At 74.5% G+C, this 55377-nt stretch carries 55 protein-coding genes (2 of these 55 only partly in view); 22 read left to right on the top strand and 33 right to left on the bottom strand.

The genetic code is table 11. The features are described 5' to 3' along the window. The 9 genes from ACFSBI_RS04550 to ACFSBI_RS04510 all read right to left on the bottom strand — a co-directional run. Window positions 1-172: the 5' end (the start) of an FtsW/RodA/SpoVE family cell cycle protein gene (locus ACFSBI_RS04550; protein ID WP_377932471.1), read on the bottom strand. It extends 1085 nt beyond the left edge of the window; the window shows 172 of its 1257 coding nt (coding positions 1-172); it begins with the start codon at window positions 170-172; its stop codon lies beyond the left edge, outside the window. Next, window positions 169-1638, bottom strand: coding sequence for a UDP-N-acetylmuramoyl-L-alanine--D-glutamate ligase (gene murD, locus ACFSBI_RS04545; RefSeq protein WP_377932469.1), 1470 nt, complete (start codon window positions 1636-1638; stop codon window positions 169-171). Before murD ends, ACFSBI_RS04550 begins: the two co-directional genes overlap by 4 nt. Before the next feature lie 22 nt (window positions 1639-1660). After that, window positions 1661-2815: a phospho-N-acetylmuramoyl-pentapeptide-transferase gene (gene mraY / locus ACFSBI_RS04540; protein WP_377932467.1), complete on the bottom strand. Its 1155-nt coding sequence runs from the start codon at window positions 2813-2815 to the stop codon at window positions 1661-1663. Further along, window positions 2815-4233 carry a UDP-N-acetylmuramoyl-tripeptide--D-alanyl-D-alanine ligase gene (locus ACFSBI_RS04535; RefSeq protein ID WP_377932465.1) on the bottom strand — a complete coding sequence of 473 codons (1419 nt, stop codon included), beginning with the start codon at window positions 4231-4233 and terminating at the stop codon, window positions 2815-2817. Before ACFSBI_RS04535 ends, mraY begins: the two co-directional genes overlap by 1 nt. A 152-nt stretch (window positions 4234-4385) precedes the next feature. Further along, window positions 4386-6131 carry a peptidoglycan D,D-transpeptidase FtsI family protein gene (locus tag ACFSBI_RS04530; RefSeq protein WP_377932463.1) on the bottom strand — a complete coding sequence of 582 codons (1746 nt, stop codon included), beginning with the start codon at window positions 6129-6131 and terminating at the stop codon, window positions 4386-4388. An 89-nt stretch (window positions 6132-6220) separates the two neighbouring features. Beyond that, window positions 6221-6700 (bottom strand): cell division protein FtsL, encoded by a 480-nt coding sequence (ftsL, locus tag ACFSBI_RS04525; RefSeq protein ID WP_377932461.1) that lies wholly within the window; start codon window positions 6698-6700, stop codon window positions 6221-6223. 31 nt (window positions 6701-6731) lie between these two features. Further along, complete coding sequence (gene rsmH, locus ACFSBI_RS04520) at window positions 6732-7673, bottom strand: 16S rRNA (cytosine(1402)-N(4))-methyltransferase RsmH (RefSeq protein ID WP_377932489.1); 942 nt, start codon at window positions 7671-7673, stop codon at window positions 6732-6734. Between the two features lie 173 nt (window positions 7674-7846). Then, window positions 7847-8278, bottom strand: a complete 432-nt coding sequence (gene mraZ, locus ACFSBI_RS04515; RefSeq protein WP_377932459.1) for a division/cell wall cluster transcriptional repressor MraZ — start codon at window positions 8276-8278, stop codon at window positions 7847-7849. Window positions 8279-8439: 161 nt separating this feature from the next. Continuing rightward, the gene (locus tag ACFSBI_RS04510) at window positions 8440-8805 is read right to left on the bottom strand and encodes a DUF3040 domain-containing protein (protein ID WP_377932457.1); all 366 of its coding nucleotides are present in this window, start codon (window positions 8803-8805) and stop codon (window positions 8440-8442) included. 91 nt (window positions 8806-8896) lie between these two features. On the opposite strand from ACFSBI_RS04510, the gene ACFSBI_RS04505 reads away from it, so the two are divergent. Then, window positions 8897-10012 (top strand): polyprenyl synthetase family protein, encoded by a 1116-nt coding sequence (locus ACFSBI_RS04505; RefSeq protein WP_377932455.1) that lies wholly within the window; start codon window positions 8897-8899, stop codon window positions 10010-10012. Window positions 10013-10035: 23 nt separating this feature from the next. On the opposite strand, the gene ACFSBI_RS04500 is transcribed toward ACFSBI_RS04505, so the two are convergent. Then, window positions 10036-10368 (bottom strand): Rv2175c family DNA-binding protein, encoded by a 333-nt coding sequence (locus ACFSBI_RS04500; RefSeq protein ID WP_377932453.1) that lies wholly within the window; start codon window positions 10366-10368, stop codon window positions 10036-10038. Window positions 10369-10513: 145 nt separating this feature from the next. On the opposite strand from ACFSBI_RS04500, the gene ACFSBI_RS04495 reads away from it, so the two are divergent. After that, the gene (locus tag ACFSBI_RS04495; RefSeq protein ID WP_377932452.1) at window positions 10514-11446 is read left to right on the top strand and encodes a LysM peptidoglycan-binding domain-containing protein; all 933 of its coding nucleotides are present in this window, start codon (window positions 10514-10516) and stop codon (window positions 11444-11446) included. A 65-nt stretch (window positions 11447-11511) separates the two neighbouring features. Beyond that, window positions 11512-13164, top strand: coding sequence for a Stk1 family PASTA domain-containing Ser/Thr kinase (gene pknB / locus ACFSBI_RS04490; protein WP_377932450.1), 1653 nt, complete (start codon window positions 11512-11514; stop codon window positions 13162-13164). Window positions 13165-13179: 15 nt separating this feature from the next. Here pknB and ACFSBI_RS04485 read toward each other — a convergent pair whose 3' ends face one another. The 3 genes from ACFSBI_RS04485 to ACFSBI_RS04475 all read right to left on the bottom strand — a co-directional run bounded on the left by ACFSBI_RS04485 (window position 13180) and on the right by ACFSBI_RS04475 (window position 16282). Next, the gene (locus ACFSBI_RS04485; RefSeq protein WP_377932487.1) at window positions 13180-14553 is read right to left on the bottom strand and encodes a class II 3-deoxy-7-phosphoheptulonate synthase; all 1374 of its coding nucleotides are present in this window, start codon (window positions 14551-14553) and stop codon (window positions 13180-13182) included. 17 nt (window positions 14554-14570) lie between these two features. Next, entirely contained in the window at window positions 14571-15251 is a 681-nt protein-coding gene (locus ACFSBI_RS04480) for a lysophospholipid acyltransferase family protein (protein WP_377932448.1), read from the bottom strand. 62 nt (window positions 15252-15313) lie between these two features. Continuing rightward, window positions 15314-16282 carry an ROK family glucokinase gene (locus ACFSBI_RS04475; RefSeq protein ID WP_377932446.1) on the bottom strand — a complete coding sequence of 323 codons (969 nt, stop codon included), beginning with the start codon at window positions 16280-16282 and terminating at the stop codon, window positions 15314-15316. Window positions 16283-16349: 67 nt separating this feature from the next. Between ACFSBI_RS04475 and ACFSBI_RS04470 the strand changes: the two genes are divergently transcribed. Next, window positions 16350-18173, top strand: a complete 1824-nt coding sequence (locus ACFSBI_RS04470) for an AMP-dependent synthetase/ligase (RefSeq protein WP_377932444.1) — start codon at window positions 16350-16352, stop codon at window positions 18171-18173. A gap of 8 nt (window positions 18174-18181) precedes the next feature. Here ACFSBI_RS04470 and ACFSBI_RS04465 read toward each other — a convergent pair whose 3' ends face one another. Both ACFSBI_RS04465 and ACFSBI_RS04460 read right to left on the bottom strand, forming a co-directional pair. Beyond that, entirely contained in the window at window positions 18182-18676 is a 495-nt protein-coding gene (locus ACFSBI_RS04465; protein WP_377932442.1) for a peptide deformylase, read from the bottom strand. A gap of 37 nt (window positions 18677-18713) precedes the next feature. Beyond that, complete coding sequence (locus ACFSBI_RS04460) at window positions 18714-20246, bottom strand: nucleotide-binding protein (protein WP_377932440.1); 1533 nt, start codon at window positions 20244-20246, stop codon at window positions 18714-18716. A 144-nt stretch (window positions 20247-20390) separates the two neighbouring features. Between ACFSBI_RS04460 and ACFSBI_RS04455 the strand changes: the two genes are divergently transcribed. Next, window positions 20391-21215 carry a ParA family protein gene (locus tag ACFSBI_RS04455; RefSeq protein WP_377932438.1) on the top strand — a complete coding sequence of 275 codons (825 nt, stop codon included), beginning with the start codon at window positions 20391-20393 and terminating at the stop codon, window positions 21213-21215. A 313-nt stretch (window positions 21216-21528) separates the two neighbouring features. On the opposite strand, the gene ACFSBI_RS04450 is transcribed toward ACFSBI_RS04455, so the two are convergent. The 3 genes from ACFSBI_RS04450 to ACFSBI_RS04440 all read right to left on the bottom strand — a co-directional run bounded on the left by ACFSBI_RS04450 (window position 21529) and on the right by ACFSBI_RS04440 (window position 23408). Continuing rightward, a complete protein-coding gene (locus ACFSBI_RS04450) occupies window positions 21529-22023 on the bottom strand; it encodes a MerR family transcriptional regulator (RefSeq protein WP_377932485.1) in 495 nt (164 codons plus the stop codon). A 207-nt stretch (window positions 22024-22230) separates the two neighbouring features. Then, window positions 22231-22929, bottom strand: a complete 699-nt coding sequence (ftsR, locus tag ACFSBI_RS04445) for a transcriptional regulator FtsR (RefSeq protein ID WP_377932437.1) — start codon at window positions 22927-22929, stop codon at window positions 22231-22233. After that, complete coding sequence (locus tag ACFSBI_RS04440; RefSeq protein WP_377932434.1) at window positions 22926-23408, bottom strand: FHA domain-containing protein; 483 nt, start codon at window positions 23406-23408, stop codon at window positions 22926-22928. Before ACFSBI_RS04440 ends, ftsR begins: the two co-directional genes overlap by 4 nt. 119 nt (window positions 23409-23527) lie before the next feature. On the opposite strand from ACFSBI_RS04440, the gene ACFSBI_RS04435 reads away from it, so the two are divergent. Then, window positions 23528-23971: a hypothetical protein gene (locus ACFSBI_RS04435; RefSeq protein WP_377932433.1), complete on the top strand. Its 444-nt coding sequence runs from the start codon at window positions 23528-23530 to the stop codon at window positions 23969-23971. Between the two features lie 80 nt (window positions 23972-24051). On the opposite strand, the gene ACFSBI_RS04430 is transcribed toward ACFSBI_RS04435, so the two are convergent. From ACFSBI_RS04430 to ACFSBI_RS04415, 4 genes are all read right to left on the bottom strand, one after another. Beyond that, window positions 24052-24963, bottom strand: a complete 912-nt coding sequence (locus ACFSBI_RS04430; protein ID WP_377932431.1) for an NUDIX domain-containing protein — start codon at window positions 24961-24963, stop codon at window positions 24052-24054. A gap of 64 nt (window positions 24964-25027) precedes the next feature. Next, complete coding sequence (locus ACFSBI_RS04425; RefSeq protein ID WP_377932429.1) at window positions 25028-27109, bottom strand: PTS fructose transporter subunit IIABC; 2082 nt, start codon at window positions 27107-27109, stop codon at window positions 25028-25030. 31 nt (window positions 27110-27140) lie between these two features. Further along, the gene (locus ACFSBI_RS04420) at window positions 27141-27917 is read right to left on the bottom strand and encodes a DeoR/GlpR family DNA-binding transcription regulator (protein WP_377932428.1); all 777 of its coding nucleotides are present in this window, start codon (window positions 27915-27917) and stop codon (window positions 27141-27143) included. A gap of 118 nt (window positions 27918-28035) precedes the next feature. Then, window positions 28036-29013 (bottom strand): NAD-dependent epimerase/dehydratase family protein, encoded by a 978-nt coding sequence (locus tag ACFSBI_RS04415; protein WP_377932426.1) that lies wholly within the window; start codon window positions 29011-29013, stop codon window positions 28036-28038. A gap of 131 nt (window positions 29014-29144) precedes the next feature. On the opposite strand from ACFSBI_RS04415, the gene ACFSBI_RS04410 reads away from it, so the two are divergent. From ACFSBI_RS04410 to ACFSBI_RS04395, 4 genes are all read left to right on the top strand, one after another. Continuing rightward, window positions 29145-29786, top strand: coding sequence for a GntR family transcriptional regulator (locus ACFSBI_RS04410; protein ID WP_377932424.1), 642 nt, complete (start codon window positions 29145-29147; stop codon window positions 29784-29786). Window positions 29787-29819: 33 nt separating this feature from the next. Next, window positions 29820-30743, top strand: coding sequence for a dihydrodipicolinate synthase family protein (locus tag ACFSBI_RS04405; RefSeq protein ID WP_377932422.1), 924 nt, complete (start codon window positions 29820-29822; stop codon window positions 30741-30743). Then, complete coding sequence (locus tag ACFSBI_RS04400) at window positions 30743-31744, top strand: proline racemase family protein (RefSeq protein WP_377932420.1); 1002 nt, start codon at window positions 30743-30745, stop codon at window positions 31742-31744. The genes ACFSBI_RS04405 and ACFSBI_RS04400 overlap by 1 nt, the downstream gene beginning before the upstream one ends. A 107-nt stretch (window positions 31745-31851) precedes the next feature. Then, the gene (locus tag ACFSBI_RS04395; protein ID WP_377932418.1) at window positions 31852-32661 is read left to right on the top strand and encodes a hypothetical protein; all 810 of its coding nucleotides are present in this window, start codon (window positions 31852-31854) and stop codon (window positions 32659-32661) included. Window positions 32662-32668: 7 nt separating this feature from the next. Here the strand turns inward: ACFSBI_RS04395 and ACFSBI_RS04390 are convergent, their stop codons facing one another. From ACFSBI_RS04390 to ACFSBI_RS04380, 3 genes are all read right to left on the bottom strand, one after another. Then, window positions 32669-33577 carry a diacylglycerol/lipid kinase family protein gene (locus ACFSBI_RS04390; protein WP_377932416.1) on the bottom strand — a complete coding sequence of 303 codons (909 nt, stop codon included), beginning with the start codon at window positions 33575-33577 and terminating at the stop codon, window positions 32669-32671. Between the two features lie 72 nt (window positions 33578-33649). Further along, window positions 33650-35113, bottom strand: coding sequence for a cryptochrome/photolyase family protein (locus ACFSBI_RS04385; protein WP_377932414.1), 1464 nt, complete (start codon window positions 35111-35113; stop codon window positions 33650-33652). A 48-nt stretch (window positions 35114-35161) separates the two neighbouring features. Then, window positions 35162-36001 (bottom strand): EamA family transporter, encoded by an 840-nt coding sequence (locus ACFSBI_RS04380; protein ID WP_377932412.1) that lies wholly within the window; start codon window positions 35999-36001, stop codon window positions 35162-35164. Window positions 36002-36073: 72 nt separating this feature from the next. Between ACFSBI_RS04380 and ACFSBI_RS04375 the strand changes: the two genes are divergently transcribed. Next, a complete protein-coding gene (locus ACFSBI_RS04375; RefSeq protein ID WP_377932410.1) occupies window positions 36074-36967 on the top strand; it encodes an SDR family oxidoreductase in 894 nt (297 codons plus the stop codon). 13 nt (window positions 36968-36980) lie between these two features. Here ACFSBI_RS04375 and ACFSBI_RS04370 read toward each other — a convergent pair whose 3' ends face one another. Both ACFSBI_RS04370 and ACFSBI_RS04365 read right to left on the bottom strand, forming a co-directional pair. Next, complete coding sequence (locus ACFSBI_RS04370; RefSeq protein WP_377932408.1) at window positions 36981-37724, bottom strand: class I SAM-dependent methyltransferase; 744 nt, start codon at window positions 37722-37724, stop codon at window positions 36981-36983. Beyond that, window positions 37721-38338, bottom strand: a complete 618-nt coding sequence (locus ACFSBI_RS04365; RefSeq protein ID WP_377932406.1) for a histidine phosphatase family protein — start codon at window positions 38336-38338, stop codon at window positions 37721-37723. Before ACFSBI_RS04365 ends, ACFSBI_RS04370 begins: the two co-directional genes overlap by 4 nt. A gap of 91 nt (window positions 38339-38429) precedes the next feature. Between ACFSBI_RS04365 and ACFSBI_RS04360 the strand changes: the two genes are divergently transcribed. Continuing rightward, window positions 38430-38996 (top strand): VIT1/CCC1 transporter family protein, encoded by a 567-nt coding sequence (locus ACFSBI_RS04360; RefSeq protein ID WP_377932404.1) that lies wholly within the window; start codon window positions 38430-38432, stop codon window positions 38994-38996. A 5-nt stretch (window positions 38997-39001) separates the two neighbouring features. Here the strand turns inward: ACFSBI_RS04360 and ACFSBI_RS04355 are convergent, their stop codons facing one another. Then, window positions 39002-39250 (bottom strand): DUF6458 family protein, encoded by a 249-nt coding sequence (locus tag ACFSBI_RS04355; RefSeq protein ID WP_377932402.1) that lies wholly within the window; start codon window positions 39248-39250, stop codon window positions 39002-39004. A 175-nt stretch (window positions 39251-39425) separates the two neighbouring features. Here ACFSBI_RS04355 and ACFSBI_RS04350 point away from each other — a divergent pair, with 175 nt between their 5' ends. Then, window positions 39426-41966: a glutamate--cysteine ligase gene (locus ACFSBI_RS04350; protein WP_377932401.1), complete on the top strand. Its 2541-nt coding sequence runs from the start codon at window positions 39426-39428 to the stop codon at window positions 41964-41966. A 36-nt stretch (window positions 41967-42002) separates the two neighbouring features. Then, window positions 42003-43850, top strand: coding sequence for a S9 family peptidase (locus tag ACFSBI_RS04345; RefSeq protein ID WP_377932399.1), 1848 nt, complete (start codon window positions 42003-42005; stop codon window positions 43848-43850). A 4-nt stretch (window positions 43851-43854) separates the two neighbouring features. Here the strand turns inward: ACFSBI_RS04345 and ACFSBI_RS04340 are convergent, their stop codons facing one another. Further along, window positions 43855-44682, bottom strand: a complete 828-nt coding sequence (locus tag ACFSBI_RS04340; protein WP_377932397.1) for a phosphotransferase family protein — start codon at window positions 44680-44682, stop codon at window positions 43855-43857. Between the two features lie 9 nt (window positions 44683-44691). Here ACFSBI_RS04340 and ACFSBI_RS04335 point away from each other — a divergent pair, with 9 nt between their 5' ends. After that, on the top strand, window positions 44692-45063 hold the full coding sequence (locus ACFSBI_RS04335; protein WP_377932395.1) for an RNA-binding S4 domain-containing protein: 372 nt from the start codon (window positions 44692-44694) through the stop codon (window positions 45061-45063). A gap of 67 nt (window positions 45064-45130) precedes the next feature. On the opposite strand, the gene ACFSBI_RS04330 is transcribed toward ACFSBI_RS04335, so the two are convergent. The 3 genes from ACFSBI_RS04330 to ACFSBI_RS04320 are packed head-to-tail and all read right to left on the bottom strand — an operon-like array spanning window position 45131 to window position 47417. Next, window positions 45131-45313: a hypothetical protein gene (locus ACFSBI_RS04330; protein WP_377932393.1), complete on the bottom strand. Its 183-nt coding sequence runs from the start codon at window positions 45311-45313 to the stop codon at window positions 45131-45133. A gap of 28 nt (window positions 45314-45341) precedes the next feature. Beyond that, window positions 45342-46664 carry an NAD(P)/FAD-dependent oxidoreductase gene (locus tag ACFSBI_RS04325; protein ID WP_377932391.1) on the bottom strand — a complete coding sequence of 441 codons (1323 nt, stop codon included), beginning with the start codon at window positions 46662-46664 and terminating at the stop codon, window positions 45342-45344. Between the two features lie 27 nt (window positions 46665-46691). Further along, on the bottom strand, window positions 46692-47417 hold the full coding sequence (locus ACFSBI_RS04320) for an NAD(P)H-hydrate epimerase (RefSeq protein ID WP_377932389.1): 726 nt from the start codon (window positions 47415-47417) through the stop codon (window positions 46692-46694). A 42-nt stretch (window positions 47418-47459) separates the two neighbouring features. Between ACFSBI_RS04320 and ACFSBI_RS04315 the strand changes: the two genes are divergently transcribed. Together ACFSBI_RS04315 and ACFSBI_RS04310 are read left to right on the top strand one after the other, a co-directional pair. Further along, window positions 47460-48299: an NAD-dependent epimerase/dehydratase family protein gene (locus ACFSBI_RS04315; protein ID WP_377932387.1), complete on the top strand. Its 840-nt coding sequence runs from the start codon at window positions 47460-47462 to the stop codon at window positions 48297-48299. 11 nt (window positions 48300-48310) lie between these two features. Then, complete coding sequence (locus ACFSBI_RS04310) at window positions 48311-48724, top strand: ChaB family protein (RefSeq protein WP_377932386.1); 414 nt, start codon at window positions 48311-48313, stop codon at window positions 48722-48724. Between the two features lie 2 nt (window positions 48725-48726). Here ACFSBI_RS04310 and ACFSBI_RS04305 read toward each other — a convergent pair whose 3' ends face one another. Then, window positions 48727-49734, bottom strand: a complete 1008-nt coding sequence (locus tag ACFSBI_RS04305; protein WP_377932384.1) for a LacI family DNA-binding transcriptional regulator — start codon at window positions 49732-49734, stop codon at window positions 48727-48729. An 85-nt stretch (window positions 49735-49819) separates the two neighbouring features. Here ACFSBI_RS04305 and ACFSBI_RS04300 point away from each other — a divergent pair, with 85 nt between their 5' ends. The 5 genes in view from ACFSBI_RS04300 to ACFSBI_RS04280 are tightly spaced (at most 44 nt apart) and all read left to right on the top strand, a layout consistent with a single transcriptional unit that may run on beyond the window. Then, the gene (locus ACFSBI_RS04300; RefSeq protein WP_377932382.1) at window positions 49820-51712 is read left to right on the top strand and encodes a glycogen debranching N-terminal domain-containing protein; all 1893 of its coding nucleotides are present in this window, start codon (window positions 49820-49822) and stop codon (window positions 51710-51712) included. Between the two features lie 32 nt (window positions 51713-51744). After that, window positions 51745-53007 carry an extracellular solute-binding protein gene (locus ACFSBI_RS04295; protein ID WP_377932380.1) on the top strand — a complete coding sequence of 421 codons (1263 nt, stop codon included), beginning with the start codon at window positions 51745-51747 and terminating at the stop codon, window positions 53005-53007. Window positions 53008-53035: 28 nt separating this feature from the next. Further along, complete coding sequence (locus ACFSBI_RS04290) at window positions 53036-54208, top strand: carbohydrate ABC transporter permease (protein ID WP_377932378.1); 1173 nt, start codon at window positions 53036-53038, stop codon at window positions 54206-54208. Then, window positions 54205-55122, top strand: a complete 918-nt coding sequence (locus ACFSBI_RS04285) for a carbohydrate ABC transporter permease (RefSeq protein WP_377932376.1) — start codon at window positions 54205-54207, stop codon at window positions 55120-55122. The genes ACFSBI_RS04290 and ACFSBI_RS04285 overlap by 4 nt, the downstream gene beginning before the upstream one ends. Before the next feature lie 44 nt (window positions 55123-55166). After that, window positions 55167-55377, top strand: the beginning of a protein-coding gene (locus ACFSBI_RS04280) for a formate/nitrite transporter family protein (RefSeq protein WP_377932375.1). It continues 614 nt past the right edge of the window; the window shows 211 of its 825 coding nt (coding positions 1-211); it begins with the start codon at window positions 55167-55169; its stop codon lies off the right edge, out of view.

The following is a 55377-nucleotide window of genomic DNA, read 5'->3' as shown; positions in this document are numbered from 1 at the left end:
GGCCGAAGCCGGTCAGGAACAGCGCCAGCGCGCTGAGCGCGAGCGCGTCCGGCCCCGCGAAGCGCTCGAGCGGGGGCAGCGCGATCCGCATCGTGACCGCGCCGCGCCGCACGGGCAGCCGCACGACGGGACGGGGCGCCGCCTCGGTCGGCGGCGGGTCCAGCCGGGTCACGCGTCCGGCCCGAGCGCGTCCCGCACCGCGGCCGCGAAGCGCCGGCCGCGGTCGGCGTAGTCGGTGAACTGGTCCATGGAGGCCGCGGCCGGGGCCAGCAGCACCACGTCGCCCGGGCCGGCGAGCGCTCGCGCGGCGTCGACGGCGAGCGGCATCACGCGGTCAGTGTCCACGGGCGGCACGGCGGCCACCGGCACGTCCGGCGCGTGTCGGGCGAGCGCCGCGGCGAAGTCGGCCTGGTCGACGCCGATCAGCACCACCCCGGCGAGCCGCGGGGCCGCGGCCTCGACGAGCGGTGCGACGTCGACGCCCTTCGTCAGCCCGCCGGCGATCCAGACGACGCGCTCGAACGAGCCGAGCGAGGCCGCGGCCGCGTGCGGGTTCGTCGCCTTGCTGTCGTCCACCCACCGCACGTCGCCCTGCAGCGCCACCGGCGCGATGCGGTGGGCGTCCAGCCGGAAGGCCGTCAGCGCGTCGCGGATCGACGCCGCCGGCACGTCCACCGCGCGGGCGAGGGCGGCGGCGGCGAGCACGTCGGCGACGACGTGGGGCGCGGAGAGCCCGGCGGCGTCGAGCGCGGGCAGCGTCGTCAGCTCCTGCGCGCTCGTCAGCCGCTGGGCGATGAAGGCGCGGTCGACGAGCACCTCCTCCACGATCCCGACGTCGCCGACGCCCGGGACCCCGCGGGTGAAGCCGATGGCGCGGCAGCCCTCCACGACGTCCGCGTCGCGCACCAGCTGCTCGGTGACCGGGTCCTCGACGTTGTAGACGCACGCCACCTGCGTCCGCTCGTAGACGCGCCCCTTCGCCGCCCGGTAGGCCTCGGGGCCGCCGTGCCAGTCGAGGTGGTCGTCCGCGATGTTCAGGCAGGCGGAGGCGACCGGGCTGACCTGCTCCATCCAGTGCAGCTGGTAGCTCGACAGCTCCACGACCAGCACGTCCCAGCCGTCCGGCTCGCGGATCGCGTCGAGCACCGGGCTGCCGATGTTGCCGCACGCCCGGGCGCGGAGCCCGCCGGCCTGCAGCATCGCGGTGGTCAGCTGCGTCGTGGTCGTCTTGCCGTTCGTCCCGGTGATCGTGATCCAGCGGGCGGGCTCGCCCTGCTTGTCGCGCAGCCGCCAGGCCAGCTCCACGTCGCCGAGCACCGGGACGCCCCGCTCGGCCGCCCAGACGAGCGCGGGGACGTCGGGGTGGTAGCCGGGGCTCACCACCACGAGGTCGGGCTCGAACGCCGAGAGCGCGTCGCGCTGGGCGCCCGCATCGCCGAGCTCGAGCCGGACCCCGATCACGTCGAGCAGCGCGGTGCGCTCGTCGGTCGCGCGCTCGGCGACCACGAGCACCTCGCAGCCGAGCTCCGCGAGCGTGTCCGCCGCGGCGAACCCGACGACGGCGGCGCCCAGCACCCCGACCCTCAGCCCGCGCCAGTCCGCGCGCCAGCCGTTCAGCCGGTCCAGGTCCGCGACCATCGGGCCTCCCTCCGCTCGGTCCTCATACGGCCCGCGAGAGCCACTCGAGGTAGAACAGCCCGACGCCGAACGCCGCGAGCAGCCCGCCGACGATCCAGAACCGGACGACGACCGTCACCTCCGCCCAGCCCTTCAGCTCGAAGTGGTGGTGCACCGGGCTCATCAGGAAGATGCGCCTGCCCCGCGTCGCCTTGAAGTACGCCCGCTGCAGGATCACCGAGCCCGGCTCGATGACGAAGAGGCCCGCGATGAAGAGCAGCAGCAGCTCGGTGCGGGACAGCATCGCGAGGGCCGCGATCGCCCCGCCGAGCCCGAGCGAGCCGGTGTCGCCCATGAAGATCTGCGCGGGCGACGTGTTCCACCAGAGGAAGCCGACGAGGGCGCCCGTGATGCACGCGGCCACGACGGCGAGGTCGAGCGGGTCGCGCACGTCGTAGCAGAGCCCGACGTTGTCGATCACCCGCTTGCTGAAGCAGCTCTGGTTGTACTGCCAGAACCCGATGATCACGTAGCCGCCGATCGAGAAGATCGACGCCCCGGTGGCGAGCCCGTCGAGCCCGTCGGTCACGTTCACGCCGTTCGACGTGGACGTGACGATGAGCCAGACCCAGATGACGAGCAGGATCACCCCGAGGGTGGCGCCGAAGATCGCGGTGAGGCTGAGCACCGACCCGTCGAACCACTGGTCGCGGACGATCGAGATGCGCGTCGACAGCGGGGTCACCGTGAAGACGGCGCCGTCCGAGCGGGTCCCGGTCCTCGGGAACTGGAGCGCGAGCAGGGCGAACAGCGTGGCGACGAGCACCTGGCCGAAGATCTTCGCCCAGCCGCCGAGCCCCAGGCTGCGCTGCTTGCGGGTCTTCAGGAAGTCGTCCACGAAGCCGACGCCGCCGAGCCCGACCATGAGGAGCAGCACGAGCAGGCCCGACACCGTGATGCCGAACGCCTGGTCGGGCCGGCCGCTCGTCAGGTGGCCGGCGAAGTAGCCGACGATCGAGGCGAGGATGAAGACGAGGCCGCCCATGGTCGCGGTCCCGCGCTTCGCGTGGTGGCTGACCGGCCCGTCGTCGCGGATGAACTGGCCCCACTGCAGGCGGTGGAAGAGCCGGATGAACAGCGGCGTGAGCAGCAGCGTGAAGAGCAGGGAGACCGCGGCCCCCGTCAGCAGCGCCTGCACTAGGCGTCCCGCCAGCGCGCGCCGAGGCGGTCGCCCAGGTGGCGGAGACCGGCCGCGTTCGAGGACTTCACGAGCACGGTGTCGCCCGGGCGGACCAGCCGCTCGAGCAGCGCCTCCGCCTCGTCCATCGTCTCCGCGTAGACGCTCTCGCCGTCCCAGGAGCCCTCAGCGGACGCCGAGAGGTGGAGGCGGCGCGCCTCCGGGCCGACGACCACGAGCTGTCCGATGTTCAGCCGCACGGCGAGCAGCCCGACGCGGTCGTGCTCCTCCCCCGCCTGCTCGCCGAGCTCGGTCATCGCGCCGAGCACCGCGACGCTGCGGCCGGGCGCGATCGTGACGAGCGACTTCAGCGCCGCGGCCATCGAGTCCGGGGAGGCGTTGTAGGCGTCGTTGACGACCGTCACCGGGCCGTCGGCGAGCACCTCCATGCGCCACCGCTCCGCGCGCACGACGGCCTCGAGCCCGGCGACGACCGTGTCGGGGTCGACGCCGAGCGCGGTCGCGGCCGCGGCGGCGGCCATCGCGTTCGACACGTGGTGCTCGCCGAGCACCTTGAAGCGGACGGGCCGCTCGGCGCCGCCCGGCAGCACGAGCGTGAAGGCGGTGCCGCTCGCGGACGACACGACGTCGCGCGCGGTGGTGCCGCCGTCCGCCGGGTCGGCGGTCAGCCCGAACCAGGCGACGCGGGCACGCGTCATCCCGGCCATCGCGGCGACCCTGGGGTCGTCCCGGTTCAGCACCGCGACCGCGTCCTCGGGCAGGTCCACGACCATCTCCGCCTTGGCGACGGCGGTGCGCTCGATGCCCCCGAAGCCGCCGGCGTGGGCCATGCCCACCTTGAGCACGATGCCGACGTCCGGGGTCGCGAGGCGGACCAGGCGCGCGATCGCGCCCATGGCGGAGGCGCCCATCTCGGCGACGAGGAACTCCGTGTCCGCCTCGACCTGCAGCATCGTCGTCGGGCCGCCGACCTCGTTGTTGAACGAGGCGCGGGACGCCGTGGTCGGGCCGACCCGGCCGAGGATCTCGCGGAGCAGGTTCTTGGTCGTCGTCTTGCCGTTCGAGCCCGTCACCCCGACCACGCGCAGGCGGCCGGCGGCGCGCACGCGCGCGACGACGGCCTTCGCGAGGGCGGCCAGCGCCTCCGTCGCGTCGACGACGACGACCTGCGGCACCGGCAGGGGCAGCGGCCGCTCCACGACGAGCAGCGCGGCGCCCGACTCCACCGCGGAGGCCGCGAAGTCGTGCCCGTCCATCGCCTCGCCGACGCGCGCCACGAACACGCCGCCCGGCACGACCTCCCGGGAGTCGGTCTCGACCGGGCCGCCCACGACGGTGGCGGGACCGGCGTCGGTCCCCTCCAGACGCAGGGCTCCCCCGACGGCCTCGGCGATCTCGTCCAGTCGCAGGTCGATCACGGGCGCGGATCCGAGGTCGGCACCGCGCTCGACCGTTCGGCGAGCGCACCGGCCCTGCTCGTGCGCATCAGCCGCGACCTCCTCGTACCCGTGTCCACCGGGAGCCAGCGTACGTGGTCCTTCCCGCGACCCCCGGAAGCGGGGGCGGCACGTCACCAGCGCGCGGGCAGATCCGGCGAGGTCGTCCCGGACGGCGTGACGCCCCCCGACTGCAGCGCGCGCGACATGACCTTCTGGAACACCGGCGCGGGCGCCTCCGACGTGTTCATCCTCGCCGGCGCGTCGAGCACGACGTAGACGACGTAGCGGGGGTCGTCGGCCGGGGCGATGCCGGCGAGCGAGACGAGGTAGCCCTTCGCGTAGCCGCCGCGGCCGTCGGACTCCTGCGCGGTGCCCGTCTTCGTCGCCACCCGGTAGCCGGGGATCCGCACGACGTCGCGCAGCCAGCCCTTCGTCGCGACGTTCTCCAGCATGCGCACCGTGCCGCGGGCCGCCTTCGCGGACACCACCCGGCGGGGCGCGCCCGTGTCGACGCGGTGGACCTCGCCGTCCGCGCCGGTGCAGGACTCGACCAGCCGGACCGGCAGCCGGACGCCGCCGTTGCCGAGGGCCTGGTAGGCGCTCGCCATCTGGACCGCGGAGGCCGTCATGCCCTGACCGAACATCGTCGCGAGCCGCGACTGAGGGTCCCAGTGCGGGGCGCCGACGCCGAGGGTGCCGGTCGCCTCCGCGCCGAAGCCGACCTCGGTGCGGGCGCCGAAGCCGAACGCCTTCAGCTCGTCGTACCGCTCCTGGTCGGGCAGTCGCGCGCCCAGCTGCGAGATGCCGGTGTTGCTGCTCTCGACGAGCACCCCGGTCAGGGTCAGCCGCTCGTCCCCGTGGTGCTCGCTGTCGTTCACGTCCGCGCCGTCGGCGGTGCGGAGCCGGTAGGGGGCGACGACCCGGCTACCCGGCGCGGCGAGGCCGTGGTCGAGCAGCATCGCGGCCGTGATCGGCTTCATCGTCGAGCCGGGCTCGTAGGGCGCGGTGAAGGCGCGGGAGCCGAGCGCGCCCGCGTCCGCGGCCGCCGTGACCCCGACCCGGTTCGGGTTCACCGTCGGCCAGTCCGCGACGGCGAGCAGGCGGCCGGTGCGCACCTCCTCCACCACCACGGCGCCCCACTGCGCGGCGGTCTCCCTGGCCCGCTCGGCGAGCACCTGCTGGGCGTAGTACTGCAGGTCGCGCTGCACCGTGAGCTCGACCTTCCCGCCGGGCTCCGCGGGACGCACCACCGCGTCGGAGCCCGGGATCGGCGTGCCGCCCGCCGAGACCTCGGCGACGGACTCGCCGTCCTTGCCGGCGAGGCAGCGGTCCCAGCCGTACTCGATCCCCGCCTGCGGCTGCTGCTGCGCGCCGACGAACCCGATCAGGTTGCCGGCGACGGCGCCCGCCGGGTACGTGCGCTGCTCGACCGCGCGGTAGTACAGCCAGCCGAGGTCGAGGCGCTTCACCCGCTCGAGCGCCGCGGCGTCGATCTGCTTCGCGATCAGCGCGTACTGCGCCTTCGGATCCTTCGTCAGCGCGCCGCGGACGGCGGCCGGGTCGAGGCGCAGCGCCGACGCGACCGCGGCGGCGTCCGCCTCGAACCGCTTCGAGGAGACCGCGATCCACGGCACCGCGGTGACCTCCCAGCGCTGCACGGTCGTGGCGAGCACGGTGCCGTCCGCGTCGACGATGTCGCCGCGGGGGCCCGGGAGCACGCTCGTGGTGCTCCGGCGGTCCTTCGACTCGGCGCGCAGCGCGTCGGCGCGCACGACCTGGACGTCGGCGAGGCGGCCGAGCACGACGCCGGCGAGCACCACGACGAGCACCAGCACGAAGAGCGGCCGGAACCGCCCCGGGCGTCGCCGCCGACCCATCCGCACCCTCCCGCCGTCCGCGCCCGGTCCGGCCGCGATCTCGGCGAACCTAGGCGAGGGGCCCCGCCTCCCAGGGGAGGCTCGCGCGGTCAGCGGACGATGCCGCCCGGTGCGCTCGCCCGGCCCTCCGCGGGCACCGTGCTGCCGAGCACCCGACCGGTGCGCGCGTCGAGGTAGGCGGCCTCGTCGTCCGGCACCATGCCGAGGGCGGCGGCACGCGCCGCGAGGCGCTGCGGGGCCGCGAGCGACCGCAGCGCCTCCTGGTCGGCCGCCTGTCGGTGCGCCAGCTGCTCCGACTGCTGCTGCAGCGCCGAGAGGCGGTAGGCGCTCTCGGCGGTGCCGATCGAGAGCACGAGCTGCGCCCCGACGACGCACGCGACCACCCCGACGAGGGCGGCGGCGGCGAGCCCGCGAGGGCGCGGCGCGGCGGCGCCCGCCGGCTGCGCGGCGGGCCGGGCGGGCGTCGCGGCCGGCTGCTCCGGTGCGGGCACCGCGGGCGCGGGCGCCACCGGTGCCGGCATCGCCGGCGCGAACGAGCGGACAGGGTCGTACGCGAGTGCGGTGCTCATCAACAGTCCCCCAACTGTCTCGACATCCGTGTCAGGCGGTGCGCGGCTCCCCCCGGATCCGCTCCGCCGCCCGGAGCCGCACGGATGCGGCCCTCGGGTTCTCCTGCACCTCCGCGTCCGCCGCCGTGGGGGTTCCCCGCGTCAGCATCCGGAAGGTGGGGGCCGTCTCGTCGGTCTCGACCGGGAGCCCTCGCGGGGCGGTCGAGACGGTGCGCGCAGCGAGTGCTCGCTTGGCGATCCGGTCCTCGAGGGAATGGTAGGAGAGGATGACGATCCGGCCACCTGTGAGGATGCGGTCGAGCGCCGCAGGGATCGCCCGCTCGAGCACCTCCAGCTCGCGGTTGACCTCGATGCGCAGGGCCTGGAAGACGCGTTTGCCCACGTGGCCGCGGGATTTCATCGCGGCGGGGGTCGCCTGCTCGAGGATCGCGACCAGCTGGGCCGAGCCCCGGACTGGGGTGGCCTCGCGGGCCGCCACGATCGCTCGCGCGTAGCGCCCCGCGAGGCGCTCCTCGCCGTACCGGCTGAAGATCCGCGCGAGGTCCGCCGCGGACCAGCCGTTCACGACGTCCGCGGCAGTGCGGGGCTCCCCCGGGTCCATCCGCATGTCGAGCGGCACGTCGCGGGCGTAGCTGAACCCGCGGTCGTCCTCGTCGAGCTGCATCGAGGAGACCCCGAGGTCGAACAGCACGCCGTCGACCGCCGGCAGGCCGGCCTCGTCGAGCGCGGCCGGGATCTCGTCGTAGACGGCGTGCACGCCGTGGAAGCGCGCTCCGAACCGCGCGAGCCGCTCCCCCGCGAGCGCGAGCGCCGTCGGGTCGCGGTCGACGCCGACGAGGCGCAGGCCGGGGAACCGCTCGAGCAGCGCCTCCGCGTGGCCGCCGAGCCCGAGCGTCGCGTCGACGACGACGGCGCCGTCGCGCTCGAGCGCGGGGGCGAGCAGGTCGAGCGTGGTGGCGAGCAGCACCGGCACGTGGCGCTCGCGCGCTCCCGCCGGCGGGCCCGACGCCTCCGGCCGCTCCGCCCGATCCCCATCCGTGTCCGCACCTGGCACCGGGGAAGTGTGTCAGGGGCGGCCGACGGAGGACCTGGCACCGGGGAAGTGCGCCAGGGCTCCCGCCACGGCTGGGAGTCGCACGGGACGGATCAGAGCACGCCGGGCACCACCTCGCCCTCGGCGTCCGCGAACGCGTCCTCGGTCGTGGCGAGGTTCGCCTCCCAGGCCGCGGCGTCCCAGATCTCGATCCGGTCGCCGACGCCGAGCACGGCGAGGTCGCGGTCGAGCCCCGCGTAGGCGCGGAGCACCGGCGGGATCGTGACCCGTCGCTGCTTGTCCGGCACCTCGTCGTGGGCGCCCGCGAGGAAGACCCGCAGGGCGTTGCGGGCGTCGCGATTCGCGGCCGGCACGGCGCGGATCCGCTCGGCGACGCGCTCGAACTCCTCGCGGGCGAAGACGTAGAGGCACCGCTCCTGGCCGCGCGTCATGACCACGCCGTCGGCGATGGCCTCCGCGAACTTGGCAGGAAGGATGATCCGCCCCTTCTCGTCGAGCCGGGGGGCGTACGTCCCGAGGAACACGGCGCCCACCCCTCGTCGCCGGCACCTCGCCGACGTGCACCACTTTACTCCACATCCCTCCACTCGGGGCACTCGTGACGGCCGCCGGCTCCACTTCCACCCCCGGGAACGACGAAGACCCCCGGGCCCTGGGCCCGGGGGTCTTCGTGAGAGGAGGTGCGTCAGCCGCGGCGGCGGCGCTCCCAGCGCTCGTTCATGCGGTCCATGAACCCGCCGCGACGCGCTCGGGGGGCCGCGGAGGAGGAAGAGGAGGAGGGGAAGGCGGGGCGACCCCGCCGGCCGACGGCCAGCAGCACGCCGCCGAACATCGCCGCGAACCCGATGACGCCGACGAACCAGTTCTGCAGGAGCACGCCGAGGACGAGACCGCCGATGCCCGCGATCGCGAGCAGCACGCCGCCGGCGATGGCCGTGTAGTTGACACGGCCGGATGCACGACCGACGGAGGCGACGAAGTCCGCATCACCGTGGTAGAGATTGCGCTCCATCTCGTCGAGAAGGCGCTGCTCCTGCTCCGAAAGTGGCATCCGGTTCCCTCACCTTTTCGAAAACGAGTGCGACGACGGCGACGGCTCGTCGCGCAAGTGTAGACGCGGGCGGCGCGGCTAGGCTAGGCGGGTGACCACCGGTGGCCGACTCGTCGACCTGGTGCGATCCCGGCTCGACGAGTTCCTCGACGCTCGAGCGTCGATTCTCGCCGCAGTGTCCGGGGACGCCCTCACGATGGGGGACTTCTCAAGGGATCTTCTGAGATTCGGGAAGCGGTACCGCGCGCGGTTCTGCTACTGGGGCTGGCAGGCCGTCCAGGGCACCGACGCGCAGGACTGGTTCGGGGACGACAGCCGTCGCGACCTGCCCGCGGTGGTCGGCGCGGCGTCGGCGCTCGAGCTCTTCCACGCCGCGGCGCTGGTGCACGACGACCTGATCGACGCCTCCGACACCCGGCGCGGCCAGCCGGCGGTGCACCGCCGCTTCGAGGCGGAGCACCGCGACCGCCGGTTCGTCGGCGACGCCGAGCGCTTCGGCACGTCCGCCGGCATCCTGCTGGGCGACCTGCTGCTCGTCTGGAGCGACGAGCTGTTCGCGGAGTCGCTCGAGCAGCTGGCCGACCGAGGCAACGCCCGCGCCGCGCGGGCCGAGTTCAACCGCATGCGTACCGACGTCACGGCGGGCCAGTACCTCGACGTCGTCGCCGAGGCCGCCTGGCCGCACGTCGACGAGCGCGACGAGGTCGCGACCGCGCTGAACGTCATCACCTACAAGTCGGCGAAGTACTCGATCGAGGCGCCGCTCGCGATCGGGGCGTCCCTCGGGGGCGCGTCGCTCGCGCAGATGGCCGCGCTGCGCGAGTTCGGGCTCCCGCTCGGCATCGCGTTCCAGCTGCGGGACGACCTGCTCGGGGTCTTCGGCGACAGCGAGGTGACCGGCAAGCCCGCGGGCGACGACCTGATCGAGGGCAAGCGCACCGTCCTCATCGCGCTCGCCCGTGCCGAGCTGCCCGTCTCGGCGAAGCGGACCGTGGACGAGCTGCTCGGCGACCCGGAGCTCGACGGCGACCAGGTGCAGGCCCTGCAGGAGACGATCCGCGCCTCCGGCGCCGTGGAGCGGACGGAGCGGATGATCGCGGAGCACGTGGATCGCGCCCTCGACGCGCTCGACGGCGCCCCGCTCACGGCGGACGCCCGCGACGCCCTCGGCCGCCTCGCCGAGTCGATCAGCGTCAGGACGTCTTAGTCCGGAGCGCCCTCCCCATGACCTCAGAAGGCCAGGGCCTGGGCCACCCGGCGGACCTCCGCCTTGCGGCCCGCCAGCAGGGCGTCGATCGGGGCGGCGCCGAGGCTGTCCTCCGGCTCGAGCAGCCAGGTGACCGCCTCGTCGTCGCCGAAGCCGCTGTCGCCCAGCAGGACGACCGTGCCGCGCAGCTCCGGCAGCGGGCCGTCCTCGGTCAGGAACACCTCGGGGATGCGCAGCACGCCGTCCTGCCGCTGGGCGAGGAGGTGCCGGTCCTCGATCAGCCGGCGGACGCGGCTCGGGGTGAGGTCGAGGCGCTCCGCGACGTCCGGGACGGTCAACCACACTCGCTCGCTCACGGCTCCAAGGATGCCAGTCCGCCGCGGCACCCCCAGTCCGGAGGGGCCCCGGCCCCGTCCACCCCGGCGGCCGCGGCGCCGCTGCGACACTGACGGCACGCCCCTCGGGGGAAGGGCGGAACGGGGACGAGCGATGACTTCGACCATGTCGGAGCACGGGCGGCGCATGCGGCCCGTGGGCCACCAGCGCGGCGCGCTGCAGACCGGGTTCGAGGCGGCGGGCCGCCTGATGGGCTCGCTGACCCGCACCACCGGGCACCGGCGGCGGGCCCCGGAGCCGGAGCGGCCGCGCCCCGACGGCGTCGTCGAGGTCGTCGTCGACGAGGGCGAGACGGTCGCGGACATCGCGGCTCGCCACGGCGCGTCCACCGCCGGCGTGCTCGCCCTGAACGGGCTGGGCTGGCGCACGCAGGTGCACACCGGGGCGGTGCTGCTCGTCAAGCCGGGCACGCGTCCGGCGCCGGCGGGTCCGGCCGACGACCTGCACCGCCACCGCGTCGCCGACGGCGAGACCGTGTCGGCGATCGCGGACCGGCACGGCGTCGCGACCGCCGCGGTGCTGCTCGCGAACGGCATGTCCCGCGGCAGCGTCGTCCGCTCCGGCCAGCAGCTCGTGATCCCGGTGGCGAACACGCGCCGCACGGGTTCGGGCGCCGTCCGGCTGTCCGGGGAGATGCGGGAGAACGCCCGCCTCGTCGTCGCCGCCGGCCGCTCGCTCGGCATCCCCGACGACGGGCTCGTGATCGCGCTCGCCGCCGCCATGGAGGAGTCGTCGCTCGTCGGCGCGGGCCTCGCGCCGGACGCCGTCGGCGTCTTCCAGCAGCGGCCCGTCGACGGCTGGGGCTCGGACGGCGCGCTGCTCGACCCCTACCGGGCGGCGCTCGCGTTCTTCGGGGACCCGAGGGCCGGCGTCGCGCGCCCCGCGGTCGGGCTGCTCGACGTCGACGGCTGGCCGTTCATGAGCGTCGGGGAGGCCGCCGCCGCGGTGCTGCGCACCGCCGCGCCCGCCGCCTACGCGAAGTGGGAGCGCCCCGCGCGCGAGTGGCTCCGCGAGCTCGACCGCGAAGCGGGCCGCTGACGACTTGACGCCCCGCGCGGCCGGTCGCCCGGGCGTCCCGGCGGGCGGTCCATACACTGCCGGGCGTGACCGCCGCACCCTCCGACCCGCTGGTGGGCCGGCTGCTCGACGGCCGCTACCAGATCCGCGCCCGCATCGCGCGGGGCGGCATGGCGACCGTCTACCTCGCCACCGACCTGCGCCTCGAGCGCCGCGTCGCCGTGAAGGTGATGCACGCGCACCTCGCCGACGACGCCGCCTTCCGCGACCGCTTCATCCAGGAGGCGCTGTCGGCCGCCCGGCTGTCCGACTCCCACGTCGTCAGCGTGCTCGACCAGGGGCAGGACCTCGGCACCGCCTACCTGGTGATGGAGTACCTGCAGGGCATCACGCTCCGCGACCTCCTCGGCGAGTACGGGCGCCTGACGCCGGAGCAGGCGTTCGACATCCTCGAGGCCGTGCTGCTCGGGCTGTCGGCCGCGCACAAGGCCGGGATCATCCACCGGGACCTGAAGCCCGAGAACGTGCTGCTCGCCGACGACGGCCGCATCAAGCTCGGCGACTTCGGGCTCGCCCGCGCGGCGACGAGCAGCACCGCGAGCGGCCAGGCGCTGCTCGGCACCATCGCCTACCTCTCCCCCGAGCTCGTCACCCGCGGCATCGCCGACACCCGCAGCGACGTGTACGCGGTGGGGATCATGATGTACGAGATGCTCACCGGGGAGCAGCCGTTCAAGGGCGAGCAGCCGGTCCAGATCGCGTACCAGCACGCGAACGACAGCGTGCCGGCCCCGTCGCTCACGACGCCGTCGGTGCCCGCGCCGCTCGACGACCTGACGCTGTGGGCGACGAGCCGCGACCCCGAGCAGCGCCCGCGCGACGCCCGCGTCATGCTCGACCACCTCTTCGAGGCGCAGGACCTGATGCGGGAGGCCGGCGAGGCGGCGACCGGTCCGGTGCCGCGCCCGACGCTGCCGACCGCGGCCACCGCGGTGCAGCCGCAGGCCGTCGCACCGCGTCGCCGAGGCGCGGCGACCGACACCATCGAGCGGCTGCGCGCCGTGAGCTCCCGGGCGCACCGGCGGGGCGTCTGGATCTTCGGCGCCGTCCTCGTCGCCGGAGCGGTCGCGGCGGGCACGGGCTGGTGGTACGGCCCGGGGCCCGGCCGCGTGGTGACCGTGGGCAGCCTCGCCGGGATGAGCGTCGTCCAGGCGTCCGCCGCGCTCGAGCAGCAGGGGCTCGAGGTCGCGAGCACCCGGGGCTCCGCGTGGGACGACCGGCACCGCGCGGGCACGGTGTCCGCGACCCGGCCGTCGGCCGGCGCGAGCGTGAGCGCCGGCTCCGTCGTCGTGCTCGTCGAGTCGAAGGGCGCGGAGCCGGCGACCATCCCGTCCGTGAAGGGGATGACCCGCGCCGAGGCGACCTCCACCGTCGACGACGCCCGCCTGCGGCTCGGCGCCGCGCTCGAGCGCGCCTCGAAGCGGCCGGCGGGCACGGTGCTGCGGCTCGCCGACGCCGAGGGCGCGACGCTGCCCGCCGGCCGGACCGTCCCGGCGCGCACCACCGTGCGGCTCGTGCTGGCGCGGGCGGAGACCCCGCTCGACGGTGCCGTCGCCGGCGTCACCGGTGCTGCGAACGGCGTCGCCGGTGCCGCGAGCGGGCTGGCGGACGCCGCCGGCGCTGCGGGCGACGCGCTCGGCGCCGCGGAGTCCGCTGCGGGCACGCTGCTCGGCCGCTGAGCGCGGACCCGCGGCTCAGGTGCTGGCGAGCTCCTCGGCCACGAGGAACGCGAGCTCCAGCGACTGCATGTGGTTCAGCCGCGGGTCGCAGAGCGACTCGTAGCGGGTGGCGAGGTCCGCCTCGTCGATGTGCTCCGAGCCGCCGAGGCACTCGGTCACGTCGTCGCCGGTGAGCTCCACGTTCATGCCGCCCGGGAAGGTGCCCGCCTCGCGGTGGGCCGCGAAGAAGCCGCGCACCTCGTCCACGACGTCGTCGAACCGGCGGGTCTTGTAGCCGGTCGGCGTCGTGATGCCGTTGCCGTGCATCGGGTCGGTGATCCAGAGCGGCGTCGACTCGAACGCCTTTGCGGCCTCCAGCAGGCCCGGCAGCACGTCCCGGACGCGGCCCGCGCCCATCCGGGTGATCAGCGTGAGGCGGCCCGGCTCGCGGTCGGGGTCGAGCCGGTCGACCAGGCGCTCCAGCTCGTCCGGCGTCATCGTCGGGCCGATCTTCACCCCGACGGGGTTCCGGATGCGGCTGAAGAAGTCGACGTGCGCGCCGTCCAGCTGCCGGGTGCGCTCGCCGATCCAGACGAAGTGCCCCGACGTGTCCACGGGCGTGCCGTTGCGCGAGTCGATGCGGGTCATCGCCCGCTCGTACTCCATCAGCAGGCCCTCGTGGGCGGTGAAGAACTCGACCCGGGTCAGCTCGTCGAAGTCGGCGCCGGCGGCCGCCATGAACTTCACGGCGCGGTCGATCTCGCGCGCGAGGCCCTCGTAGCGCTGGTTCGCCGGGTTTGCCGCGAACCCCTTGTTCCAGCTGTGCACCTCGCGCAGGTCCGCGAAGCCGCCCTGGGTGAACGCGCGGATCAGGTTCAGCGTCGAAGCGGCCGTGTGGTAGCCGCGCACGAGCCGGGCCGGGTCGTGCGCCCGCGACTCGGGGGTGAAGTCGAACCCGTTGACGATGTCGCCGCGGTAGGCGGGCAGCGTGACGCCGTCGCGGGTCTCGAAGTCGCTCGAGCGCGGCTTGGCGAACTGCCCCGCCATCCGGCCCATCTTCACGACCGGCATCGAGGCGCCGTAGGTGAGCACGACCGCCATCTGCAGGATCGTCTTCACCCGCGCCCGGATCCGGTCCGCGGTGGCCGCGGCGAACGTCTCGGCGCAGTCGCCGCCCTGCAGCACGAACGCGCGGCCCGCCGCGGCGTCGGCGAGGCGGGCGCGGAGCCGGTCGATCTCGCCGGCGAAGACGAGCGGGGGCAGCCCGGCGAGCTCCTGCGCGCGCTCGGCCGCGGCGGCGGGGTCGGCCCACGTCGGCTGCTGGCGCACCGGCAGCGTGCGCCAGCGGTCGAGCCCGGCGAGCACCTCCGGGGTGGCGGGCACCTTCGCGTCCTCGAACGTCTGCTGCAGCACGGCGCCTCCGACCCTCACGCCGCCGCCGCACGGCGGAGCGTGCTGGCGTAGACGTCGACGTACTCCTGCCCGGACAGCCGGGCGATCTCGACCATGATCTCGTCGGTGATGGAGCGCAGCACGAAGCGGTCGCCCTCCAGCCCCTCGAACCGGCTGAAGTCGAGGGGCTCCCCGATCACGATGCCGATCCGCCGCACCTTCGGGATCTTCGCGCCGATCGGCATCGACTTGTCGGTGTCGAACATCGCCACCGGCACGACGGGCACCTTCGCCTCGAGCACCATCCGCGCGACGCCGGTGCGGCCGCGGTAGAGCTTGCCGGAGGGGCTGCGCGTGCCCTCGGGGTAGATGCCGAGCATCCCGCCGCGGCGCAGCACGTCGACGCCCGTGTCGAGCGACGCCTCGCTCGCCTTGCCGCCGGAGCGGTCGATCGACAGCTGACCGATCCCGTTCATGAACGTGCGGAGCACGAACCCCTTGAGACCGCTGCCCGTGAAGTAGTCGCTCTTCGCGAGGAACGTCACGCGTCGCTTCAGCGCGAGCGGGAGGAACAGCGAGTCGAGCACGGACACGTGGTTCGACGCGAGGATCACCGGGCCGGACGCCGGGACGTTCTCCGCCCCGGACACCCACGGACGGAACGTGGAGCGCACGTAGGGGCCGAGGAAGAAGTTCTTGAGGATGTAGTACAGCATCGCGCGCCCCCTTCCGGCCGTCGGTCGAGGCTACCGGCTCGCCGGCGGGCGGATCGCAGCGCTCAGGCGGGCAGGTGCGGCCGCAGCGCGCCGTCCTCGTGCAGCCGGGCGAGGTCCGCCGCGCCGACGACGCCCGCCTCGTTGCCGAGCTCCGCGGTGGCGAACACGGGCTCCGGGTGGAAGCCGCGGGCGGGCAGGTGGTCGAGGAACCCCCGCCGCACGGGCGCCAGCAGCCGCTCCCCCGCCGCCGCGACCCCGCCGCCCAGCACGAACAGCTGGGGGTCGAAGGCGACCGCGAGGCTCGCGCACGCCTGCCCGACCCAGGATCCGAGCTCGTCGAGCGCCGCGAGCGCGCCGGGGTCCCCCTCGCCGACGAGGCGTCCCACCTCCGGCCCGGGCAGCACTCCGCCCGCCGCGTCGCGCGCCGCCGCGAGGGCCGTGCCGATGCCGCCGGCGTCCGCGATCGCCTCCGCCATGCGCTGCAGGGCGCGGCCCGAGCCGTACTGCTCCAGGCAGCCCCGCGCGCCGCAGCCGCACGGCAGCCCGCCCGGCACGACCCGCAGGTGGCCGAGCTCCCCCGCGACGCCGAAGCCGCCGCGCAGCAGCCGGTCGCCGATCACCACCGCTCCGCCGACCCCGGTGCCGAGGGTCAGCACGACCATGTCGGACACGAGGCGGCCCGCGCCGAAGCGGAACTCCGCCCAGCCGGCGGCGTTCGCGTCGTTGTCGACGACGACCGGCACGCCGAGCCGCTGCTCGAGCCGCTCCCGCAGCGGCTCGTTGCGCCACCGGATGTTCGGCGCGTAGTAGACGGTGGACTGCGCGGCGTCGATGAAGCCGGCCGCCGCGACCCCGACGGGCAGGCGCTCCCCCGCGGACAGGCGCTCGATCATCGTCGCCACCGCGTCCTCGAGCGCCCCCGGGTCCCCGGCGTCGGTGGGCACGCGGTCCTGGGCGAGCACCTGCCCGAACTCGTCGACGACCCCGCCCGCGATCTTGGTCCCGCCGATGTCGATGCCGATGCTGCGCACGGCCGCGAGCCTACGGAACGGGAGGGCGCCGGTAGCATCGGGGCTCCATCAGGCGAAGGAGCCAGCCGTGCAGGAGTCCGAGTCCCGCGTCATGACGGAGCCCGAGCCGGCGCTCAACGTCGCCGACCTGCTCGCGCAGCGGGCCACCGCGACGCCCGATCTCGTGCTCTTCGGCATCCCGGAGGGCGACCGCTGGCGCTCGGTCACCGCTCGCGAGTTCCGCGAGCGCGTCGTCGCCATCGCGAAGGGGTTCATCGCCGCGGGCATCGAGCCAGGCGACCGCATCGGGCTGCTGTCGTCCACCCGCTACGAGTGGACCCTGATCGACTTCGCCGCCTGGTACGCCGGCGCGCTCGTCGTGCCGGTCTACGAGACGAGCGCGCCGGAGCAGGTCCGCTGGATCCTCGAGGACTCCGGCGCGGTCGCCGTCGTCGTCGAGACCGCGGAGCACTACACCCGCGTGGACGAGGTGCTGCCCGACCTCGACGACGTGCGCGAGGTCTGGCAGCTGCACCTCGGCGCGATCGACAAGCTGGTCGCCGCCGGCGCATCGGTCGACGACGGCGAGGTCGAGCGGCGCCGCCAGCTCGCGGTCTCGAGCGACACGGCGACGATCATCTACACCGCGGGCACGACGGGCCGGCCGAAGGGCTGCGTCCTCACCCACGGCAACTTCGTCGAGCTGTCCCGGAACGCCGCGCTCGCGATCCCGGAGGTCGCGAACGACCGCGCCGCGACCCTGCTCTTCGTCACCCTCGCGCACGTGTTCGCCCGCTTCATCTCGGTGCTGTCGGTGCACGCGGGCGTGAAGGTGGGGCACCAGTCCGACACCTCCCGGCTCGTGGAGTCGCTCGGCTCGTTCGAGCCGACCTTCCTGCTCGCGGTGCCGCGGGTCTTCGAGAAGGTCTACAACTCCGCCGAGCAGAAGGCGGAGACCGGCGGCCGCGGCGAGATCTTCCGCCGGGCCGCCGACATCGGCGTCGCCTGGTCCGAGGCGAAGGAGGCCGGCCGCGTCCCGTTCGCGCTCGCGGCCAAGTACCGCGTCGCCGACGCCCTGGTGTTCCGCAAGCTGCGCGGCGCGCTCGGCGGGCGGTGCCGCTGGGCGGTGTCGGGCTCGGCGCCGCTCGGCAAGCGCCTCAACCACTTCTACCGCGCGATCGGCGTCACGATCCTCGAGGGCTACGGCCTGACCGAGACCACCGCGCCGATCAGCGTCAACCGGCCGTCGCAGCCGAAGATCGGCACCGTCGGCCCGCCGCTGCCGGGCACGTCGATCAGGATCACCGACGACGGGGAGGTGGAGGTGCGGGGCATCGGGGTGTTCCCGGGCTACCTGCACAACGAGGCGGCGAACGCCGACGCGTTCGACGACGGGTGGTTCCGCACCGGCGACATCGGGTCCCTCGACGAGGACGGGCACCTGATGATCACGGGGCGCAAGAAGGAGATCATCGTCACCGCCGGCGGCAAGAACGTCGCCCCGGCCGAGCTCGAGGACCCGATCCGGGCGAACCCCGTCGTCAGCCAGGTCGTCGTCGTCGGCGACCAGCGGCCCTTCATCGCGGCGCTCGTCACGCTCGACGCGGAGATGCTGCCGACCTGGCTGAAGAACAAGGGCCTCGACGGCTCGATGTCGCTCGAGCAGGCGGCGGAGTCGGACGAGGTGCGGGCCGAGGTCCAGCGCGCGATCGACGCCGCGAACACCCGGGTGTCGCGCGCGGAGGGCGTGCGGGCGTTCCGCATCCTCACCGAGGACTTCACCGAGGGCAACGGCCAGCTGACGCCCAAGATGAGCATCAAGCGCCACGTCATCCTCGAGCGCCGGAAGGACGACATCGAGGCCCTGTACGCCGAGGCCAAGCGGGAGCGCGAGGCGCAGGCCGCCCGCTGACCCGCCGGTCAGCGGAACCAGGGGGCGCGCCGGACCACGCCCATCGCCTCGCGGCGGACGGCGGGCTCCAGGCGGGTCAGGTACAGGCGGCCGTCGAGGTGGTCCTGCTCGTGCTGCAGCGCCTCCGCCAGCACGCCCTCCCCCTCGACCTCGACGACCGAGCCGTCGAGCAGGCGACCACGGGTCCGCGCCCACGGGAAGCGGGGCGTCGGGAAGTGCAGGTCCGGCACCGACAGGCAGCCCTCGTCGAGGAGGACCGGCTCGCCGCGCACCTCGACCAGCTCGGGGTCGAGCAGGTAGCCGGTCGTCCCGTCGACCGAGTACGAGAAGGCGCGCAGCGCCACACCGATCTGCGGCGCCGCGACGCCGGCCCGGCCGGGGACCCGGACCGTGTCGAGCAGGTCCTGCACGAGCGCCTCCACCGTCGCGTCGACGTCGCCCACGGGCAGCGACGGGGTGCGGAGGACGGGGTCGCCGAAGAGGCGGATGTCGCGGACGGTCACGTCCGACGACGCTAGGGGACGGCGCGGACCGACCCGATCAGGCCTCGCGGCGGGACGGCAGCCCGTCGGCGACGAGGGCGGCCAGCGTGCGCGCCGCGTCCCGGGTCACCTGCTTCAGGTCCTTGTAGCTGACGACCGAGCCCGCCGCGAGCTGCGGGTCGTACGGGATCCGCACGATGTCGCGCACGCGGGACGCGAAGTGCGACTCGATCTCGTCGAGCTTGACGAGGCTCGTGCCGTGCGTCGCCGTGTTGATGGCGACGATCGCGTTCTTCACGAGGTCGCCGTAGCCGTTCGCCTCGAGCCACGTGAGCGTCTCGGAGGCGAGCCGCGCCTCGTCGACGCTGCCGCCGGAGACGATCACGATCGAGTCGGCGCGCTGCAGCGTCGCGCGCATGACGGAGTGCACGATGCCCGTGCCGCAGTCGGTGAGCGCGATCGAGTAGAACCGGGCGGCGAGGTCGGCGACGACGTTGTAGTCGTTCTCGTCGAACGCCTCGGACAGCAGCGGGTCGGTGTCCGAGGCCAGGATGTCGAGCCGCGTCTCGTCCCGGGAGACCAGCGACGAGAAGTCGGTGAAGCCGCTGACCGCGTTGGCCCGGATGACCACGTCGCGCACCGTCGCCCGGGTCTGCTTCGTGACCCGCTCCGACAGCGTGCCCCGGTCCGGGTTCGCGTCGATGGCGATCACCCGGTCCTCGCGCAGCGTCGCGAGCGTCATCCCGAGCAGCGTCGTCACCGTCGTCTTGCCGACGCCGCCCTTGCGGGTGAGCACCGGCACGAAGCGCGTGCCGCCCTCGAACGCCTTGGTGATGCGGGCGATCTCGTCCTTGCGGGCGCGCTCCGCGGCGGAGTCGCCGAGGTTGAGCCGGCGGAGCGTCGCCGCGTACACGAAGCGGTTCCAGGCACCGGTGGGGCGGGGGCGGACGCGACCGCCGTTCTCGATCAGCCGGTCGGCCGTCAGCATCGCGGCCGACTCGGGCTCCCCGGACGGCGCTCCCGCCCGGCGCTCCCGGCGCGTGGCGGTGCCGGCGCCGTCGAGGCGCGGCGGCTCGCCCACGGGCCGGAACGGCTCGCCGACGGGACGCACCGGGCGGGTGAGCTCACCGGTGAGGCGGGATCCGCCGAGCGTCCCCATGGGCGACGGCGGGGCGACGGGGCCGCCGAGCAGGGCGTCGTAGGCGCTGCCCGTGCGCCGCGGCGCCGGCATGGCGCCGAGCGGACGCCCGGTGCTCCGCGACACGGGACCGGTCGCGTCGGGCCGGATCGGCTGCTCGCCGGTGGGCGCGGTCGTGATGGCGACGCTCGAGGTCGCCGCGTCGAGCGAGCCGGGGTCGACCGCGTCGTCGTCGATGGCGACCGCGGCCTCGTCCTCGGGCGGCGCCGACCTCGGCAGCGGCGGCAGGTCCACCTCGATGGACGGGTGCGGCATGAGCCGGCCGATCGCCGACAGGTCGACGCCCGCGGCGCGGGTCACGAGGGCGATGCCCGCCGGGCCGTCCCCCGCTTCGCGCAGGCGGGACCCGGTGAGCAGGCTGCCGGTGGCGTCCGGCGTGCGCTTGTCTGTCACGGCTGCAGCTTCCTGGATCGGGTCGATGCTTCGAGCGTAACTTGAGGCTTCGGCCGTCCCCCGGAAGCGGGCGGCGCGTCTCGCCCGGACGCGGGGGTGCGGCGCTGCCCGCGCCGGGGCCCCGCCCGCCGCTACCCTTGCCCCGTGCACGTGCTCAGCGTCAGCTCCTTGAAGGGCGGGGTGGGCAAGACCACGGTCACCCTCGGTCTGGCGTCCGCGGCCTTCGCCCGCGGCGTGTCCACCCTGGTCGTCGACCTCGACCCGCAGGCCGACGTCTCCACCGGCATGGACGTGCCCGTGGCCCAGGTGAGCGTCGCCGACGTGCTCGCGAGCCCGAAGGAGAAGACCGTCCGCGCCGCGATCACGCCGTCGGGCTGGACGCGCGGCCGCGGCGGCGTCGTCGACGTGATGGTCGGCTCGCCGGCCGCGATCAACTTCGACGGGCCGCACCCGTCCGTGCGGGACATCTGGAAGCTCGAGGAGGCGCTCGCCCACGTCGAGGCGGAGTACGAGCTGGTGCTCGTCGACTGCGCGCCGTCGCTGAACGCCCTCACCCGCACGGCGTGGGCCGCGTCCGACCGCGTCTCCGTCGTCACCGAGCCGGGCCTGTTCTCCGTCGCCGCCGCCGACCGGGCGCTGCGGGCGATCGAGGAGATCCGCCGCGGGCTGTCCCCGCGGCTGCAGCCGCTCGGGATCATCGTGAACCGCGCGCGGATGCAGAGCCTCGAGCACCAGTTCCGGATCAAGGAGCTGCGGGACATGTTCGGCCCGCTGGTGCTGACGCCGCACCTGCCGGAGCGCACGTCGCTGCAGCAGGCGCAGGGCGCGGCGAAGCCGCTGCACGTCTGGCCGGGCGAGAGCGCGCAGGAGCTGGCGCGCATGTTCGACCAGCTGCTCGAGCGGGTGCTCCGCACCGGCCGGGTCGGCGAGTTCGCCACCGGCGAGATCCCCACCCAGGTCGGCGCCTAGCCCGCCCTGGGATCGCCCTGCAGCAGGACCTCCGCCCCGCAGCAGGACCTCCGCCCCGCAGCAGGACATCCGCCCGTCCGATCTCCTGCCGAAGGGCCGAGGTCCTGCTCGAGGGCTCGGACGAGCCGGCAGCGCGCCCGGCAGACGGTGCACCGCGGCGCACGACGAGCGCCGACCGGCACGAGATCCGCCGGTCGGCAGGACATCCGCCCGTCGGCAGGACGGCGGCCCGGCGGATCCCCTGCTCGAGGGCCGGAGTCCTGCTGCAGGGCTCCGGTCGTCGGGCGGCGGCCTCGGAACGTGTCGGGTCGGCTCAGCCGGCCTGGCGGGAGGCGCGTCGCGCTGCGAGCTCGTCCATCGGGTCGCCCTGCTCGGCGCGGTCCGCCTCGAGGTCGACCAGGTTCGACTCGACCTCGCGCAGCACCTTGCCGACAGCGATGCCGAACACGCCCTGGCCGCGCTGGAGGAGGTCGATGATCTCCTCCTGCGTCGTGCACAGGTAGACGCTCGCGCCGTCCGACATCAGCGTGATGCGAGCCAGGTCCGTGATCCCCCGATCACGGAGCTCCTCGATCGCCGTGCGGATCTGCTGCAGCGAGATCCCGGTGTCCAGCAGTCCCTTGACGAGCTTCAGGACCAGGATGTCGCGGAACCCGTAGAGCCGCTGCGAGCCGCTGCCGGCCGCACCGCGGATCGTGGGCTCGACGAGGCCTGTCCTGGCCCAGTAGTCGAGCTGCCGATACGTGATCCCCGCGACGCGCGCGGCGACCACACCTCGGTACCCTGCGGAGTCGTCCAACTCCGGCATGCCGTCCGTGAACAGCAAGCCGAGGTCGTACCGCTCCTCACTCCGATTCACCTCAGTCAATTTGGACTGCCTTCCACCCCCCACACGCCTCCACCAGCGGTGGAGGCGTGTTCTGTGGGGTCACGCTACAGACGGACCAGGGCTCGGGCAACGACATCGGCATCTCGAGGGGTGGCGTGTCGCGACCGGCGGGCGTCATCGGCGTCGTCAGACCTGCTTCTCGAGCGTGCGCTTCACCAGGGCGGCGCGCACCGTCTCGAGGCGCGCGACGAGCTCGGTCTCGCGCTCCTCGGCGCGCTGGCGGCTCGCGGAGTCGGGCCGGCGGCGCATCGGCAGCAGCGCGTTCGCGACGAGGTCGAGCTCGCGCTCCACCGCGATCCGCATCGCCCGCAGGTGCCGCGGCTCGATGCCGGCGCGGCGCAGGTCGACCAGCGCGCGCGTCGTGGTGACGTCGAGCTCGCCGAACACGTCGGCGGCGGGCAGGAGGCCGGCGGAGACCGCGTCGGACAGCAGCTCCGCCGTCGCGCCCGTGTCGGCGAGCAGCTCCTCCCGCGACCAGCGCCGCTCGGTCTCGAGGATCGTGATCGCCCCGGTCGCGGTGCCGGGCCACATCGGGTCGAGCCCCGCGTCGAGGTCGGCGAGGTACTGGCGGATCACCTTGAGCGGCAGGTAGTGGTCCCGCTGCATCAGCAGCACCAGCTTGATGCGCGCGATGTCCGAGTCCGAGAAGCTCCGGTAGCCCGACGGCGTGCGCGCCGGGTTGATCAGGCCCTTGTCCTCGAGGAACCGCAGCTTGGAGGGCGACAGCTCGGGGAAGTCCTGCTCGAGGCGGGAGAGGACCTGCCCGATCGAGATGGTGCCGGTGGCGGGCGCCGGCTCGCGGCGCTGCGGGAGCGCAGCGCTCATCGCGAGCCGACCTGCGCCAGGTCGAGCCGGGACGCGTAGAAGGTCAGCCGGAACTTGCCGATCTGCACCTCCGCGCCGTCGGAGAGCAGCGCGGTCTCGATCCGCACCCCGTCGAAGAAGGTGCCGTTCAGGCTGCCGAGGTCCTTCACCTCGAAGGCGGTGCCGTGGCGCAGGAACTCCGCGTGGCGCCGCGAGACCGTCACGTCGTCGAGGAAGATGTCCGCCGACGGGTGGCGACCGGCGACCGTCTGGTCCTGGTCGAGCAGGAACCGGGCGCCGACGTTCGGGCCGCGCCGGACGACGAGCAGCGCCGACCCCGAGGGCAGCGCGCCCACCGCGGCCTGCTCCTCCGCCGAGTTGCCGGCCATCGCCGCGGCGAGCTGGGACCCGAACTCGTACCCGAACGACGCGGTGGTGTCCGGGCCGACGGACGGCTCCTCCCGTCGGCCGCGCGAGCGACCGTCGCGGTCATCGACCATGCGGCGACCTCCTCACGGGGGCAAGGCTAGCGGACGGCCCGCCCGCTCCGCCGTCCCCCGTTTCACGACGGATCGATCGGCCGGGCGCGTCGTCGGCGCCCCCGGCTAGCGTCGGCCCCATGTCCTGCATCCGCTTCAACACGGGGCCGCAGCGCGAGGCCATGCGCGACGCGGCGGCGCTCTCGGCCGGGGACGGCGCCGTGCTGCACCTCTCGCCGCCGGTCACGGAGTCCAAGCTGGCGCGCCTGCGGCTGCTCGCGGAGCACGAGCGGCCCGGGATCCGGCAGAGCGTCGCGTCCAGCCGGCACGCGCCGGTCGAGCTGCTGCGCCGCCTCGCGCGCGACCCCGAGCCGCAGGTGCGGGGCGAGGTGGCGAAGAACGAGTCCTCCCCCGCCGACCTCGTCGAGGCGCTCTCGGGCGACGCGGACGCCCGGGTGCGCTGCTGGGCCGTGCTGAACCCGCTGCTGCCGGACGGGGTCGTCCAGGCGCTGGCGACGGACCGGGACGCGCAGGTGCGGCGGCTCGCCGGCTGGCGGCTCGAGGCCGCCTCCCCCGCCCGCTGACGACTCGGGCCCGTTCCGGACATCCGGGTGCGCCGCGGCGGGCCCGGATGTCCGGAAGGGACCCGGGTGCGGCGCGGTGCTCAGCCGTCGAGGAGCGCCAGCAGCGCGCCCGGGCGCATCAGCCGGCCTCCCGCGGCCTCCACGCGCGCACCGAGGCCGCGGTCGGCCGTGACGACGGTCGTCGCGCGGTCGTCCGCGACGAGGCGCTGCACCTGCTCGACGACCGCGCCGTCGCCGTCGCGCTCCGCGCGGACGACCTCGACCCCGTCGACGTCCCCGGCGGCGCGGGCCTCGCCCTCGAGCACCGCGACGACCGCCGGCCAGCGCCGCACGACGGGCAGGAGGCCGTCCGCGGCCGGCTCGTCGACCGCGAGCCCGACGGCGTCGAGCACGGCGAGGCCCGCCAGCAGTCGCGACGCCGCACCGGTCCGGTCCCGCCACCAGCCGTCCGGACGGCTGCCGACGACGTTCGCTGCGTCCACGACGAGCACGTGGTCGGGGGCCGCGGCCTCGGCGCGCAGCTGCGGCCACGACGCCTCGAGGCCCGGGTGCAGCGCGCGCTGCGCGACGAGATCCGCCGGCACCCACTCGAGCCCGGTGCTCTCGGGGTCGCTGACCGCGACCGGCAGCGCTCCCGGCACCGCGGCGACGACCGTGGTGTAGCTCCAGGCGCCGAGGTCGAGCAGCGCGGCGAACCGCGGGCGCAGCGCCGCGACGTCGATCGCGGTCTCCTCGTGCGCCTCGCGGAAGGCGCCCTCGACGGGCCCCTCCCCCGCGTGCCGGGCACCGCCCGGCAGGCCCCAGGTGCCGCCGAAGTGGCTCCAGCCGACGCGGTGCTGCAGCAGCACCTCCCCCGCCGGGGTGACCGCGAGCAGCCCGGCCGCACCGTTGCGCCCCCAGAAGCGGCGGCCGCCCGGCAGATCGACCCAGCCGTCGGCGGGATCGCGAGGCCCCGGCGGCGGCCCGGGCGGCACGCTCGCCGACTCGGTCATCCCGCAACGCTAGAGCCCGGGTGCTGGGACGGGGCCCTCGCGGCCCCGTCCCAGCGCGGGCAGGTCAGACGGAGACGGCGACCGGCTCCGACGACGTCTCGAGGCCCGGCGCCTTCACCGCCCGGTCGCCGCCCGGCCGGACGAACCGCTTCAGGCCGACGAGGACGAAGGCGGTGACCGCCGCGCCGATCAGGATCATCAGGAACCAGAGCAGGAACGTCCCGAGGAACGGCTGGGGCACGAAGGAGAAGAACACGAAGATCCCGCCGTGCGGGGCTCGCGTCCCGAGGCCGAGGCCCATGATCGCGCCGCCGGTGATCGCGCCGCCGATCATGCTGGACGGGATGACGCGCAGCGGGTCGGCCGCCGCGAACGGGATCGCGCCCTCCGAGATGAAGGAGGCGCCGAGCAGCCAGGCGGCGAGCCCGTTCTCCCGCTCCACCTCGGTGAAGCCGCGGCGGTGGAGCACCGTCGAGGCGAAGGCCATCGCGATCGGCGGCACCATCCCGGCGCCCATGACCGCCGCCATGATCGTGAAGCTCGCCTGCGTCTGCGTCGCGAGACCGGTCGTCGCGAAGACGTACGCGGTCTTGTTGACCGGGCCGCCGAGGTCGAAGCACATCATCAGGCCGAGGATGATCCCGAGGACGATCGCCCCGGTGCCGGTGAGCCCGTTCAGGAAGCCGGTCAGCCCGCGCTGGATCCCGGCGATCGGTCCGCCGAGCACGAGCAGCATCAGGCCCGAGGCGATGATCGACGTGAGCAGCGGGATGATGATCACCGGCATCAGGCCGCGCAGCCAGCGGGGCACCGCGGGCCGGCCGATCGCCCGGGCGACGAAGCCCGCGATGAGGCCGCCGACGATGCCACCGAGGAACCCGGCGCCGAGGAAGCCCGAGATCGCGCCGACGACGAAGCCCGGCGCGATGCCCGGCCGGTCCGCGATGGCGTAGGCGATGTACCCGGCGAGCGCCGGGACGAGGAAGCCGAAGCTGAGCCCGCCGATCTGGAAGAGCGCGGCGCCGAGGTAGTAGAGGAGCCCCTCCGGCGGGAGGTTCAGGAGCGTGTAGTTGGTCAGCGTATAGACGGCGTTGCTGGCGCCGTTCGCGTTCGGCGCGTCGCTGCCGAGCGCGATGCCGTACCCCGCGAAGAGGAAGCCGAGCGCGATCAGCAGGCCGCCGCCCGCCACGAACGGGATCATGTAGCTGACGCCGGTGAGCAGCGCCCGCTTGATCGTCTGCCCGACGTGCTCGTTCGCCGCCGCGCTGCCGACCGCGGCGCCGCTCGCACCGCCGCCCTGGACGCGGGCGGCCTGCGGGTCGTCGATGGCCGCGAGCGCCTCCCGGACCATCTGCTCGGGCTGGTCGATGCCGCGCTTGACGGGCGCCTGGACGACCGGCTTGCCGGCGAAGCGGCCGCGGTCGCGCACGTCGACGTCGTTCGCGAAGATGACGGCCCCCGCCCGCGCGATGAGCGCCGGGTCGAGCGGGGTGGAGCCCGCGGAGCCCTGCGTCTCGATGTGCAGGTCGACGCCGAGCCGCTTCGCCGCGTTCGTCAGCGCGTCCGCGGCCATGTAGGTGTGGGCGATCCCGGTGGCGCAGGAGGTGACGCCGACGAGCACCGGGCGGTCGGACTCGACCCCGGAGGCCGGAGCGCTCGCGGCGGACCCCGGCGCCGGCCGCGTGGTCGGGTCCTCCTCGGCGGTCGCCCGCTCGACGAGGCGGACGACCTCGTCCGGCGTCGAGGCGCTCCGGAGCGCGGCCACGAACTCCTCGTCGATGAGGCTGCGGGCGAGCTTCGCGAGCAGCTGCAGGTGGAGGTCGTCGCCGCCCTCGGGGGCTGCGATCAGGAAGACGATGTCGGCCGGGCCGTCGAAGCCGCCGAAGTCGACCCGCGGGTCGAGGCGCGCGAAGGCCAGGCTCGGCTCCCGCACCGACGTCGAGCGGCAGTGCGGGATGGCGATGCCGCCGCCGAGGCCGGTGTCGGTCTTCTGCTCGCGGGCCCAGGCGTCGGCGGAGAGGTCGTCGACCGAGGAGGCGCGGCCGGCGTCGACGACCTTGGCCGCGAGGGCGCGGATGACCTCGCTGCGCTCGGTGCCGAGGTCGGCGTCGAGCGCGACGAGGTCGCGGGTGATCAGGGATGGCATGGGACTCGCACTCCTTCGTGTGGTGGGGGGGTCAGGCGACGACGACCTCGACGCCCGCGGTCTCCAGCGCGGCGGCGAGCTCGTCGTCGGGGGCTCGGTCCGTGATGAGCACGTCGAGGGTCTCGAGGGCCGCGAAGCGGATGAACGCCTCGGTGCCGAACTTCGCGGCGTCGACGAGGGCGACCGCGCGCCGGGCGCAGCGGATCATCGCCGACTTCACCGCCGCCTCCCGCTCGTCGGGCGTGGAGAGACCGAAGCCGGCCGAGATGCCGTTCGCGCCGACGAACGCGAGGTCGCAGCGCACCGCGGCGAACGCGTCGAGCGCGGCGACCCCCACGGCCGCGGAGGTCTCGGGCCGGACCACGCCGCCGACCGCGTGCACGACGAGGCGGGGGTTGTCCTGCAGCGCCAGCACGACCGGCATCGCGTTCGAGACCACATCGAGCGCCCCGTCCACGGGCGCGTGGTCGACGAGCAGGTCGGCGAGCGCGCCCGTCGTCGTCCCGGCGTCGAGGGCGATCGAGGAGGGCGCGGCGCTCGCGATCAGGTCGCGCGCGGCCCTCGCGATGCGGCGCTTCGCCGGCCCGTTGCGCTGCTCGCGCTCGCGCAGCCCGGGCTCCACGGGGCTGATGCGCCGGACCGCGCCGCCGTGCACCCGGCGGAGGGCCCCGGCCTCCTCGAGCGCGTCGAGGTCGCGGCGGATCGTCTCCGCGGTGACGTCGAAGGTGCGGGACAGCGCCGCGACGGAGACCCGTCCGGACGCATCCAGCTCGTCGATGATGCGCTGGTGCCGCTCCGTCGCGTACATGACCCCGATCCCGATCCGGGGCGGCCCTGCCCCGGATCTGCGTTCATGTGGAATCTAGCGACCGATCCCACACAAGTACAGATCCGGAGCGAGGTGATTCACCTCATCTCGTGAGGCGTCACCCGACGAGCCGGTCGAAGGCCGAGTCGAGGTCGTCGTCGACGACCTGCGCCTCCGGGTGCGCGTCGAACCACGCGATCGTGCGTCGCGCGCCCTCGGCGTAGGGCACGGTCGTGGTGAACGCCGGCACCAGGCGCCGCAGCGCGGTGGTGTCGAAGACCACGCTGTGCGCCTTGTCGCCGAGCAGCCCGGGACCCTTGTCCGGCAGCTCGCGTGCGATGGTCTCGCTCGCCACGTGCACCAGCACCGGCTCGACCCCCGCCGCGCGGCCGAGCCACGTGTAGACCTGGTCCCAGGTGGGGGTGGAGTCGCCGGTGATCGTGTAGGCGGAGCCGACCGCCTCGGGGCGCCCGAGCAGCCCGACGAAGCCGACCGCGAAGTCGTCGGTGTGCGTGAGCGTCCAGAGCGACGTGCCGTCGCCGTGGACCACGACCGGCCTGCCCGCGCGCATCCGGGCGATGTCCGTCCACCCGCCGAGCGTCGGCAGCGTCCCGTCGTCGTACGTGTGAGACGGGCGGACGATCGTCACCGGGAAGCCCCGCTCGCGGTAGGCGGCGACGAGCAGGTCCTCGCAGGCGATCTTGTCCCGCGAGTACTGCCAGAACGGGTTCCGCAGCGGAGTCGCCTCGGTCACCGGCAGGGACGCCGGCGGCTTCTGGTAGGCGGAGGCGCTCGAGACGAAGACGTACTGCCCGGTGCGGCCGGCCCACCGCTCGACGTCCTGCCGGACCCGGTCGGGCGTGAAGGCGAGGAACTGGGCGACGACGTCGAACCGCCGGTCCCCCACCGCGGCGACCACCGAGGCCTGGTCCCCCTGGTCCGCGACCAGCTGCTCCACGCCGTCGGGCAGAGTGCGCCACGACGGGCGCCCGCGCGTCAGCACGGTCACCCGGTGCCCCTCGGCCACGGCGCGCCGCACGCTCGCCGTGCTGATGATGCCCGTGCCGCCGAGGAAGAGGACCGACAGCCCGCTCATCGTGCCCCGCCCGTCGTCGTGAGTGCTCGCACCTTCGCCTCCTCGTCCGCGCCTCCTTCGGCGCGAGCGGCACGCTACGCACGGGGCCCGGGAGCGGCGTGTGCGCCGCCCGCCCCCTACGCTCCCGGACCGTGGAGGGTGCGGGGACGATCCGGGAGCGCGTGCAGCGCGCGCTCGAGACGCGCATCGCGGCGGGCCTCGTCCCCGAGGGCGCCCTGCTGACCGTCCCGGGTCTCGCCGCCGAGTTCCAGGTGTCGGCCACCCCGGTGCGCGAGGCCGTGCTCGAGCTGCAGCGTCGCGGCTTCGTGGAGCCGGCCCGGAACCGGGGCTTCGTCGTCACCGCCGTCGCCGACGGGCACGCGGCCGACGTCGCGGCGGTCCGCCTGCTGCTCGAGCCGCCCGCGATGGCGGCGGTCGCCGCGCTGCCGCTCGACGACCAGGAGCCCCGCCTGCGCGGGCTCGCCGCGGCGATCGCGACGCACGCGGAGGCGGGCGACCTCGGGGCCTACCTCGATGCGGACCGCACCTTCCACCTGGCGCTGACGGACCTCGCGGGCAACCCGATGCTGTCCGCGATGGTGGAGGACCTGCGCGCGCGGACCCGGCTGCCGGGGCTCTCCGCGCTCGTCGGCCGCGCGGAGCTGGCGGCGTCGGCGGCCGAGCACGACGAGCTGCTCGACCGGCTGCTCGCGCACGACGCCGAGGGCGCGTCCGGGGTGATGCGGCGCCACATCGGGCACACGACCGGCTGGTGGGCCGGGAGGCCCGAGTAATATATTACTTGGACGACGACAGGAGCCTCAGCGATGCCGAAGACCCTCGACCTGGGCGGCGTGATCGTCGCCACGACCCTCCCCTTCACCCCCGACGACGACGCCCCGGGCGGCCTCGCCGTCGATCACGAGCGCTACGCCGAGCACTGCGCGTGGCTCGTCGACAACGGCTGCCGCGGCGTGGGGCCGAACGGGTCGCTCGGCGAGTACTCGTCCCTCACCGACGCCGAACGCCGCCAGGTGGTCCGCACGGCCGTCGAGGCGGTCGGCGACCGCGCGCTCGTGGTCGCCGGCGTGCACGGCGTCGGCTGGCACCAGGCCCGCGCGTGGGCGGAGGCCGCCGCCGAGGACGGCGCGGACGGCGTCCTGCTGCTGCCGCCGACCCTCTACCGGGCGAGCCGCGAGGAGGTGCTGACGCACTACCGCAAGGTCGACGAGGTCGGGCTGCCGATCATGGCCTACAACAACCCGATCGACACGAAGGTCGACCTCACGCCCGACCTGGTCGCCGAGCTGGCCGAGCTGCCGAACGTCGTCGCGGTGAAGGAGTTCTCGCTCGACGCCCGCCGCGTCCGCGAGATCCTCGACCGCTGCGACATCGACGTGATCGCGGGCGCGGACGACCTGCTCTTCGAGGCGCTCGTGGCGGGTGCGACCGGCTGGTTCGCCGGCTACCCGAACGCCTTCCCCCGGGAGGCCGTGCGGCTGTACGAGCTGCTGTCGACCGACCGGGTCGCGGAGGCGCGCGACCTGTTCACCGAGATGGCCCCGGTGTTCGGCTGGGACTCGAAGACGGAGTTCGTGCAGGCGATCAAGCTGTCGATCGACGTCGCGGGCGAGAGCACGGGCGGCCCCACCCGCCCGCCGCGCGGCCCCCTCTCCCCCGAGCAGCAGGCCGTGGTGCGGCGCGACACCGAGCGCGCGCTGCGGGCCGGCGCGGCGCTGCGCACCGCCTGATGCGCCCGGTCCGGCGGATCACCGCGGTCGACAGCCACACCGAGGGCATGCCGACGCGGGTGGTGACGGGCGGGATCGACCCGATCCCCGGCGACACGATGAACGCGCGCCGGCTGCACTTCATGGCGCACCTGGACCACCTTCGGCACTTCCTCATGGACGAGCCGCGCGGGCACGCCGCGATGTCGGGCGCGATCCTGCAGCCGCCCACCCGGCCGGACTGCGACTGGGGCGTCGTCTACATCGAGGTCTCCGGCTGCCTGCCCATGTGCGGGCACGGCACGATCGGCGTCGCGACCGTGCTGGTGGAGGAGCGCCTCGTGCCGGTGGTCGAGCCGGTCACGACGATCCGCCTCGACACGCCCGCCGGGCTCGTCGTCGCGACCGTCGCGGTCGAGGACGGTCGCGCGACCGCCGTGACGATCGAGAACGTGCCGAGCTGGACGGATCGGCTCGACGCGACGGTCGCGGTGCCGGGCCTCGGCGACGTGCCCTACAGCCTCGCCTTCGGCGGCAACTTCTACGCGCTGGTCGACCTCGACGCGGTCGGGCTGCCGTTCGACCGGGGCCGGCAGCGGGAGATCGTGGAGGCGGGGCTCGCGCTCATGGCGGCCGTCAACGCGACCGATCCCCCGCACCACCCGGGCATCGACGGGCTCGACCACGTGCACCACGTCGAGTTCATCGCCCCCGGCTCGGACGCCCGGCACTCCCGGCACGCGATGGCGATCCACCCCGGCTGGTTCGACCGCTCGCCGTGCGGCACCGGCACCTCGGCGCGGATGGCGGAGCTGCACACCCGCGGGCTCCTGCCGCTCGGCGTCGACTTCGTGAACGAGTCGTTCATCGGCAGCCGCTTCACCGGCCGCCTCGTCGCGGAGACGCACGACGCCGGACGGCCCGCGGTGGTGCCGACGATCACCGGGCGGGCGTGGGTCACGGGACGGGGCGAGTACCTGCTGGACCCGAGCGATCCCTTCCCGAACGGCTTCGTGTTCTGACGCCCGCGCATCGGCCGTGCCTCCGCTGAGCGTTCACCGGACACCCCGCGCGCCTCGGTAGGTTGCCGGGCGACGGCGTGCCCCGCCCCGCGACCCGAGGAGCCCCGATGGCGAAGTCCAAGTCGAAGTCCAAGTCCAAGTCCAAGTCCGACTCGAAGTCGAAGGCGGAGAAGAAGGACGACGAGCAGACGAAGGCCGCGAAGCAGCGCCGCGCGGACGACGCCGCGGCGAAGAAGGCGCGCGAGCGCGCCGAGGCGCTCGCCGCGGACGCGAAGAAGGCCCGCAAGCAGGCGGACAAGGCGGCGAAGGCCGCCGACGCGGCCGAGGCCGCGGCGGCCGACGCGGCGAGGGCGGCGGGCAGGCCCGCCGAGGAGCAGCCGGACGAGCTGTCGCTGACGAAGCTGGCGCTCCGCGCCGCGGAGGCGCGCCTGACCGCGACCGAGCACCGGCTCGAGCAGGTGCAGCAGCAGCTGGACGACGAGCGGCGGCTGCAGGACGAGGCCGTGCAGCTCGTCATGGAGGACGCCGTCGTCGACGCGGCGGTGGAGGCGACCGTCGAGGAGGCGATCGCCGACGCGGTCGTCGAGACGGGCCCCGACGCCGACGAGGCGGTGGTGGTCGAGGCGGTCGCCGTCGACCTGGACGCCGACGTCGCCCAGGCGGACCAGCCCGCCGAGGAGCCCTCGCACGACGGCGAGGCGCAGGTCGCCCCCGAGGTGTTCGAGGAGGCCGAGCAGCCCGAGCCCGAGCCCGAGCCCGAGCCCGAGCAGCCCGCCTCCCCCGAGCAGGCCGCCGAGCCGCAGCCGGACGAGCAGTGGACGCTGCTCGAGCTGCGGAACGAGGCGAAGCGCCGCGGCCTGACCGGCACGTCGAACCTGCCGAAGGCGAAGCTGCTGGAGCGCCTCCGCGAGGGCTGAGCGGCGGTCAGCCGAGCACGCGGAGCGCGCCCGGCACGACCTCGACGGTGAGCGGCAGCGGCGCGAGCGGCTCGCCGTCGGCGTACGCGGTGATCGCGGGCCCGCGGTCGTCCGTGTCGATCGTGACGACGCGGCCGCGGAGCATCTCCACGTGCTCGTCGAGCACGTGGCTGCCGTCGAAGACCTTCGGCAGCAGGCGCAGCAGCTGCACCCGCTTCAGCGGCGCGGCGAGCAGCACGTCGAGCAGCCCGTCGTCCATCCGCGCGTCCGGGGTGAGCCGCATCCCGCCGCCGATGGACGCGCTGTTGCCGACGGTCACGAGCACCGCCTCGAGCCGGCGGGTGTCGCGGTCGGTCGTGATCCGGTACGCGCGGGGGCGGAGGCCGAGCACCTCCAGCAGCACGGCGGCGACGTAGCGCGGGGTGCCCGACAGGCGCTGCATCCGGTTGGCGCGCGCGTTGACCGCCGCGTCGAAGCCCGCCGACAGCATGCCTGCGAACCAGCGCCCGGCGCTCGTCCGAACCGCGTCCACGTCCCGCGTCCGCGGCACCTCCCCGCCCAGGGCGGTCAGCAGGCGGTCGATCGCCGCCCCCGGGTCCTCGTGCGGCAGCCCGAGGCAGCGGGCGAGGTCGTTGCCGGTGCCCACCGGCACGATGCCGAGCGGCGTCCCGGTCTGCGCGAGCACGTTGACGGCGAGGTGCACGGTGCCGTCGCCGCCGACCACGACGACCGCGTCGGGCGGATCCCGCCGGATCCGGTCGCGCAGCAGCGCCTCGAGCCGTGCGGCGTCCGGCGCGTCGAGGCCGTGCGCCTCGTGCCCGGCCGCGCGGAGCGCGTCGACCGCGCGGCGACCCGACTCCGCGCCCCGCCCGCGCCCGGCAGCGGGGTTCACCGCCACCACGAGCCGCGCCGCCACAGCCGAATCATGGCATCCTCATGCCCCGCTTCCGCGCGGGCGCGGGCGGACGCCCAGGAGCCGCGCCCCCGGTCAGAGGGATCGTCGGTGGCGCTCCTGCTCGATCACGGCGTCCAGGTCCTTCAGCCGCCGGAGCCCGCCGAGCGGCTGCACCATGCGCGGGTTCTCGCGGAAGCGCTCCTCGTGCTTCGCGAGGAAGGCCCAGTAGCCGGCGGTGAACGGGCAGGCGTCCTCCCCCACCCGCACCTTCGGGTCGAAGCGGCAGCCGCGGCAGTAGTCGGTCATGCGGTCGATGTAGGCGCCGCCGGACGCGTACGGCTTGGTGGCGACGATCCCGCCGTCCGCGTGCAGGCTCATCCCGACGACGTTGGTCGGCATCACCCAGGGCGTGCCGTCGACGAATGCGCCGGTGAACCACTCCGTCGTCTCGAGCGGCGAGTAGCCGCGGGTCAGCGCGACGTTGCCGAGCACCATCAGCCGCTGGATGTGGTGCGCCCAGCCGTGGTCGCGCACGCCGCGCACGACCGACGAGAGGCAGTTCGCCTCGATCGCGTCGGGATCGAGCTCCCACCACGAGTCCGGCACACGCCGGCGCGCGTGCAGGGCGTTGCGGTGCGGGTAGCCCTCGCCGAGGTGCCAGTAGAGGTGCCACATCCAGTCGCGCCAGCCGACGATCTGCCGCACGAACCCCTCGACGGAGTTCAGCGGCGCCTCGCCCGCGGCGTGCGCGTCGAGCACCCGCCCGACCACCTCCCGCGGATCGAGCAGGCCGAGGTTCATCGACGTGCTGAGCAGGGAGTGCGACATCGTCCAGTCGGCGTCGAGCGTCGCGTCCTCGTACGGGCCGAAGGTCGGCAGCCGGTCGCGCACGAAGGCGCGGAGCGCGGCGAGCGCCTCCCGCCGCGTCGCCGGGAAGCGGCGGGGGCCGTCGTCGCCGATGAAGGAGACGACGCCGTCGGCCTCCCAGCGGTCGAGGTCCGCGCGGACCTCGTCGTCGATCTCGTCCTCCTCCGGCCACCACGGCTCGGGCAGCCCCAGCGTCGCCTGCTTCTTCGGCGGCGCCTGCCGGTTGTCGGCGTCGTAGCTCCACCGGCCGCCGAGCGGCTTGCCCGCACGCGTCAGCAGCAGGCCCTCGCGCTGCCGCACCCACCGGTAGAACTGGTCCATCACGAGGGTGCGGTCGTCGCGGCCGCGCACCCACTCGGCGAAGTCCTCCTCGCTCGTGACGAAGCCGCGGCTCGGCAGCACGTCGGCCCCGAGCTCGCGCACGAGGCGCCGCGCGCGGAAGGACGGCGGATCGACGACGACGAGGTCGCGGCCCTCCAGCGCGGAGCGGAAGGTCGGCGCCCGCACCAGCTCGGCGCGGTCCCCGAGCTCGCGGGCGCGGTGCCGCATCGCGGACAGGTAGAGGTGCGCCTTCTGCCGGTGCGTCGGGCGGTGCCGGAACGCCGCGACGGACTCGACGAGCAGCACCGGCTCGTCCCCGTCGTCGAACATCGGGCCGAGCTGTTCCGCGAAGAGGAGCCGCTGCCGCACGCCGCGACCGTAGCCGGACGCCCCCGGGGGCACCTGAGCCCGGGCGGGTCAGCCGACCGCGATGAGCCCGACCCCCGCGAGCGCGAGCGCGAGCCCCGCGAGCTGGACGCGCGCGAGGCGCTCCCGCAGGACGAGCACGGCGAGCAGCACCGTGCCCGCCGGGTACAGGGCGAGGAGGACGCCGGTGACCGACAGCAGGCCGAGCCGGGAGGCGAGCACGAACAGCGCGTTCGCGGTCATGTCCCCGAGGCCGGACGCGAGCACGAGGAGGAGCGGCGCGCCCCGCGGCACGAGGGACCGGCGGCTGCGGAGCGCCACCGCGGCGAGCAGCAGCAGCGACGCGGCGCGGGCGGCGACGAGCGGCTGGAAGCCGGTGTCGTCGTCGGCGCGCGACAGCAGCACGAAGAGCAGACCGAAGCCGGTCCCGGCGCCGAGCGCCCCGGCGACCACGGGGCCGCGCAGCTGCGCGGCGGTCGGCAGCCGCCCGCCCTCCGCCCCGACGAGCACGACGGCGGCCGCGGCGAGCAGGACCCCCACGAGCACGACGGCGGACGGGCGCTCGCCGAGCAGCAGGCCGGCGACGACGGGCACGACCGCCGAGAGCACCGCGGTGAGCGGGGCGACCACCGACATCGACCCGAGCGCGAGGCTGCGGTAGAAGAGCAGCAGCGCCACCACGCCGACGACGCCCGCCGCGGCGCCCCAGCCGAGCGAGGCGGAGTCGAAGCGGGCGGGCAGGGCCGCCGCGAGCACGGCGACGAGCAGCAGCCCGGCGCACTGCCCGACGAAGACGACCGCGAGCGCGGGCGCACGACGGCTCGCGAGCCCGCCGGCGAAGTCGGCGAAGCCGTAGGTGAGCGCCCCGAGGAGCGCCAGTACGACGGACACCCAGCAAGCATGCCGGGGAATCGGAGCCGCGCCCCCGGCTCCTCCCACCCGCGCCGTGACACCGTCGAGGGCATGAACGACCAGTACACGTTCGACGATCCGCGCACCCGGTACCCCGCGATCGACCCGCCCGAGCAGCAGCAGGGCGGCACCGGCCTGCAGTCCGAGATGGACCCGGTGCCGGACCTCGGCGAGTCGACCTACCGGGGCACCGGGCGCCTCCAGGGCCGCAAGGCGCTCGTCGTCGGCGGCGACAGCGGCATCGGCGGCGCGACCGCGATCGCGTTCGCCCGCGAGGGGGCGGACGTCGCGATCAGCTACCTCGGGCCGGAGGAGTCCGACGCGCAGCACGTGCTCGAGCAGATCGAGGCGGCGGGCGTCACGGGCGTCGGGATCCAGGGCGACCTGACCGACGGGGGCTTCCCCGAGCAGCTGGTGGAGCGCGCCCGCACGGCGCTCGGCGGCCTCGACGCGCTCGCGATCATCGCCGGCAAGCAGGTGACCAGCAAGGACCTGACGCAGCTGCCGGACGAGCAGTTCGTCGAGACCTTCGAGACGAACGTCTTCGCGCTCCTCCGCATCGTGAAGGCGGCGGTGCCGCACCTGCCGCCGGGCTCGACGATCGTCACCACCGCGTCGCTCGAGACCTGGCAGGCGAGCCCCGAGCGCATCGACTACGCCAGCACGAAGGGCGCGATCAACACGCTCTCGAAGGGCATCGCGCAGCAGCTGGCGGAGAAGGGCATCCGGGTGAACACCGTGGCCCCGGGCCCGACCTGGACGGCGTTGCAGGTCTCCGGCGGCATCCCGGCGGACGAGATCCCGGAGTACGGGCAGGACGGCCCGCTCGGCCGCGCCGCGCAGCCGGCCGAGCTCGCCCCGGCGTACGTCTTCTTCACCTCGGCGGAGTCGAGCTACGTCGTCGGCGCCACGCTCTCGGTCAACGGCGGCGTCCCGACCCCCTGAGCGGGCGCCGCGCTCAGGGGCGGCGGGTGCGGAAGGCGGTCGTGCGGTAGGGCAGGTCGATGCGGCTGCGCCCACGCGTGTCGGGGTGGTCGGCGAGCAGCGTCCGGATGCGCTCGAGCAGGGCCTCGCGCTGCGGCACGGGGAGGGCGATGACGTACGAGCGGGAGGCGGCCATCGCCACGACCTGCTCGACGCCCATCGGCCGGCTCCAGCCCTGCGTGAACCGCTCGAGGGGGCCGAACGGCGCCCCGACGCGGACGGCGTCCTGCTCGATCGCCTCCTCCGCCGCGCTGCCGCGCATGATGTCGCCGAGCTCCCGCACCCAGTCGACCCGTGAGTCCCGGACGTTCCAGACGAGGCCGAGCACGCCCCCGGGTACCAGCACCCGCGCCGCCTCGGCGCTCGCGCGCTCCACGTCGACCCAGTGCCACGCCTGCCCGTACACGACCGCCTCGGCCGACGAATCCGGCAGCGGGAGGGCCTCGGCCGAGCCCCGCAGCGCGACCGCGTCCGGGACCTCGCGGCGCAGCGCCGCGAGCATGCCCGCATCCGGCTCCACCGCGGTCACCTCGCGGCGGGCGGCGAGCAGCCCCGCCGTCAGCTTGCCCGTCCCGGCGCCGACGTCGACGACCCGCCGCGCCTCGCCGACCAGCCACGCCACGGCGTCGGCCGGGTAGTCGGGGCGCCCGCTGACGTAGGCCTCCGCGGCCTCCCCGAATCCGCGCCCGGCGAGCGCCTCGGCGCGGCGGTCGGTCACGGCTGCACGTTCCAGAGGTCGATCACCCGGTAGCCGTGCTCGTGCCCGAGGGCCGCCACCCCGGCGGTGCCGAGCACGAGGCGCGAGCCGCCGTCGGGCGGCAGGCCGATCCACGCCGCGCCGAGCGCCCGGAGCACGTGACCGTGCGCGACGGCGAGCACGTCGCGCCCCTGCTCGAGCACCGGCTCGGCACGACGGATGACCCGGTCGACGCGGGCCCGCACCTCCGCCGGGGTCTCCCCCGGGGTGTCGCCGGACGGCGTCCCGTCCCGCCAGAGGTCCCAGTCGGGCCGCTGCTCGTGGATCTGGTCGGACGTCAGCCCCTCGTAGGCGCCGTAGTCGAACTCGACGAGGTCGTCGTCGACCTCGACGCGGTCGCCGAAGCCGGCGAGCTCCGCGGTGCGGCGGGCCCGTCGCCTGGGGCTCGACAGCACGAGGTCGAACCGGCAGGCGGCGAGCACGGGGGCGACCGCGCGGGCGCGGCGCTCGCCCTCCTCGGTGAGGGGCAGGTCGGTGACGCCGGTGTGCCGTCCCGAGCGGCTCCACTCGGTCTCGCCGTGCCGGAGCAGGAACAGCTGGCCGGGGGCGAGCTCGGGATAGGGGCGCTCGGTCATGGGGTCGAGGCTAGGCCGCGCGCCTGGAGCACCTGGTCAGGGTCGCCTTGCCTTGCTGGCGGCCGCACGCACCGGCGAGCACCATCGATGCATGACCTCGCTGCTGACCGCCCTCGTGCACGGACCCGGCTCGAACGACCGGGTGGCGGGACGCGCCAACACGCTGCGCGCGGGCGTCCTCGGGGCCAACGACGGCATCGTGTCGGTCGCCGCGATCGTCGTGGGCGTCGCCGGCGCCTCCGCCGGCACCCACGCCGTGCTGGTCGCGGGCTCCGCGGCCCTGATCGGCGGCGCGGTGTCGATGGCCCTCGGCGAGTACGTGTCGGTCAGCAGCCAGCGCGACAGCGAGCGGGCCGCCCACGGCGGCGCGTCCGCCGACGACGCCAACCCGTGGCGCGCGGCGCTCGCGTCGGCGGGCGCCTTCCTGACCGGCGGGGTGCTGCCGCTCGTCGCGGTGCTGCTCGCGACCGGCGGCGCGCGGGTGCCCGTGACGGTCCTCGTCGTCATGCTCGCGCTCGCCGCGACCGGCGCCGCCGGCGCGAGGCTCGGCGGCGCCGCGGTCGGGCGGGCGGTGATCCGCACCCTCGTCGGCGGCGGGCTGGCCCTCGCCCTCACCTGGGCGATCGGCGCGGCCCTCGGGACCTCGGGCGGGATCTGACCGGATCAGATCCGGTCGTCGGTGGTGGTCGAGCTCGAGCTCGTCACCCGGTTCCCGGCGCCGTCGGTGCGCGAGGTGGTCACCGAGCGGTTGCCGCGGATCGACAGCACGAGCCCGATGACGAAGACGACCGCGCCGCCCGCCATCAGGATGTAGCCGATCGTCGAGACGCTCACGACGTCGGTCTGGATGTTGACCGCGAACGCGAGGATCGCGCCGATCACGAACAGCACCACTCCGGTCGCCATGCTCATGACGTCCTCCGATTCCTGCGGGGCGCTTCCCCGTCGCGATCACCATGGCGAGCGAGCCTGGGAACCAGGAGAGAACGGACTGATCAGGGAGGCCCCAGTCCGAGGGGCGGCGTGTCCCCCGTCCGGGCCCTGCGGCCGAAACAGCCCGGACACACGGCCTCACTAGGGTCGCGTCATGTCCGCAGCACTGACGCTCGGCGCGGAGGAGGAGCTGCACCTCATCGACCTCGAGCGGTGGCAGCTGGCCGCCCGGGCGCCGCAGGTGCTGTCGAAGCTCCCCCGCGACGGGTACACCGCCGAGATCCAGCGCACGACCGTCGAGACGAACACCGCGGTCGTCTCGACGCTCGACGGGCTGCGGCAGGAGCTGCTGCGCCTGCGCCGCGGCCTGGTCGACGTCGCGGGCCGTGAGGGGCTCGGCATCGCGGCGGTCGGCACGGCGCCGCGCAGCGAGTTCCGCGACTTCGAGCTGACCGCGACGGGCCGCTACGGCCGGATGCAGGAGCAGTACCGCCTCCTGGTCGACGAGCAGCTGATCTGCGGGACACAGGTCCACGTCGGCGTCGAGGACCGCGACCAGGCGGTCGAGATCATGCAGCGCATCGCCCGGTGGCTGCCGGTGCTGCTCGCGCTGTCCGCGAGCTCGCCCTACCTGAACGGGCAGGACACGGGCTACGCGTCGATCCGCACGATCATCTGGCAGCGCTGGCCGAGCGCCGGTGCGACGGGCTACACGCCGGACGCGGCGGCCTACGACCAGGTGATCGCCGACCTGATCGCGTCCGGGGTCATCGCCGACGCGAAGATGGCGTACTTCGACGTCCGCCCGTCCTCGCACGCGCCGACGCTCGAGCTGCGGATCGCCGACGCCTGCCCGCTCGTCGACGACGCCGTCCTGATCGCCGGGCTCTTCCGCGCCATGGTCCGCGCCGCCGAGAAGGAGATCGAGGCCGGCGAGCTGCGCACGATCCGAGCGCTGCCGGTGCACCGGGCCGCGATCTGGCAGGCCGCCCGCGGCGGCCTCGCCGGCCGGCTGCTCGACGACTCGCGCCACCCGAGGCCGATACCGGCGCCCGACGCGGTGCGTGCGCTCGTGGAGCGCCTGCGGGAGGAGCTGGAGGAGCTGGGCGACCTCGAGGAGGTCAGGGAGATGACAGAGCTCGCCCTCGCGCGCGGCAACTCGGCCGACCGGCAGCGCAGCGCGTTCGCGGAGGAGGGCGACCTCGCCGACGTGATGCGCTCGGTCGTGGAGGAGACCCAGGGCCCGCCGGGCGGCGCGCAGCCCGCCTCGATCGCGCTGCGCCGCTACCGGGCGCGCGCCGGGGACGAGGGCATCGACGCGTCCAGCAGGCCGCGCCGGCACTACACCGGCGTCGTGGACTGGGTGCGGGGGCTCGGCGAGGACGAGGTCCGGCGTCGCGAGGAGCGCCGCGACGCGTGGTCGATCGCCCACGACTTCACCTTCGGGGTCGACGGGCAGCAGCGGCCCTTCGACGTCGACCTCGTGCCGCGGCTGATCCAGCCCCACGAGTGGACGGAGCTCGAGGCCGGCCTCATCCAGCGCGCCCGCGCGATCGAGGCCTTCCTCGACGACGTCTACGGCGAGCAGCGGATCATCGCCGACGGGGTGCTCGACGACGAGATCGTGCGGAGCGTCCCCGGCTGGCGGGAGGAGGCGCGGCGGCTGCCGCCGACCGCGCTGCGCGCGCCGATCCAGGGGTTCGACCTCGTCCGCAACGAGTACGGCGGGTGGCGGGTGCTGGAGGACAACGTCCGCTGCCCCTCCGGCGCCGCCTACGCGATGTCGATCCGGCAGATCATGGATGCGGTGGTGCCCGACATGCCGCGGCCCGACCGGCTCGCCGACCCGGCCTCCGCGCTCGAGCAGCTGCGCCGCACGATCCTCGCCGGCGCGAAGCCCGGCACGCGCGGCGCGCTGCTGTCGGACGGCCCGAGCAGCTCCGCCTGGTACGAGCACCGCATGCTCGCGGACGGGGCGGGCCTGCTGCTCGCGGTGCCCGACGACCTCGACGTCGTCGACGGCTTCATGGTGCACCGCCCGACCGGCAACCGGATCGGCTCGTTCTACGTGCGGCTCGACGACCAGGTCCTGACCCTGACCGCGTCGGACGGCCGGCCGATCGGCGAGGAGATCATGGACACGGCCGCCGCCGGCCGCCTGCTGCTGAAGAACGCGCCGGGCAACGGCGTCGCGGACGACAAGGCGATGTACCGCGCGGTGCCGGAGCTGATCGGCTACTACCTCCGCGAACGGCCGCTGCTCGAGAGCGTGCCGACCTACCGCCTCGCCGACGAGGCCGAGCGCCGCGGCGTGCTCGAGCGGGTCGGCGAGCTGGTGACGAAGCCGGTCGACGGCTCGGGCGGCCGCGGCGTGCTGATCGGCCCCTCCGCCTCCGCCACCGAGCTCGCCGACCGCCGGCACGAGATCGCCGAGCACCCGGAGGCCTGGGTCGCGCAGGAGGTCGTGCAGCTGTCGTCCGTGCCGAGCGTCGAGGACGGCCTGCTGCAGCCGCGCCACGTCGACCTGCGCGCCTTCGTCTACACGACCGGGCACCGCAAGCGCGACTGGTTCCTCGCGGACCTCGGGCTCACCAGGGTGGCGCCGGAGGGCAGCCTCGTCGTGAACTCATCCCGGGGCGGCGGGGCGAAGGACACCTGGATCGTGCTGCCGGAGCACCAGCACGGCCACCGCTGAGCGGGCGCGCGCCGCCCGAGCCGTCAGGATGGAGCCGTGACGAGCGAGACCGCCACCGCCGACCGCATCGACGCCGCCGTCGCCCTCGGCGGGCGTCTCGCCGCCGCGTGGGGCAGCTGGTCGCCCACGATGACCCCGGACTCGAAGCGGGTCGCCTTCATCAGCGACCGCTCCGGCTCCCCCGAGGTCTGGGTGCAGGACGTGGCGCTCGAGGGCGAGCCGCCGCCGGCGCGGCGCATCGCCCTGTCGGCGGACCCCGTGATCAAGGTGTCGTGGTCGGCCGACAGCGGCTGGCTCGCCTGCCTGGTGGCCACGGGCGGCGGCGTCCGCACGCAGGTCTGGGTCGTGCGACCGGACGGCAGCGAGGCGCGGCGGATCGCGGGCGACGCGCACGAGCACGCCGAGCTCGGCCCGTGGACCCGCAGCGGCCACCGGGTCGTCGTCACCTTCCCCTCCCCCGCGCCCGGCAGACCGACGCGGTCGTACCTGGCGGACCCGCGGACGGGCCGGCTCGACGCGCTCGCCGCCGGCGACCTGATCCACGTGCTCGACGTGTCGCTCGAGGAGCGCTTCCTGATCCTCGTCGACGGGGAGCGCGGCCGGCAGTTCTGCGTCGTCGTCGACCGGCTCGAGGACCAGCACGTCCCCCTGCTGCCCCACGGCACCGGCTCCACCGACATCGCCATCGTGCGGCCCGCGCCCGACGGGCAGGCGGGCCCGCTCTACGTCTACCTCGCCTCCGACGTCGGCCTCTCCAGGCGGCAGCTGATCGGGCTGCCGTTCGGCCCGAACGGGCACCGCGGGGAGCCCCGGACGCTCGCGTACCGCGACGACGCCGAGCTGGAGGCGGTCGACGCGGACGACGAGGGGCGGCTGCTGCTGCTCGTGTGGAACATCGCGGGCCGCAGCGAGCTCGAGCTGTTCCACACCGGGACGCACGAGCGGGTGCCGATCACCGGGATGCCGGGCCTCGTCGCGACGACGCCCGTGCTCTCCCGCGACGGCGGCTCGGTGGTGCTCGGCGTCGAGGGGCCGGAGCGGCCGCGCGAGCTGTGGCACCTCGACACCCACAGCCGCCGCTGGACCCGGCTCACCGCCGCCCCGAGGGCGGACGGGACGCTCGTCGTGCCGACGCTCGAGCACTACGCGGCCGAGGACGGCCTGCCGCTGACCGGGTGGCTCTACCGCGCGAAGGAGGGCGACGGCGCCGCCGTCATCCATCTGCACGGGGGCCCGGAGGCGCAGGAGCGGCCGACCTTCAGCCCGCAGCACCAGGCGATGGCGGCGGCCGGGATGACGGTGTTCGCCCTGAACGTGCGGGGCTCGAGCGGCTTCGGCCGCGAGTTCGTGCACGCGGACGACGTGGGGCGCCGGCCCGAGTCCTTCGGCGACGTCCGCGCCGCCGCGCAGCACCTGGTCGCGCTGGGAGCCGCCTCGCCGGACCGCATCGGCGTGACCGGCCGGTCGTACGGCGGCTACCTGACGCTCGCCTCGCTCGCCTTCTCCCCCGGGCGCTTCGCCGCCGGCGCGGACATCTGCGGGATGAGCGACCTGACCACCTTCTTCCGCGACACCGAGCCCTGGATCGCGGCGGCGGCCGTGACGAAGTACGGCCACCCCGAGCGGGACCGCGCGCTGCTCGAGGCGATCTCCCCGCTCGGCTCCGCGGACGCGATCGACGCGCCCCTGCTCGTCGTCCACGGCGAGCTCGACACGAACGTGCCGATCGGCGAGGCGCGGCAGATCGTGGCGGCGCTCGAGCGGCGAAGCGCGGCGGTCGAGTACCTCGAGCTGGCCGGCGAGGGCCACGAGTACCGGCGCGCCGACTCGAAGCGGCGCCTGCTCGAGCGCCTCGTCCGCTTCTTCGCCGCGCACCTCGGCTGACGCGTCAGGGACCGCTCAGCGCCGTGAGGCCCCGTTCCGCCATGGCGTCGTCGCCGCGGGCGCGGCCGAGCACCACCGACCACGCGGCGGCCTGCAGCCGGCGGGCCTCGACGAGCGCCGCGAGCGCGTCCGCAGGCACCTCGTCCGCCGTCGAGGCGGCGGCCGAAGCCGAGCCGGGGCGGTCCGAGGCCAGCAGACAAGCGAGGTCCCAGCCGGTCGGACCGGCGAAGGCGTCCTCCCAGTCGTTCCATCGCGGCCCGTCCGCGGTCTGCAGCACGTTGCCGAGGTGGGCATCGCCGTGCACCGCCTGCTCAGGCAGCGCCGCGGCCGTGATCCGATCACGGAGCAGGTGGAGCACCTTGCGAGCCCGCGACGCGTCGAGCGCCTCCGTCCGCGCGAGGCGGTCAAGGATGCGCTCGACCTCCCGCAGCGCGCCCCATCGGGGCAGGTCGCCCTCGAAGCCCGCCAGCAGCTCGTGACAGCGTCGCAGAGCCGCACCCGCCGCGACGGGGTCGACCTCACCGACCTCCTGCACCGCGGTCCAGAAGGAGATCACGAGCCCCAGATACTCGTGCGGCCCGGCCGGGAGCAGCGGGCTCGGCGGGACCACGGGAGCGCCGGCCTCCCCGAGGAACCGGGCGACCTCGATCTCCCGCGCGAGCCATGCCGGACCGTGTCGCACGACCGTCGTCTGCCCTGCGACGCGCGCGACGACGGGCGCGGGGTCGAGCCGGACGAGGAGGTTGCTGCGGTCGCGCAGCACGACGGGCTGCTCGACTCGGAGTCCCAGCCGCCGTGCGAGATCCACGACGACGCGGAGGCGTGCGTCCATCGGGTGAGAATGGCAGGGATGGCGGACTCGGCGCGGGTGGACGTGTGGCTCTGGGCCGTCCGCGTCTACCGGACCCGCTCGCTCGCGACCGCGGCCTGCCGCGCCGGGCACGTGTCCGTGAACGGCGCGACCGTGAAGCCCTCGCACTCCGTCCGCATCGGCGACGAGGTGCGCGCCCGCCTCGCGCACGAGAAGGTCTACGGCGTGCTCGCACTGCCGCTGAAGCGCGGCGGCGCCCCTGACGCGGCGAAGGCGGTCGAGGACCGCACCCCGCCGCCTCCGCCCCGCGAGGAGACCCCGGCGCAGGTGCTCCGCGACCTCGCCGCCGGCCGCCCGACGAAGAAGGACCGCCGGGACATCACCCGCCTGCGGGGGTACTGAGCCCCAGTCGGTCGGTGTTCGTGCTGCTCTCCAGCGCTGGAGAGCAGCACGAACACCGACCAACGGGTCACTCGGGGTCGACGGGGTTCAGGACCTCGTGCTGCTCCTCGCCCGACGCCGGGTCGTCGCCCTCCGCCGGCGACGGCTTGCCGTCGGGCTGGAGGACGATCGTGTCGTCCGGGCGCTCCGGGTCCTCGCCCTCCGCCTGCGACGGGCGCGCCGGGTCGTAGTCGCTGGAAGTGTCGCTCATGGCTCGTCCTCTCCGCGGCGGTGCCGCGTCACTTGCCCCGGGCCGCGACCTCGAAGTCGTGCCGCGGGTCCTCCATGTCGTCGGTCGGCGTCAGGTCGATCTTCCCGAGAGCATCGCCGACCCAGCCCATGAAGATGCGGATCTTGCGGTCCGTCGTCGGCATCGCCAGCAGGTGGTAGCCGCGATGGACGAGCCATGCGGGCAGCTCCTTCATCTGGACGCCGAGGATGTTCGCGGCGCCGTGGAAGAGGCCGTAGGCCGCGACGGTGCCCAGGCTGTAGTGCACGTACTTCCGCACGCGCCGCCGACGGATCGCCTTCGGGATGCTCTCGCCGAGCAGCACCGCCTGCCGGAGGGCGTTCTGCGCGTTCGGCGGGTACCAGGCCGGCTGCGGCTTGGTCAGATCCGGGATCTGCGCGTTGTCGCCGGCCGCCCAGACGCCGCGCACCCAGCCGCCGTCCTCGCGGATCACCTGCAGCCTCGCGCTCGTGTTGACGTGCCCGCGCGGCCCGCGCGGCAGGTCCGTGGCGTCGAGCACGGGGTTCGGCTTGACGCCGGCCGTCCAGACCAGCAGCCCGAACGGCGCCTCGGTGCCGTCGCTGAACTTCGCGACCGCGTCCTCGCAGTCCTTCATCGTGGTCTTCAGGCGGATGTCGATGCCGCGCTTCCGCAGCTCCTCGAGCGTCCAACCGGACAGCTCGGGACCCACCTCGGGCGCGACGCGGTCGAGGGCCTCGATGAGGATCCAGTTCGGCTTCCGGCCGCGGAGCGCGGGCTGCGCCGCGATCGCCTTCTTCGACAGGTCCGACAGCTCGCCGAGCGCCTCGACGCCGGTGTAGCCGCCGCCGATGAAGATGAAGGTGAGCAGCTTGTCGCGCTCGGCCGGGTCGTCCGTCGCCGCGGCACGCGCCACGTTGAGCAGCACCTGGTTGCGCGTGTAGGCGGCCTCCTCGACCGTCTTGAACCCGACGCCGTGCTCGGCGAGCCCGGGGGTCGGGAAGGTGCGGGTGACCGCGCCGAGGCCGACGACGACGTGGTCGTAGTCGTACTGCGTCTCGCCGCCCTCGACGGGCGCGACCGTGACCGTCTTCGCCTTCGAGTCGAGACCGGTCACGCTGCCGCGCACCACGTTCGTGTGCTGGAGCGCCTGGCGCAGGTCGACCGTGACGTCGCGCGGGTTCACGTGCCCGCCCGCGACCTCCGGCAGCAGCGGCTGGTAGGTCATGTAGGCGCGCGGCTCGATCAGCGTGACCTCGAGCGGCAGCTCGGTGTGCTTCTCGAGCGTCCAGGCCACGTAGAGCCCGACGTACCCGCCGCCCAGGATCAGGACCTTCGTCGGTGCGACCGGCATCCGCGCTCCCCTCGCTCGAACGGCGCCCTACCGCTCTCTGATGAACGTCCCAGACCTGCCTGGACGGGTGCTGTCCGCGAGGACGAGGGGCTCCCCCGCGAGGTGCGGCCCGAGCCCGATGTCGACGAGGCGCAGCTCGCCGACCCGGCCGCGGGCCGGGTGCAGCAGCAGGCCCGCCTTGACCGCGCCGAAGGTGACGGTCGCCGTCGTGCGCAGGACCGGGAGGTGCACCGAGCCGTCGTCCGGACCGATCCCGCTCGGCAGGTCGACCGCCACGACCGGCGGCCCGCCGGCGAGCACGCCCGTGAGCGCGGCGAACGCCCGCCGCGCAGGTCCTCGGAGGCCCGGCGACGCCGCGGCGCCCGTGCCCAGCACCCCGACGAGCACGACGCCGGCGTCCGCCGCCCGTGCCACGAGCCGGCCGACGGGCACGTCCGGCGGCAGCACCCGGACTCCGGCGCGCGCCGCGGCACGCAGGCCGCCGGCGTGCACCCGCCGACCGAGGAGCGCCACCTCCGCCGACCAGCCGCGCTGCAGCAGCGAGGCGGTCGCGTGCAGGGCATCTCCGCCGTTGCTGCCGCTGCCCGCCAGCACCAGCAGGTGCCCGCGGCGTCGGCCGCGCCGCTCGAGCAGCCGTTCCACCTCCGCCGCGAGGTCCGCGGCGGCACGGGCCATCAGCGGCACGCCCGCGGCGAGCAGCGGCTGCTCGGCGTCCCGCACCTGCGCCGCGCTCCAGCCGTCCCGGATCCCCATGCGCACATGATCCGCCGATCCGCGCGGCGTCAGCATGGGGGCATGCGCATCATCCTCACCGGCGGCAGCGGCAAGCTCGGCCGGGTCGTCCGCCGGCACCTCTCCGACCTCGGCCACGACGTGCTCGTGCTCGACCGCGCCGGCAGCGTCAAGGACGGGGTCGTGCCCGTCGACCTCACCGACGCGGGCCAGGTGCTCGACGTGGTGGCGGGGCTGGAGGAGCACCCCGGCCGCATCGAGGCGATCGTCCACCTCGCGGCGATCCCGGCCCCCGGCCTGATCCCCGACGTCGCCACCTTCCAGAACAACATCCTGTCCACGCACCACGTGCTGCAGGCCGCGCGCCGGGCGGGCGTCAAGCGGCTGGTCACCGCCTCGAGCGAGACCCTCCTCGGCCTGCCGATGGACGTGCCGCCGCCGTACATCCCGGTCGACGAGGACGTGACCGCTCCGAACAGCACCTACTCCCTGGTGAAGCACCTCGAGGAGCAGATGGAGATCGAGTTCTGCCGCTGGGACCCGGAGCTGTCGGTCACGGCCATGCGCTTCTCGAACGTGATGGCGCCCGAGGACTACGCCGGCTTCGACGCCTGGCAGGACGACCCGACGGCGCGCAAGTGGAACCTGTGGGGCTACATCGACGCCCGCGACGCGGCGGACGCGATCGGCAAGGCGCTCGAGGTGCGCGGCCCCGGCTTCGAGCGCTACATCATCGCGAACGCGGACACGGTGATGCGGACGCCCAGCGCCGAGCTGGTGCAGGCGGTGTTCCCGGACGTCCGGGTCACGAAGGACATCGAGGGCACCGAGACCCTGCTCTCGATCGACAAGGCGCGGCGGGACCTCGGCTGGGAGCCGCAGCACTCCTGGCGGAACGAGTAGGGAGGACCTCGGTGGCACTGGACAAGCGGCAGAAGGACGAGCTGCCCTCCACGCTGGAGCGCTCGGACCAGCACGCGCAGGAGGTCTACGCGGAGACCCTCGACTCCGCCCGTGACTCGTACGGCGACGGAGAGCGCGCGCACCGCACCGCCTTCTCGGCGCTGAAGCACCAGTACGAGAAGGTCGGCGACCACTGGGAGCCGAAGGACGAGAAGGGCCCGAGCGACGCGGGCGCCGAGCAGTCCGGGCCGGGCGACCACCCGACCGCGGGCGGCGTCGACGCCAACGCGTCGAAGGAGCACCTGCTGGAGGTCGCACGGCGCCTCGACGTGCACGGCCGCTCGACGATGACGAAGGACGAGCTGGTCGAGGCGATCGGGAAGGCGAACGACCGCGAGACCCGCAGGGCCCGCGAGGAGGGCTGAGGTCAGGCGCCGCCGGCGGTTCCGCGCAGGACGAGCGACGGCGCGAGCAGGCGGTGCCGCTGCTCGCCGGGCGCCGGCGGCTCCGTCAGCAGCTCGAGCGCCTGCGCCGCGACCTCGGCGAGCGGCTGCGCGATCGACGAGAACCCGAGCGCCCGGGCCACCGGGGTGTCGTCGTAGCCCATCACCGTCGCGCGCTCGCCGATCGCCAGCCAGGCGCCCAGCGCGAGCGAGTCGCTGGCGCAGACGACGGCTTCGGGCTCCGGGGCGAGGCGCGCCACCAGCCGCGCGGCGGCCGTCCCGTCGGCGGGGTCCTCCTCGAGGGCGAGGTCGAGGCCGTCGAGCTCCGCCTCCGGCACCCCCGCCGCTCGCATCTCGTCCCGCCAGCCCGCGCGGCGGTCGTCGCCGGTGCCGGATCCTGCGGGCCAGCCGAGGAAGGCGATCCTGCGGCACCCGCGACCGAGCAGGTGCCGCGTCGCGTCCGCGACTCCCGAGCGCCCGTCGACGTCGACCCACAGGTGCTCGGCGTCGGCCGGTCCGCTGGTGTCCCAGGGGCGCCCGAAGGTGACGAAGCGCACCTCGCGCTCCATCAGCCAGTCGATGCGCCGGTCCCCGTAATGCGTCGAGGTGAGCACGAGCGCGTCGACGTCGGCCCCCTCGAGCAGGCGGTCGATCACGTCGAGCTCGCTCTGCTCGTCGGCCGCCGTGTAGAGCAGCACGCGCAGCTGCAGGGCGTCCGCCCGCTCCACGAGCGCGTGCAGGAAGCGGTCGAGCAGGGATCCCGCCATGCCGTCGACGCCGGGATCGAGACGCACGCCGATCGTGGCGGAGGTGCGGGTGCGCAGACGGCGGGCCGAGGCGTGCGGACGGTAGCCGAGGTCGGCGATCGCGTGCCGGACCCGGTCGCGGGTCTCGGGCTTCACGATCTCCGGCGAGTTCAGGACGTTCGAGACCGTCTGCCGGGAGACCCCTGCGGCGGAGGCGACGTCGCTGACGGTGGGCTGTCGGCGCATCGGGACCATTCTCCACACTCGGCGAACCTGGGAATCCTCCCGCGGCTATTTGATCGATCAAACCGGAGCCCCTACAGTCCCCGTCGTGGCGACGAAGCAACCCCTCCTCCATGACGCCGAGGTCGTCCTGCGGGCGCCGGCGCAGGCCTGGAGCCGCAGCGACGGCGGCATGCGCGCGCCGATCGACGGGCTGTACGTGAGCGACGTCCGCGTGGTCTCACGCCTCGAGATCGAGGTCGAGGGATCGGCCGCCGAGCCGATCGGCGTCGACCGTTCGAGCGAGGGAGCCCGCTTCACCGCCCTCCTCCGAGGGCTCGACGGCGACGGAGCCGACCCGCGGGTGCGCCTCGAGGTCCTGCGGACCGTCCGGCCCGACGGGATGGCCGACGCCCTCACCGTGCGCTCCGGGCGCGACGTCCCGCTGCCGCTCGAGGTCCGCGTGCGCCTGGGCTCGGACCTCGCGCAGATGCCGCTCGTGAAGACGGGCGGCGCCGCTCGGCCGGTCGGCTTCGACGTCCGAGCGGACGGGGCCGCCTGGGCCGACGGGACGGTGATGGCCGAGCTGACCTCGGACGACTTCGTGGCGGAGGCCGACGGCGACGGCCTCCTGCTCACCTGGCGCACGACGGTGCCGCCGCACGGCAGCGCCGCCGCGACGTGGCGGGTCCGGGCCCAGGACGCCGCGGCCGTCGTCATGGCGCCGCCCGCTCCGATCGTGCTCGGCGTGCCGCCGGTCGGCGACCCGGAGACGGACGCGTGGACCGTGCAGGCACTCGCCGACCTCGAGGCGCTGCAGCTGGTCCTGCCGGACTCCCCCGGCGACGTCTTCCTCGCCGCGGGCGCGCCCTGGTTCCTCACCCTGTTCGGCCGCGACTCGATCTGGGCGGCACGGCTCCTGCTCCCCCACGACACGGCGCTGGCCGGTGGCACCCTGCGGGTGCTCGCGCGGCTGCAGGGAAGCACGGTCGACGAGGCGACCGGCGAGCGCCCGGGCGGCATCGTGCACGAGCTGCGGCGCGACGAGAACCCGCTCGACGAGGGCCTCGTCCTGCCGCCGCGCTACTACGGCACCATCGACGCGACCCCGCTCTGGGTCCTGCTGCTGCACGACGCCTGGCGGGCGGGTCTGCCCGACCGGGAGGTCGCCGCCCTGCTGCCGGCCCTCCGGGCTGCGCTCGGCTGGCTGCGCGACGCGGTGCCCGATGAGGGCTTCCTCGCCTACCACGACTCGACGGGTCAGGGGCTCGCGAACCAGGGGTGGAAGGACAGCGGGGACAGCATCCAGTGGCGCGACGGCCGGCTGGCCGAGGGCCCGATCGCGCTCTGCGAGGTGCAGGGCTACGCCCACGAGGCCGCTGCCGCGGCCGGCGTGCTGCTGCGCGCGTTCGGCGAGCAGGACGAGGCCGCCGAGTGGGAGACCTGGGGCGCGGCGCTGCGCGAGCGCTTCCGCGGCGCCTTCTGGGTGGAGGACGGCGACGGCGGCTACCCCGCGGTCGCCCTCGACCGCGAGGGCCGGGCCGTGGACTCGCTGACGAGCGACATCGGCCACCTCCTGGGCACCGGGATCCTGAGCGCGGCGGACGAGCGGAGGGTCGCCGCCCTGCTCGTCGACCCGAGGCTCGACTCCGGAGCAGGGCTGCGCACGCTCGCCACCGACGCCGCCGGCTACTGGCCGCTCAGCTACCACGGCGGCAGCGTCTGGGCTCACGACACCGCCATCGCGGTCCACGGCCTCCTGCGCTCGGGCTTCCCCGACGAGGCGGCCGCCCTCGCCCGCGGCCTCGTCGTCGCCGCCCGGCGCTTCGGGCTGCGGATGCCCGAGCTGCACTCCGGCGACGCCTCGCCGGTCCCCTACCCGGCGGCCTGCCGGCCGCAGGCCTGGTCGGCCGCCGCGGCGCTGGTGGCCCGGGACGCGCTCGACCCCGCCCGGCAGGGGCGACGCCCTGCCACCGCCGAGTCCGCTGCAGCAGCGGGCTGACACCGAAGAGAGGCACCACGATGCAACGACGCATGTCCCACCTCAGGCGCACGGCAGCGGCCGTCGCCGCGACCGCCGGCGTCCTGGCCCTCGCCGCCTGCGGCTCCGGCTTCAGCGGGTCGTCCTCCGACTCCGGCGCGGCCTCCGGGTCCGCCGGGGCCCTCACCTCGGGCAAGGACGCCCTGACGGTCCTGATCGGGTCGTCCGGCGACGCCGAGACGGCGGCCGTGAAGCAGCAGGTCGCCGACTGGTCCTCCTCGTCCGGGACCAAGGCGACCGTGCAGGCGGCGAGCGACCTGAACCAGCAGCTCTCGCAGGGCTTCGCCTCCGGCAAGCCGGCGGACGTCTTCTACCTCGGCGCCGACACCTTCGCGAACTACGCGAAGCAGGGCAGCCTGCTCGCTTACGGCGACCAGCTGAAGAACAAGGGCGACTTCTACCCGTCGCTCGTCACCAACTTCACCTACGACGGCAAGTTCTACTGCGCCCCCAAGGACTTCTCGACGCTCGCACTCGAGATCAACACGAAGATGTGGGACGCCGCGGGCCTGACGGACTCCGACGTCCCCACCACGTGGGACCAGCTGAAGGCCGTCGCCCAGAAGCTGACGAAGGGCAAGGTCACCGGCCTCGTCACCTCCAACGAGTACCAGCGTCTCGGCGCGTTCATGGTCGAGGCCGGCGGCAACCTCATGAACGACACGAGCACGAAGGCGACCGCCGATTCCGCTGCGAACAAGCAGGCGCTGACCTACGTGCAGGACGGCCTGAAGTCGGGCTGGTGGAAGTTCACGAGCGACGTCGGCGCCGGCTGGGGCGGCGAGGCGTTCGGCAAGGGCCTCGCCGCGATGACCGTCGAGGGCAACTGGATCACCGGCGCGATGAAGAGCGACTACCCGAGCGTGGACTACAAGGTGGTGCAGCTGCCCGCGGGTCCTGCCGGCAAGGGCACGCTGCAGTTCACGAACTGCTGGGGCATCGCCGCGGACAGCCCGAACCAGGCCGGCGCCCTGAAGCTCGTCGAGCAGCTGACGAGCAAGGACGACCAGCTCGCCTTCGCGAAGGCCTTCGGCCCGATGCCGTCCATCGAGTCGGCCGCCGACGGCTGGAAGCAGATCTACCCGGACTACTCGGCCTTCATCGACGGCGCCTCCTACGCCAGGGGCGTGCCGACGGCCGCGGGCGCGACGGACGTGGTCACCGACGTGAACTCGAAGCTCGCGTCGCTGAAGACCGCGGACATCGCGTCGATCCTCGGCACCGCGCAGCAGAACCTGTCGGCCCTGCAGCAGTGAGCGGCCGGGGACCACGAGGAGGCGTGCGATGACGACAGCCACCGTCGCCGGTCGGCGACGTCCCGGCGGCATCCGGCGCGGGCAGACCGCGGCCGGCCTGCTCTTCACCGCTCCGGCGGTGGTGCTGCTCGCCGTGTTCCTCGTGGTCCCCATCCTCATGGCGCTCTGGGTGAGCGTCAGCGACTGGGGCGGCCGCGGCTCGCCCTTCTCCTCCGGCGTCAGCTTCGTCGGCCTCAGGAACTACGCCGCCATCACCTCCGGCGGCGGCCTGGCCGAGTCCGACTTCGGCACCTCGCTCAGGAACAACCTCTGGTACGTGCTGCTCGTCGTCCCTCTGCAGACCGCGCTCGCCCTGCTGCTCGCCAGCCTGGTGAACGCCCGGATCCTGCGCGGCCGCGGGTTCTTCCGGACCGCCTTCTACTTCCCGTCCGTCACCAGCTCGGTCGCGATCACGGTGCTCTGGTTCTTCCTCTTCAACCCGACCGGTGCGGTGAACGCGCTGCTCGGCCTCGTCGGGATCCAGGGCCCGAACTGGCCCGCGGATGCGAGCGGGGTGCTCCACGACCTGCTGGCGGTCGTCGGGCTGCGGACTCCTCCGGGCTTCCTCGTGAACGGCGGGTTCCTCGGCGTCACGTGGTGGGACTGGCTCGCCGGGCCGTCCGTCGGGATGCTCATCATCATCTCGCTGGCCGTGTTCACCACCTCGGGCACCTTCATGCTGCTGTTCATCGCGGCGCTGCAGAACCTCTCGCAGGAGGTGGAGGAGGCCGCGATGGTCGACGGTGCGAGCGCCTGGCAGCGCTTCCGCCTGGTCACGCTGCCGCAGCTGCGGACCACGCTGTTCACGGTGCTGACGCTGGGGCTCATCGGCACCTGGCAGGTGTTCGACCAGGTCTACACGGGATCGAAGGGCGCGCCCGGCAAGACGACCCTGACGCCCGCCTACCTCTCCTACCAGGCGGGGTTCATCAACCAGCAGTGGGGCCAGGCCGCCGCGATCGCCTTCATCCTCTTCGCGATCATCGTCGTGCTCACCCTCCTCCAGCGCTTCGTGCTGCGGGAGCGCGGGGTGTCGGTGCGCCGGATGCGCCGCGGCGGCTTCGTCGCGACGGGAGACGGCGGCTACCGACCGGCGCGAGCCGCGGTGGTCCCGTCGGGCGCCGGCTCGACCGGGCAGGACCGACCCGGAAGGGACGCATGATGACCGCCACCACGCCGGCACGGACCACCGCGGTCGTCGAGACCGCCGTCGCGACGGCACCGAGCGCGCGCCGCGGACCCCGCGGACGCCGTGTCCCGCTGGCGCGTGCGGGCCTGTACGCGGTGCTCGCGCTGCTCGCGCTCGTCTACATCTACCCGTTCCTCATCAACATCGCGACGTCGTTCAAGACGGACGCCGAGGCGACGGCCGATCCGCTCAGCCTCATCCCGAGGACCTGGACCGTCCAGGCGTACGAGACGGTCTTCTTCAACTCCGCCTTCCCGCTCTGGTTCGCGAACTCGGCGTTCGTCACCGTCACCGTGACGATCGGCCGCGTCCTCTTCGACTCCGCCGCGGGCTACGCGCTCGCCCGGCTCCGCTTCCCGGGCCGCGGGGCGCTCTTCGCGGGCATCATCGCGGTGATGGCGGTGCCCGGAGTGGTGCTGCTGATCCCGAAGTTCCTCGTGCTGAACCAGCTCGGCATGTACGACGCGTACTCGGGCCTGATCATCCCGTTGATCGCGGACGCCGCCGGAGTCTTCATCATGAAGAACTTCTTCGAGTCGATCCCGGTGGCGGTCGAGGAGGCGGCGCGCATCGACGGCGCCTCCACGCTCCGGCTCTTCTGGTCCGTGGTCCTGCCGATGGCTCGACCGGCCCTCGTGACGATCTTCATCCTGAGCTTCCAGGGCTCCTGGAACGAGCTGTCGCACTTCATCGTCGCCTCGCAGAACCCCGCGCTGTTCACCCTCACCAAGGGCGTCGCGTCGCTGGCGTCGGGCCAGCTCGGCGCCGGCACGCAGTACCCGGTGCGGCTCGCGGCGGCCGCGGTGATGACCATCCCGGTGGCGGTGCTCTTCGTGATCTTCCAGCGCAGGATCACGAGCAGCGCGTCCGGAGCGGTCAAGGAGTAGCAGCATCCAGTCTCCGTTCAGCAGGCGTCCAGCATGATCCAGAGATGACGTCAGAGGAGTCGCGCCGCAGCGAGCTCGGCGACGGCGACCAGCCCGTCGAGGACGAGGTCGCCGAGTCGTTCGACGCCGTCGTCGAGGAGGGCGCCGAGCGGCTGCACCGCACCTGGCGCGCGGTGCTCGCGACCGGCTTCTCCGGAGGCCTCGAGATCGGCGTCGGCGTCGCCGCGTACATGGCCGTGCTCGAGTCGACCGGCA

The organism is Amnibacterium endophyticum, assembly GCF_042680685.1.
Classification (GTDB): Bacteria; Actinomycetota; Actinomycetes; order Actinomycetales; family Microbacteriaceae; genus Amnibacterium; species Amnibacterium endophyticum.
Note: the sequence above shows the minus strand (reverse complement) of the source record. Positions and strands in the feature narration are given on the sequence as shown.

Excerpts from the sequence above, each read along its gene's own strand:
- ACFSBI_RS04350 (WP_377932401.1), top strand. The coding sequence starts at position 39,426 with ATGTCCGCAGCACTGACGCTCGGCGCGGAGGAGGAGCTGCACCTCATC.
- ACFSBI_RS04290 (WP_377932378.1), top strand. The coding sequence starts at position 53,036 with ATGACGACAGCCACCGTCGCCGGTCGGCGACGTCCCGGCGGCATCCGG.
- ACFSBI_RS04325 (WP_377932391.1), bottom strand. The coding sequence starts at position 46,664 with ATGCCGGTCGCACCGACGAAGGTCCTGATCCTGGGCGGCGGGTACGTC.
- ftsR (WP_377932437.1), bottom strand. The coding sequence starts at position 22,929 with ATGAGCGCTGCGCTCCCGCAGCGCCGCGAGCCGGCGCCCGCCACCGGC.
- ACFSBI_RS04430 (WP_377932431.1), bottom strand. The coding sequence starts at position 24,963 with ATGACCGAGTCGGCGAGCGTGCCGCCCGGGCCGCCGCCGGGGCCTCGC.
- murD (WP_377932469.1), bottom strand. The coding sequence starts at position 1,638 with ATGGTCGCGGACCTGGACCGGCTGAACGGCTGGCGCGCGGACTGGCGC.
- ACFSBI_RS04435 (WP_377932433.1), top strand. The coding sequence starts at position 23,528 with ATGTCCTGCATCCGCTTCAACACGGGGCCGCAGCGCGAGGCCATGCGC.
- ACFSBI_RS04530 (WP_377932463.1), bottom strand. The coding sequence starts at position 6,131 with ATGGGTCGGCGGCGACGCCCGGGGCGGTTCCGGCCGCTCTTCGTGCTG.
- ACFSBI_RS04340 (WP_377932397.1), bottom strand. The coding sequence starts at position 44,682 with ATGGACGCACGCCTCCGCGTCGTCGTGGATCTCGCACGGCGGCTGGGA.
- ACFSBI_RS04495 (WP_377932452.1), top strand. The coding sequence starts at position 10,514 with ATGTCGGAGCACGGGCGGCGCATGCGGCCCGTGGGCCACCAGCGCGGC.
- ACFSBI_RS04440 (WP_377932434.1), bottom strand. The coding sequence starts at position 23,408 with ATGGTCGATGACCGCGACGGTCGCTCGCGCGGCCGACGGGAGGAGCCG.
- ACFSBI_RS04365 (WP_377932406.1), bottom strand. The coding sequence starts at position 38,338 with ATGACCGAGCGCCCCTATCCCGAGCTCGCCCCCGGCCAGCTGTTCCTG.
- ACFSBI_RS04420 (WP_377932428.1), bottom strand. The coding sequence starts at position 27,917 with ATGTACGCGACGGAGCGGCACCAGCGCATCATCGACGAGCTGGATGCG.
- ACFSBI_RS04415 (WP_377932426.1), bottom strand. The coding sequence starts at position 29,013 with ATGAGCGGGCTGTCGGTCCTCTTCCTCGGCGGCACGGGCATCATCAGC.
- ACFSBI_RS04375 (WP_377932410.1), top strand. The coding sequence starts at position 36,074 with ATGAACGACCAGTACACGTTCGACGATCCGCGCACCCGGTACCCCGCG.
- ACFSBI_RS04510 (WP_377932457.1), bottom strand. The coding sequence starts at position 8,805 with ATGCCACTTTCGGAGCAGGAGCAGCGCCTTCTCGACGAGATGGAGCGC.
- ACFSBI_RS04355 (WP_377932402.1), bottom strand. The coding sequence starts at position 39,250 with ATGAGCATGGCGACCGGAGTGGTGCTGTTCGTGATCGGCGCGATCCTC.
- ACFSBI_RS04315 (WP_377932387.1), top strand. The coding sequence starts at position 47,460 with ATGCGCATCATCCTCACCGGCGGCAGCGGCAAGCTCGGCCGGGTCGTC.
- ACFSBI_RS04400 (WP_377932420.1), top strand. The coding sequence starts at position 30,743 with ATGCGCCCGGTCCGGCGGATCACCGCGGTCGACAGCCACACCGAGGGC.
- ACFSBI_RS04320 (WP_377932389.1), bottom strand. The coding sequence starts at position 47,417 with ATGGGGATCCGGGACGGCTGGAGCGCGGCGCAGGTGCGGGACGCCGAG.
- ACFSBI_RS04305 (WP_377932384.1), bottom strand. The coding sequence starts at position 49,734 with ATGCGCCGACAGCCCACCGTCAGCGACGTCGCCTCCGCCGCAGGGGTC.
- ACFSBI_RS04330 (WP_377932393.1), bottom strand. The coding sequence starts at position 45,313 with ATGAGCGACACTTCCAGCGACTACGACCCGGCGCGCCCGTCGCAGGCG.
- ACFSBI_RS04405 (WP_377932422.1), top strand. The coding sequence starts at position 29,820 with ATGCCGAAGACCCTCGACCTGGGCGGCGTGATCGTCGCCACGACCCTC.
- ACFSBI_RS04295 (WP_377932380.1), top strand. The coding sequence starts at position 51,745 with ATGTCCCACCTCAGGCGCACGGCAGCGGCCGTCGCCGCGACCGCCGGC.
- ACFSBI_RS04285 (WP_377932376.1), top strand. The coding sequence starts at position 54,205 with ATGATGACCGCCACCACGCCGGCACGGACCACCGCGGTCGTCGAGACC.
- ACFSBI_RS04450 (WP_377932485.1), bottom strand. The coding sequence starts at position 22,023 with ATGCCGGAGTTGGACGACTCCGCAGGGTACCGAGGTGTGGTCGCCGCG.
- ACFSBI_RS04425 (WP_377932429.1), bottom strand. The coding sequence starts at position 27,109 with ATGCCATCCCTGATCACCCGCGACCTCGTCGCGCTCGACGCCGACCTC.
- ACFSBI_RS04360 (WP_377932404.1), top strand. The coding sequence starts at position 38,430 with ATGACCTCGCTGCTGACCGCCCTCGTGCACGGACCCGGCTCGAACGAC.
- ftsL (WP_377932461.1), bottom strand. The coding sequence starts at position 6,700 with ATGAGCACCGCACTCGCGTACGACCCTGTCCGCTCGTTCGCGCCGGCG.
- ACFSBI_RS04395 (WP_377932418.1), top strand. The coding sequence starts at position 31,852 with ATGGCGAAGTCCAAGTCGAAGTCCAAGTCCAAGTCCAAGTCCGACTCG.
- ACFSBI_RS04335 (WP_377932395.1), top strand. The coding sequence starts at position 44,692 with ATGGCAGGGATGGCGGACTCGGCGCGGGTGGACGTGTGGCTCTGGGCC.
- ACFSBI_RS04480 (WP_377932448.1), bottom strand. The coding sequence starts at position 15,251 with ATGCTGTACTACATCCTCAAGAACTTCTTCCTCGGCCCCTACGTGCGC.